General features: G+C 72.7%; 51 protein-coding genes. 24 read left to right on the top strand and 27 right to left on the bottom strand.

The window, feature by feature from the left end:
• Nucleotides 1-10: 10 nt before the first annotated feature.
• Genes DMB66_RS07870 through DMB66_RS07880 form a run of 3 tightly spaced genes read left to right on the top strand, consistent with a single transcriptional unit; the run spans nt 11 to nt 1,731 of the window.
• Nucleotides 11-460, top strand: a complete 450-nt coding sequence (locus DMB66_RS07870; protein WP_233624375.1) for a MarR family winged helix-turn-helix transcriptional regulator — start codon at nt 11-13, stop codon at nt 458-460.
• A 16-nt stretch (nt 461-476) separates the two neighbouring features.
• Nucleotides 477-896: an organic hydroperoxide resistance protein gene (locus DMB66_RS07875; RefSeq protein WP_125803357.1), complete on the top strand. Its 420-nt coding sequence runs from the start codon at nt 477-479 to the stop codon at nt 894-896.
• 13 nt (nt 897-909) lie between these two features.
• Nucleotides 910-1,731, top strand: a complete 822-nt coding sequence (locus DMB66_RS07880) for an alpha/beta fold hydrolase (RefSeq protein WP_125803358.1) — start codon at nt 910-912, stop codon at nt 1,729-1,731.
• Between the two features lie 59 nt (nt 1,732-1,790).
• Here DMB66_RS07880 and DMB66_RS07885 read toward each other — a convergent pair whose 3' ends face one another.
• The 3 genes from DMB66_RS07885 to DMB66_RS61050 form a co-directional block, all read right to left on the bottom strand.
• On the bottom strand, nt 1,791-2,660 hold the full coding sequence (locus tag DMB66_RS07885; RefSeq protein ID WP_125803359.1) for an NPP1 family protein: 870 nt from the start codon (nt 2,658-2,660) through the stop codon (nt 1,791-1,793).
• A gap of 92 nt (nt 2,661-2,752) precedes the next feature.
• Nucleotides 2,753-3,709, bottom strand: coding sequence for a tyrosine-type recombinase/integrase (locus DMB66_RS07890; protein ID WP_125803360.1), 957 nt, complete (start codon nt 3,707-3,709; stop codon nt 2,753-2,755).
• Between the two features lie 85 nt (nt 3,710-3,794).
• A complete protein-coding gene (locus tag DMB66_RS61050) occupies nt 3,795-3,941 on the bottom strand; it encodes a hypothetical protein (protein WP_158647167.1) in 147 nt (48 codons plus the stop codon).
• A gap of 242 nt (nt 3,942-4,183) precedes the next feature.
• Between DMB66_RS61050 and DMB66_RS07895 the strand changes: the two genes are divergently transcribed.
• From DMB66_RS07895 to DMB66_RS07910, 4 genes are all read left to right on the top strand, one after another.
• On the top strand, nt 4,184-4,402 hold the full coding sequence (locus tag DMB66_RS07895) for a hypothetical protein (RefSeq protein ID WP_199752112.1): 219 nt from the start codon (nt 4,184-4,186) through the stop codon (nt 4,400-4,402).
• Between the two features lie 126 nt (nt 4,403-4,528).
• Complete coding sequence (locus DMB66_RS07900; RefSeq protein ID WP_125803361.1) at nt 4,529-5,236, top strand: aminoglycoside phosphotransferase family protein; 708 nt, start codon at nt 4,529-4,531, stop codon at nt 5,234-5,236.
• Nucleotides 5,237-5,499: 263 nt separating this feature from the next.
• Nucleotides 5,500-8,151, top strand: a complete 2,652-nt coding sequence (locus DMB66_RS07905) for a glycosyl hydrolase (protein WP_125803362.1) — start codon at nt 5,500-5,502, stop codon at nt 8,149-8,151.
• A gap of 63 nt (nt 8,152-8,214) precedes the next feature.
• Entirely contained in the window at nt 8,215-9,879 is a 1,665-nt protein-coding gene (locus DMB66_RS07910; RefSeq protein ID WP_125803363.1) for a hypothetical protein, read from the top strand.
• On the opposite strand, the gene DMB66_RS07915 is transcribed toward DMB66_RS07910, so the two are convergent.
• The gene (locus DMB66_RS07915; protein ID WP_125803364.1) at nt 9,863-10,459 is read right to left on the bottom strand and encodes a DinB family protein; all 597 of its coding nucleotides are present in this window, start codon (nt 10,457-10,459) and stop codon (nt 9,863-9,865) included. The two genes, DMB66_RS07910 and DMB66_RS07915, sit on opposite strands and share 17 nt — an antisense overlap.
• 75 nt (nt 10,460-10,534) lie before the next feature.
• Between DMB66_RS07915 and DMB66_RS07920 the strand changes: the two genes are divergently transcribed.
• Together DMB66_RS07920 and DMB66_RS07925 are read left to right on the top strand one after the other, a co-directional pair.
• Nucleotides 10,535-11,035 carry an NUDIX hydrolase gene (locus DMB66_RS07920; RefSeq protein WP_125803365.1) on the top strand — a complete coding sequence of 167 codons (501 nt, stop codon included), beginning with the start codon at nt 10,535-10,537 and terminating at the stop codon, nt 11,033-11,035.
• Nucleotides 11,036-11,677: 642 nt separating this feature from the next.
• Nucleotides 11,678-11,965 carry a hypothetical protein gene (locus tag DMB66_RS07925; protein WP_125803366.1) on the top strand — a complete coding sequence of 96 codons (288 nt, stop codon included), beginning with the start codon at nt 11,678-11,680 and terminating at the stop codon, nt 11,963-11,965.
• 107 nt (nt 11,966-12,072) lie between these two features.
• On the opposite strand, the gene DMB66_RS07930 is transcribed toward DMB66_RS07925, so the two are convergent.
• The 3 genes from DMB66_RS07930 to DMB66_RS07940 all read right to left on the bottom strand — a co-directional run bounded on the left by DMB66_RS07930 (nt 12,073) and on the right by DMB66_RS07940 (nt 15,077).
• Nucleotides 12,073-12,744: a DUF4352 domain-containing protein gene (locus DMB66_RS07930; protein ID WP_125803367.1), complete on the bottom strand. Its 672-nt coding sequence runs from the start codon at nt 12,742-12,744 to the stop codon at nt 12,073-12,075.
• A 93-nt stretch (nt 12,745-12,837) separates the two neighbouring features.
• Nucleotides 12,838-14,322, bottom strand: a complete 1,485-nt coding sequence (locus DMB66_RS07935; RefSeq protein ID WP_125803368.1) for a HAMP domain-containing sensor histidine kinase — start codon at nt 14,320-14,322, stop codon at nt 12,838-12,840.
• Nucleotides 14,319-15,077, bottom strand: a complete 759-nt coding sequence (locus DMB66_RS07940; RefSeq protein WP_125803369.1) for a response regulator transcription factor — start codon at nt 15,075-15,077, stop codon at nt 14,319-14,321. Before DMB66_RS07940 ends, DMB66_RS07935 begins: the two co-directional genes overlap by 4 nt.
• Before the next feature lie 267 nt (nt 15,078-15,344).
• Between DMB66_RS07940 and DMB66_RS62450 the strand changes: the two genes are divergently transcribed.
• The 4 genes from DMB66_RS62450 to DMB66_RS07960 all read left to right on the top strand — a co-directional run bounded on the left by DMB66_RS62450 (nt 15,345) and on the right by DMB66_RS07960 (nt 19,531).
• The gene (locus tag DMB66_RS62450) at nt 15,345-15,959 is read left to right on the top strand and encodes a LuxR C-terminal-related transcriptional regulator (RefSeq protein ID WP_199752114.1); all 615 of its coding nucleotides are present in this window, start codon (nt 15,345-15,347) and stop codon (nt 15,957-15,959) included.
• A 61-nt stretch (nt 15,960-16,020) separates the two neighbouring features.
• On the top strand, nt 16,021-16,443 hold the full coding sequence (locus DMB66_RS07950; protein WP_125803370.1) for a MarR family winged helix-turn-helix transcriptional regulator: 423 nt from the start codon (nt 16,021-16,023) through the stop codon (nt 16,441-16,443).
• 32 nt (nt 16,444-16,475) lie between these two features.
• Nucleotides 16,476-18,824: an NB-ARC domain-containing protein gene (locus tag DMB66_RS62455; protein ID WP_199752116.1), complete on the top strand. Its 2,349-nt coding sequence runs from the start codon at nt 16,476-16,478 to the stop codon at nt 18,822-18,824.
• The gene (locus DMB66_RS07960) at nt 18,821-19,531 is read left to right on the top strand and encodes a VOC family protein (RefSeq protein ID WP_233624376.1); all 711 of its coding nucleotides are present in this window, start codon (nt 18,821-18,823) and stop codon (nt 19,529-19,531) included. The genes DMB66_RS62455 and DMB66_RS07960 overlap by 4 nt, the downstream gene beginning before the upstream one ends.
• A gap of 55 nt (nt 19,532-19,586) precedes the next feature.
• Here DMB66_RS07960 and DMB66_RS07965 read toward each other — a convergent pair whose 3' ends face one another.
• On the bottom strand, nt 19,587-20,138 hold the full coding sequence (locus tag DMB66_RS07965; RefSeq protein WP_125803372.1) for a SigE family RNA polymerase sigma factor: 552 nt from the start codon (nt 20,136-20,138) through the stop codon (nt 19,587-19,589).
• Nucleotides 20,135-20,722 (bottom strand): permease-like cell division protein FtsX, encoded by a 588-nt coding sequence (locus DMB66_RS07970; RefSeq protein ID WP_125803373.1) that lies wholly within the window; start codon nt 20,720-20,722, stop codon nt 20,135-20,137. Before DMB66_RS07970 ends, DMB66_RS07965 begins: the two co-directional genes overlap by 4 nt.
• Before the next feature lie 248 nt (nt 20,723-20,970).
• On the opposite strand from DMB66_RS07970, the gene DMB66_RS07975 reads away from it, so the two are divergent.
• The gene (locus tag DMB66_RS07975; protein WP_125803374.1) at nt 20,971-21,675 is read left to right on the top strand and encodes a hypothetical protein; all 705 of its coding nucleotides are present in this window, start codon (nt 20,971-20,973) and stop codon (nt 21,673-21,675) included.
• A 23-nt stretch (nt 21,676-21,698) separates the two neighbouring features.
• Nucleotides 21,699-22,478, top strand: a complete 780-nt coding sequence (locus tag DMB66_RS07980) for a 1-acyl-sn-glycerol-3-phosphate acyltransferase (protein ID WP_125803407.1) — start codon at nt 21,699-21,701, stop codon at nt 22,476-22,478.
• A gap of 23 nt (nt 22,479-22,501) precedes the next feature.
• Here the strand turns inward: DMB66_RS07980 and DMB66_RS07985 are convergent, their stop codons facing one another.
• From DMB66_RS07985 to DMB66_RS08005, 5 genes are all read right to left on the bottom strand, one after another.
• Nucleotides 22,502-23,542 carry a hypothetical protein gene (locus DMB66_RS07985; protein WP_125803375.1) on the bottom strand — a complete coding sequence of 347 codons (1,041 nt, stop codon included), beginning with the start codon at nt 23,540-23,542 and terminating at the stop codon, nt 22,502-22,504.
• Nucleotides 23,543-23,606: 64 nt separating this feature from the next.
• A complete protein-coding gene (locus DMB66_RS07990) occupies nt 23,607-25,991 on the bottom strand; it encodes an ABC transporter permease (RefSeq protein ID WP_125803376.1) in 2,385 nt (794 codons plus the stop codon).
• Nucleotides 25,988-26,707, bottom strand: coding sequence for an ABC transporter ATP-binding protein (locus DMB66_RS07995; RefSeq protein ID WP_125803377.1), 720 nt, complete (start codon nt 26,705-26,707; stop codon nt 25,988-25,990). The genes DMB66_RS07990 and DMB66_RS07995 overlap by 4 nt, the downstream gene beginning before the upstream one ends.
• Before the next feature lie 126 nt (nt 26,708-26,833).
• Nucleotides 26,834-27,496, bottom strand: coding sequence for a response regulator transcription factor (locus DMB66_RS08000; RefSeq protein WP_125803378.1), 663 nt, complete (start codon nt 27,494-27,496; stop codon nt 26,834-26,836).
• Nucleotides 27,493-28,659 (bottom strand): sensor histidine kinase, encoded by a 1,167-nt coding sequence (locus DMB66_RS08005; RefSeq protein ID WP_125803379.1) that lies wholly within the window; start codon nt 28,657-28,659, stop codon nt 27,493-27,495. Before DMB66_RS08005 ends, DMB66_RS08000 begins: the two co-directional genes overlap by 4 nt.
• Before the next feature lie 227 nt (nt 28,660-28,886).
• Here DMB66_RS08005 and DMB66_RS08010 point away from each other — a divergent pair, with 227 nt between their 5' ends.
• Nucleotides 28,887-30,764: an ABC transporter ATP-binding protein gene (locus tag DMB66_RS08010; RefSeq protein ID WP_125803380.1), complete on the top strand. Its 1,878-nt coding sequence runs from the start codon at nt 28,887-28,889 to the stop codon at nt 30,762-30,764.
• 28 nt (nt 30,765-30,792) lie between these two features.
• On the opposite strand, the gene DMB66_RS08015 is transcribed toward DMB66_RS08010, so the two are convergent.
• Nucleotides 30,793-31,404 (bottom strand): ABATE domain-containing protein, encoded by a 612-nt coding sequence (locus tag DMB66_RS08015; protein ID WP_158647168.1) that lies wholly within the window; start codon nt 31,402-31,404, stop codon nt 30,793-30,795.
• Between the two features lie 81 nt (nt 31,405-31,485).
• Here DMB66_RS08015 and DMB66_RS08020 point away from each other — a divergent pair, with 81 nt between their 5' ends.
• A complete protein-coding gene (locus DMB66_RS08020; RefSeq protein WP_125803382.1) occupies nt 31,486-32,694 on the top strand; it encodes an MFS transporter in 1,209 nt (402 codons plus the stop codon).
• 276 nt (nt 32,695-32,970) lie between these two features.
• Here DMB66_RS08020 and DMB66_RS08025 read toward each other — a convergent pair whose 3' ends face one another.
• From DMB66_RS08025 to DMB66_RS08040, 4 genes are all read right to left on the bottom strand, one after another.
• The gene (locus tag DMB66_RS08025; RefSeq protein WP_125803383.1) at nt 32,971-33,438 is read right to left on the bottom strand and encodes an NUDIX hydrolase; all 468 of its coding nucleotides are present in this window, start codon (nt 33,436-33,438) and stop codon (nt 32,971-32,973) included.
• A 147-nt stretch (nt 33,439-33,585) separates the two neighbouring features.
• Nucleotides 33,586-34,413 (bottom strand): M55 family metallopeptidase, encoded by an 828-nt coding sequence (locus DMB66_RS08030; protein WP_125803384.1) that lies wholly within the window; start codon nt 34,411-34,413, stop codon nt 33,586-33,588.
• Nucleotides 34,414-34,591: 178 nt separating this feature from the next.
• Nucleotides 34,592-35,137 carry a LuxR family transcriptional regulator gene (locus DMB66_RS08035; protein ID WP_125803385.1) on the bottom strand — a complete coding sequence of 182 codons (546 nt, stop codon included), beginning with the start codon at nt 35,135-35,137 and terminating at the stop codon, nt 34,592-34,594.
• Nucleotides 35,134-37,716, bottom strand: coding sequence for a LuxR C-terminal-related transcriptional regulator (locus DMB66_RS08040; protein WP_125803386.1), 2,583 nt, complete (start codon nt 37,714-37,716; stop codon nt 35,134-35,136). Before DMB66_RS08040 ends, DMB66_RS08035 begins: the two co-directional genes overlap by 4 nt.
• A gap of 195 nt (nt 37,717-37,911) precedes the next feature.
• Between DMB66_RS08040 and DMB66_RS08045 the strand changes: the two genes are divergently transcribed.
• The 4 genes from DMB66_RS08045 (at nt 37,912) to DMB66_RS08055 (ending at nt 42,318) form a co-directional block, all read left to right on the top strand.
• Nucleotides 37,912-39,606 (top strand): dynamin family protein, encoded by a 1,695-nt coding sequence (locus DMB66_RS08045; RefSeq protein WP_233624377.1) that lies wholly within the window; start codon nt 37,912-37,914, stop codon nt 39,604-39,606.
• Nucleotides 39,603-41,441: a dynamin family protein gene (locus tag DMB66_RS08050; RefSeq protein WP_233624378.1), complete on the top strand. Its 1,839-nt coding sequence runs from the start codon at nt 39,603-39,605 to the stop codon at nt 41,439-41,441. The genes DMB66_RS08045 and DMB66_RS08050 overlap by 4 nt, the downstream gene beginning before the upstream one ends.
• A 74-nt stretch (nt 41,442-41,515) precedes the next feature.
• Nucleotides 41,516-41,674 carry a hypothetical protein gene (locus DMB66_RS61060; protein WP_158647169.1) on the top strand — a complete coding sequence of 53 codons (159 nt, stop codon included), beginning with the start codon at nt 41,516-41,518 and terminating at the stop codon, nt 41,672-41,674.
• On the top strand, nt 41,671-42,318 hold the full coding sequence (locus DMB66_RS08055) for a hypothetical protein (RefSeq protein ID WP_125803388.1): 648 nt from the start codon (nt 41,671-41,673) through the stop codon (nt 42,316-42,318). Before DMB66_RS61060 ends, DMB66_RS08055 begins: the two co-directional genes overlap by 4 nt.
• A 17-nt stretch (nt 42,319-42,335) precedes the next feature.
• Here DMB66_RS08055 and DMB66_RS08060 read toward each other — a convergent pair whose 3' ends face one another.
• A complete protein-coding gene (locus DMB66_RS08060) occupies nt 42,336-42,785 on the bottom strand; it encodes a DUF3592 domain-containing protein (protein ID WP_158647170.1) in 450 nt (149 codons plus the stop codon).
• A gap of 27 nt (nt 42,786-42,812) precedes the next feature.
• Nucleotides 42,813-43,193 carry a hypothetical protein gene (locus DMB66_RS08065; protein WP_233624379.1) on the bottom strand — a complete coding sequence of 127 codons (381 nt, stop codon included), beginning with the start codon at nt 43,191-43,193 and terminating at the stop codon, nt 42,813-42,815.
• 120 nt (nt 43,194-43,313) lie between these two features.
• On the opposite strand from DMB66_RS08065, the gene DMB66_RS08070 reads away from it, so the two are divergent.
• Nucleotides 43,314-44,681, top strand: coding sequence for an MFS transporter (locus DMB66_RS08070; protein ID WP_125803390.1), 1,368 nt, complete (start codon nt 43,314-43,316; stop codon nt 44,679-44,681).
• 19 nt (nt 44,682-44,700) lie between these two features.
• Complete coding sequence (locus DMB66_RS08075) at nt 44,701-45,063, top strand: GntR family transcriptional regulator (protein WP_125803391.1); 363 nt, start codon at nt 44,701-44,703, stop codon at nt 45,061-45,063.
• A gap of 7 nt (nt 45,064-45,070) precedes the next feature.
• Here the strand turns inward: DMB66_RS08075 and DMB66_RS08080 are convergent, their stop codons facing one another.
• The 6 genes from DMB66_RS08080 to DMB66_RS08105 all read right to left on the bottom strand — a co-directional run bounded on the left by DMB66_RS08080 (nt 45,071) and on the right by DMB66_RS08105 (nt 51,396).
• A complete protein-coding gene (locus tag DMB66_RS08080) occupies nt 45,071-45,274 on the bottom strand; it encodes a ferredoxin (protein WP_233624380.1) in 204 nt (67 codons plus the stop codon).
• Complete coding sequence (locus DMB66_RS08085) at nt 45,271-46,515, bottom strand: cytochrome P450 (RefSeq protein ID WP_125803392.1); 1,245 nt, start codon at nt 46,513-46,515, stop codon at nt 45,271-45,273. Before DMB66_RS08085 ends, DMB66_RS08080 begins: the two co-directional genes overlap by 4 nt.
• Before the next feature lie 73 nt (nt 46,516-46,588).
• Nucleotides 46,589-47,779: a hydrolase gene (locus tag DMB66_RS08090; protein ID WP_125803393.1), complete on the bottom strand. Its 1,191-nt coding sequence runs from the start codon at nt 47,777-47,779 to the stop codon at nt 46,589-46,591.
• A 143-nt stretch (nt 47,780-47,922) separates the two neighbouring features.
• Nucleotides 47,923-48,768, bottom strand: a complete 846-nt coding sequence (locus tag DMB66_RS08095; RefSeq protein WP_125803394.1) for an undecaprenyl-diphosphate phosphatase — start codon at nt 48,766-48,768, stop codon at nt 47,923-47,925.
• A 54-nt stretch (nt 48,769-48,822) separates the two neighbouring features.
• On the bottom strand, nt 48,823-49,794 hold the full coding sequence (locus tag DMB66_RS08100) for a tyrosine-type recombinase/integrase (protein WP_125803395.1): 972 nt from the start codon (nt 49,792-49,794) through the stop codon (nt 48,823-48,825).
• A gap of 12 nt (nt 49,795-49,806) precedes the next feature.
• Complete coding sequence (locus DMB66_RS08105) at nt 49,807-51,396, bottom strand: ABC-F family ATP-binding cassette domain-containing protein (protein WP_233624381.1); 1,590 nt, start codon at nt 51,394-51,396, stop codon at nt 49,807-49,809.
• Nucleotides 51,397-51,626: 230 nt separating this feature from the next.
• Between DMB66_RS08105 and DMB66_RS08110 the strand changes: the two genes are divergently transcribed.
• Nucleotides 51,627-51,968: a PadR family transcriptional regulator gene (locus tag DMB66_RS08110; RefSeq protein WP_125803397.1), complete on the top strand. Its 342-nt coding sequence runs from the start codon at nt 51,627-51,629 to the stop codon at nt 51,966-51,968.
• The last annotated feature ends 64 nt before the right edge of the window (nt 51,969-52,032 follow it).

Raw genomic sequence — 52,032 nt, forward strand, 5'->3', positions numbered from 1 at the left:
TGTTCTCGGCATGGCAGGCACCGACACCACCACCGGGCTCGAGCAGATGATCTGCTTCGACCTGCACGCCGCCTCCCGCGCCATGACCGGGCTCTACCGCCCCGCCCTCGACGCCCTCGGGCTCACCTACCCGCAATACATCGCCCTACGCGTCATCTGGCACCGCGGCCGCCTCACCGTCCGCGACCTGGGCGCCGCCCTACACCTCGACAGCGGCACCCTGTCGCCCCTGCTCAAACGCCTCGAACACCAAGGCCTCATCCGACGCGAACGCGGCACCGACGACGAACGCACCGTCTGGATCAGCCCCACCGCGGCCGGCACCGCCCTCGAACAACGCGTCGCCGACCTGCCCCAACGCCTCGCCTGCGCCCTCGACCTCACCATCGAGGAATTCACCCAGCTGCACCACCTGCTCACCCGCATCCGCGGCGCGGCAACCACCACCACCATCGCCTGACCAGGGGAGAAGCACCATGACCGCGCTCTACACCGCATCAGCCACCGCCACCGGCGACGGCCGCAGCGGACACACCCGCTCCAGCGACGGCGTCCTCGACCTCGACCTCGCCGTCCCCAAGGAGATGGGCGGCCCCGGCGGCCACCTCACCAACCCCGAACAACTCTTCGCCGCCGGCTACGCCGCCTGCTTCCACAGCGCCCTCAAGCGCGTCGCCAGCTCGCAGAAGATCACCCTCACCGACACCGCCATCACCGTCGACGTCGGCATCGGCCCCCGCGAGCAGGGCGGCTTCGGCCTCACCGTCGCCATCGAGGCCGAGCTCCCCGGCCTCGACGAGGCCACCGCCCAGAGCCTCATCGACGCCGCCCACCAGCTCTGCCCCTACAGCAACGCCACCCGCGGCAACGTGGACGTCACCCTCACCATCGCCTGACCCGGGGGAACCCATGCCTACCACCACCGTCAGCACCGGCGTCGAGCTCTACTACGAAGACTTCGGCACCGGCGACCCCGTCGTCCTCATCCACGGCTGGCCCCTGTCCGGCCGCAGCTGGGAAGCCCAGGTCCCGGCCCTGATCGCCGCCGGCCACCGGGTCATCACCTACGACCGCCGCGGCTTCGGCAACAGCACCCAGACCTGGGACGGCTACGACTACGACACCTTCGCCGCCGACCTCGACGCCCTGCTGCGCCACCTCGACCTACGCGAGGTCACCCTCGTCGGCTTCTCCATGGGCGGGGGAGAGGTGGCCCGCTACCTCGGCACCTACGGCAGCGACCGGATCGCCAAGGCCGTCTTCGCCGGCGCCGTCCCGCCCTACCTCCACAAGAGCGCGGACAACCCCGACGGCGCCCTCGACGACGCCACCATCCAGGCCTTCCAGCAGGGCGTCAGCACCGACCGGATCGCCTTCGTCGACGCCTTCGCCACCAACTTCTTCACCGCCGGCACCACCGGCAAGGTCAGCGACGCCCAGGTCCGCTACGCCCAGGAGCTCGCCCACGTCGCCTCACCCAAGGGCACCCTGGACTGCATCACCGCCTTCGGCCGCACCGACTTCCGCGGCGACCTCGGCAAAATCGACGTACCGACCCTGGTCATCCACGGCGACAGCGACGCCATCGTGCCCTTCGAAAACAGCGGCAAGCGCACCCACGAAGCCATCGCCGGCAGCCGCCTCGTGCTCATCAAGGACGGCCCGCACGGCATCAACGCCTCACACCCCGCCGAGTTCAACCAGGCCCTGATCGACTTCCTCACCAGCTGATCGCGGTCCCGGCCGCCGGAGATCCGCCGCTCAGGCGGACCTCCGGCGGCCGACCCAGCTCAGCCCTGCGGATTGAACGGAATCCCGGCGGGCTTGGCCGCATTGAGCAGAGACTCGAACGAACCATCCTTGATCTTGATGGTCGCGGAGCCGAAGTTCGCGCTCATCAGCCTGTCCCGCAGCCCGGCACCGGGCCACCCGTCCCAGCCCACCAGGGGCGGATAGCGCCAGTTGTGGTAGTGATTCTCCGGCGGCTCGTCGTTGGTGTTGGCGAGCCGAAAGAAGTGCGTCGACGCACCGTCCTTGTGATAGACGACCTTGGGGTGCGACCCATCGAAGCGCACCTGCGAGCGCGCATAGGTCCGCTGACTGGCATGCTGCGTGGTGGACACGAACTCGACCTGGTTGGACGCCTGATCGACCCAGGAGATGACGTGTTCCCAGTCGTGCCGGTGGCCGCCCAGGCCGCTTCCGTGCACAGCCTGGTCCTTCTCGAAGTAACTGGCGTAGACGATCGCGCACCAGCCGTTGTTGCACTTCGACCGGGCATACGTCTGCGAGCTGTCCAGATCGGACCGGTCCCGGCAGCTGCCGTTGATGGCCCCGGTGGTCTTCAGCCCGCCGTTGAGCGTGCCGTCCGGACTGATGGCCGCCACGGCGTAGCAGCCGTCGCCGTCATAGTCGAAGGCGGGCGAGAACGATGCTTCGTACCCTCCGGCATTCTCCGGCAGATTCCGCAACGGATCGGCCAAGGCCGCCGTCGCCGGAAGGATGACCCCCAGCGCGGCCAACCCGGCCGCGATCCGAAACAGGACACGACGATGGCGCCCGACGAACGTGGCGGAGAGCGGCGACGATGACACGAGTCCAGCCCAGCCTTTCCTGGCATCGACGCGCCTCGGCCGGCTGCTCCGCCGATGCGCGATCATCTATATCTCACGCCGCGGACCCGCGGGTCAATGACCAGACGCGAAATAAACTCGCAATCTGCGGGAGCTGAGCGACGGTCGCGCTCCACCGGCTAATCCGCCAACCCACCCAGCGCACGATTGGTACGGTTCGCCCGCACCGCCGCGCGCTGCTGCGCCGCCGTCACCTCGATATAGCCCTGCGACGTCGTCAGCGACGCGTGCCCCAGCAACCGCATGATCTCCGAAGCGTTCGCACCGTCCTCCGCCAGCCGCGTCGCGAAGGTATGCCGCAACGCGTGCAACTGCGCACCCCGCGGAACCCGGTCGGTGATACCCGCCCGGCGATAACAGGACTCCACCAGATACTGCAACCCACCACGCTTGAGCGGGGCACCCTTCCGGTCCAGCAACAGCGGATCGCCGGCCCGCAACCGCCCGAACCGCACCCGCCGGCTCTCCAGATAACGCTCCACCACGGCATCCAGCTCCGGCTCGATCGGCACCGTCCGCGGCCGGCCACCCTTGCCCGCCACCTCGACCCGCCGCTCACCCGGGCGACCCAGCACCGAACCCGCCCGCAGCGCCAGCAGCTCCGACAGGCGCAGACCCGCGCACAGGGCCAGCGCCAGCACCGCCACGTCCCGCTCCGGCCAGGGATCACGCTGGCGCTCGTCGGGGTGGTTGACCGCCTGCAGGAGCTGCTCCGGGGTGTCCTCCCCGCGCAGCGGCTTGGGGGAGGGGACCGCCATCCGGGGCTTGCCGACCGCGGGCATCGGGTTGCCGGCGACGATGCCGTCGACCACCAGGAAGCCGAAGAAGGAATTCCAGCTCGACCAGCAGCGGTAGACCGAGGCGGGGGCCCGGCCACCGGCGAAGATCGCGAACGCCGATCGCAGGGACCTGGGGGAGAGGTCACGCAGAGTGACGTCGTCACCGATGAGCTTCAGGACGGTGGTCAGATCCCGGCGGTAGGCCATCAGGGTGTGCTCGGAGGGCTTCCGGACCGCCCTTGCGCCGAGGAAGTCTTCTATGAGAGTTTCTACCTTGATGTCTTGTTCGTCCTGCATAAGGAATATTATGCAGGAAATAACCACTCAGCGGGGCCCGAGATCGCGTCGACTTTCCCCGTCGCGACATGCGCGCGGGACGGCGCTACATGCCCAGGGCGGCCGAGGGCGGGATCTTGTTGTGCGGGTTCTCCTTGTCGCAACGGCAGCACTGCAGGTAGGGCTGGCCGTCCTCGGTGGAATGCCTGGTCCATTTGTGCCAGCCCAGCCGGCACGTCCACGGCTTGCTCATGACCTGACGCTACGACCGGGCCGAGATCGTCTGCTTCCGCTGGGCGGTCGGCCGCCGCCAACCATTCCGGTACGCCGTGAGCGCCGATTCCACCAGACGGCTTCTCCTGAGCTTTCGCCGACCGTTCGAGTCCGCGTATGGCCGCGCGGGGCCCTCTTCCCCGCTCAGGTTGACATAATGTCAATTATCGACCAAGCAAGCTAACGTCTACGCTGGACGACGCCACGAGCGCGATCGTCTATGTGTGGGATGCCGACGAGGACTATTGGGACGGGCTGCTGCCCGATGGCCACGACGACCCGTCGAACCCGTTCGCCCACGCCTCCGGTATCGACTTCTTCGAGGCTGCCACCCGTCGGCTGGCAGCGGTCGGGGCTCGATCGCCGCGGCTGTTGCTCGCCGACCGCAGCAAGAATTCGCACCCGGCTGGTCGGCGGCCCGCTTCGGATCGCCGAGGGTGACTTCCCGAGCCGGGAGTGGATGCTCGACGTCGCCGACTTCCATCTGCGGAGGGCGCTCGCCTGCGGTCTCCCCCCGCGCGGCTCCCCGGGCGGATGGGGTGGTCGCTGCTGGTCGAGGATGGAGTCATGAGTGAGGAGCCGTTGCCGGGTGGGTTTGTCGGTGCTGCCGTGCGGGTCGGCGCGACGGTTCGTAAGGCTCCCCCGGCCGATGCTGTGTTCGTGCGCCGGCTGCTCGGGTTCTTCGCGGAGCGGGGGTGGTCCGGGGCGCCGCGGTCTCTCGGTGTGGACGAGTTCGGGCGTGAGGTGCTGAGTTTTGTCGACGGTGAGGTGCCGTGGGGTGCGGGTGCTCCCCCGGTGGGTGATGAGGCGCTGGCGGCGGTGGCGCGGCTGGTGCGGGAGTTCCATGAGCTGACCGCGGGTTCGGTGCTTGCCGGCGGGCAGGAGGTGGTGTGTCATCACGACCTCTCCCCCGGTAACACCGTGTTTCGGGGTGGGTTGCCGGTGGCGTTCATCGATTGGGACATCGCGGGGCCGGGGCTGCGGGTGCAGGACGTGGCGCATGTGTGCTGGCAGTTCGTGCCGTTGGGTCCGGGTGTGGCGGTCGTGGACGCGGTGCGGCGGGTGCGGGTCGTCGCTGAGGCGTACGGGTGGGGTGATCTGTCTTTGTTGGTGGAGACGGTCTTGTGGTGGCAGGACCGGTGTTGGCGTGGGATCGAGGCGGGTGCCGCCGAGGGGGTGCCGGCGATGGTGCGGTTGCGGGATGCCGGTGTGGTCGGGGCGGTGCGGTCGGCGTACGAGTGGACGGTGTGTCATTCCGCCCGCCTGGGTCGCTGAGCGGTTCGCGGAACATCGCTCCGAACTACTGCGATGGGGCATTCACCGGGCCCTATTGACCCGTCGTTGACGGCAGATTAGCGTTGCCGTTACGACCCTGTTAAAACGTTTCACCTCCGGGTCGGTGGGCGATGTGTGCTGGCCGTCGCGGGCTCCTCCCCCGCTGCGCCGTCGGGGTGAAAAGATTTCACGACATTGGGAGCCGCCGTGCGCCGCGCACTCGTCGTCCTCGCCACTGCCGCCGCGACGCCGGCGGTGACTCGATGAGGCGCCGCACGATCCTCGGGCTGGGCGCCGCCGCCGCGCTCCCCTGGCCCGCGCCTGCCCGGGCCGGGGGGTCCGCTGCCGCCGCCGACGCGCGGGCGAAGTTCCGCTGGTGGTGGCCGCACGGGCTGGTCGACCCGGCGGAGATCGCCCGGGAGATCGACCAGATCGCCGACGCCGGCTTCGGCGGGGTCGAGATCCAGGACGTGCACCACAGCGCCCGGCAGGACCTCGACGCCGCCGGGCACGGCTGGGGCACCGCGCCCTGGCTCGCCGCGGTGCAGACCGCGCTGCGCCGGGCCAAGGCGCGCGGGCTCACCGTCGACCTCGCGGTCGGCCCGAGCTGGCCGGCCGCGGTTCCGACGATCACCCCGGACCATCCCGCCGCCGCCAAGGAGCTGGTGCACACCGCGACCCCGTTCACCGGCGGCATCGCCACCGCCGTCGAGCCGGAGGTGTTCGCCGCGCAGGTCGCCCGGCTGGTCTCCCCCGGTGTGCTCGATCCGGCCTCGGTGCGGGTGGTGCCGGTGACCGGCGGGCGGGTCGAGGTGACCGTGCCGGACGGGTCGTGGCTGTTGTTCACCTACCGGGTGCGCGGCTCGGGGCAGCAGCCCGAGGGCGGGCCGCACACCGTGCCGGCGTCCTACGTCGTCGACCACTTCAGCGCGGCCGGCACGCAGGCGATCGTCGAGGTGTGGCAGGCGGTGGTGCTGACCCGCGGCATCCGGCGGCTGCTGCGCGAGGCCGGCGGCGACCTGTTCGAGGACTCCCTCGAGCTGGAGACCGACGCGACGCTGTGGACGCCGGCGCTGATCGCCGAGTTCGCCCGGCGCACCGGTTACGACCTGCTGCCCTATCTGCCGATCGTGCTGCAGCAGAAGGGCAAGTACCTGTACGCGTTCGACGCGGACACCACCACCCACGCCCGCGACGACCTCAATCAGGTGCTGTCCGATCTCTACCATGAGCATCACCTGCTGCCGCTGCGCGCCTTCGCGCACGGCCTCGGGCTGAGCCTGCGGGCCCAGCCGTACGGGCTGTCCACCGACGCGATCCGCAGCGCCACGCTGCTGGACGTGGCCGAGGGCGAGTCGCTCGGCTTCAAGAACCTGGACGACTTCCGGGTGCTGGCCTCGGCCCGCGACATGGCCGGCACGGAACTGCTGTCGTGCGAGGCTGCGGCGTACGCCAACGGCGCCTACAGCACGACGTGGAACAAGGTGCTGCAGACCATGGGCAGCGTGTTCGCCGGCGGGGTCAACCAGGCGGTGCTGCACGGGTTCGCATACCGGGACGCCCCCGGCGCCGCGTGGCCCGGGTTCGCGGCGTTCTCGCCCTACGGCGGCACCGGGATCGGCTATGCCGAGGCGTGGGGGCCGCGGCAGCCGACGTGGCGGCACGTGGCGGACGTGGCCGGCTGGTTCGCGCGTACCCAGCAGGTCCTGCGCACCGGCACCGCCCGTACCGATCTCGCGTTCTTCCGGCAGAAGGGCTTCGCCGCCACCGGGATCGGTGCACCCTGGGCGACCAACGACGGCATCCCGATCGGCTGGACCCACGGTTTCGTCGACGAGGCGTCGCTGGAACTGCCGGCCGCGGTGGTGCGCGACCGCCGGCTGGGCCCGCCGCGCTATCGCGCGATCATCCTCGACGGTGACGCCTTCCGCGGCCGGGAGCACACCCTTTCGGTACGCGCGGCGCGCCGGCTGCTGGGTTTCGCCCGGGCCGGCCTGCCGATCGTGGTGCTCGGCGACTGGTCCGACGCGCACGTGACCGGCCGCACCTCCCCGGCCGCGAACGCGGCGCTGCGGGCGCTGCTCGGCGATCTGCTCGCGCTGCCGGTGGTACGGGTGGTGGCCGAGCAGAGCGGCATCCCGGCCGCGCTGGCCGGGCTGGGCGTGACCCGGGACGTGGAGTACGAACGGTCGTCGCTGATGACCGTGCACCGGGTCGACGGCGACACCGACCACTACTACCTGGCCAACGCGCGGCATGCGGAGAACCGGGTGATCCCGCCGATCGACCAGGACGTGTGGCTCACCACCCGGTCGCCGCGGTCGGTGCCGGTGCGGGTGGACGCCTGGACGGGCCGGAGCGAGGGCGTCGCCTTCACCCGCGTCGGGAACCGGGTGCGCGTGCGCGTCGCCCTGCAGCCCGGCCAGTCGATGCTGCTCGCCCTGCGGCACCGGCCCGCCGGGATACCGGTCCGCCGGTTCGTCGGGCCGCCGACGCCGCTGACCGGCTGGGAGCTCGAGGTCGAGGACTGGCAGCCCGCCGGCGTCACCCGGCACCGCCTGGCGCTCGACGGGCTGCTGCCCTGGTCGTCGATCCCGGAGCTGGCCGACGTCTCCGGCATCGGCCGCTACCGCACCACCGTGGAGGCGCCCGCCGGTGCTCGGCGCGCCCTGCTCGAGCTCGGCAAGGTGGTCGACACCTGCCGGGTACGCCTCAACGGCCGGCTGCTGCCGCCGGTCGACGTGCTGCACCCGGTGGCCGACCTGAGGCTGCGGGCCGGGCCCAACACGATCGAGGTCGAGGTGGCCACGACCCTGCTCAACCGGCTGCGGACCACCAACCCGGCGGTCTTCGCCGTCGCCACCCGGCAGGCGTGCGGCCTGCTGGGTCCGGTCCAGCTGCGGTGGTACCAATGAATTGACCACTTTCTATATCGATGGCTGCCGCATATGCTCGCGGGATTCCCCCTGAGGAGCACGATGTCACGGCGATCCAGACTCCTGCGCTGGTCCTTGTGCGCCGCCCTGCCGGCGTTCGCGATCGGGGCGCCACCCGCCGCCGCGGCCGGCGCTGGGGGCCCGGCCGCCGACTTCGCGGTGTTCGCCTTCAGCCAGTCCGACGTGGGCCAGGAGGATCCGCAGGTCTACCGGCTGGCGCCCGACGTCACCATCCGGGCCATCGGGAAGTGGTCCACCAACGGCGACGAGGCCACCGACTACAACTTCGCCCAGATCGCGCGTTATCACCGCAAGGGCATCACGTTCATGGGCAGCGGGACCGCCAGCGTCATCTTCCCGCAGGACTTCGCCACCGCCGCCGTCTTCGATGACATGTCCACCCGCGACGCCGACAACAACCCGGTGCCCCATGACGAGTTCGGGTTTCCCGAGCCGGCCCGGCGCGGCAACATGTTCAACCCGAAGTACCGCCGCTACCTGCTGGACTGGGCCAAGATCCAGGTCGACGGCGGGGTGGACGGGGTCAACTTCGACGAGGTGAACGCCGGGTTCAGCGGCGGGCAGAAGTACGGCTTCAACGGCAACGAGGGCTTCGACGACTACGCCGTCGCGGACTTCAACCGGTACCTGCTGGCGAAGTATCCCGCCTTCACCGCCGCCGACTGGAAGTCCCGCTTCGGCATGTCTGACGACAACCTGGTCCGCGGCGACGTCGCGCCCGACGACCTGGCGCGCAACTTCAACTACCGCGGCTACCTGCGGGCGCACGGCTGGCATCTCGACCCGCTCGCGGCGGCCAATCCGCTGGCCGGCGAGTGGGGACGGGTGATCGCCAACCGGATGTACGCCGACGACACCTCGTTCACCGCCACCTACCTGCGGCGCTACTGGAAACAGACGGTGGACGAGCTGCGCGCCTACGCCAGGCGCACGGCACACCGCCGGATCCTGATCAGCTCCAACGGGCTGCTGCCGTACGTGGACTTCACCAGCGTGGGAATGTACCCGTGGAACCCCGACGAGCAGACGCCCGACTACCGCGGGGCCGACTACGTGCCGGTGGTCGACGGCCACCTCAACGGCGCCAAGTCGCTGCAGGCGAACTACCGCTACCTCAAGGACAAGAGCCGGCAGATCGCCGGTGACGTTCCGGTCGCGGTGTTCATCGACTGGCCGAACGACATGATGACCAACTACCTGAACCTGCCGCCGGGCGAGCAGCGGGACTACTGGCGGATCTTCGGCGCCGAGGCCTACGCCAACGGCCTCTTCCCGGCCTTCCACCTGAAGGACACCGTGGGCAGCCCCACCGCGGAGCAGCAGGGCCTGCTGGGCTTCTTCCAGACCTACAGCCAGTTCTACCGCAGCCACCGGTCGCTCTACCGCGACAACGCCGCCGGGACGCAGGCCGTACGCGCCGGGGCGGACCACGTCTCGGCCAGCGTGCTCGTCCAGCGCGGCAGCGGAACGAGGACGCTGCACCTGGTCAATCACCACTACGACCGGGGCATCATCGCCCAGGCCGGCTTCGCCGTGGAAACCGACGTGCCATCCTGCCCGCGGCGGATCACCATGATCTCCCCGGACTTCGCGGGGTCGAAGGTGCCGGCCTCCTCGTGCCGGCACGGCAAGCTCACGGTGACCGTCGACCGGCTCAACTATTACAACGTCATCGTGCTGAGGTAGGCCCAGACGAGCCGCCGGCCGCCGCCCGGGCAGCTTGCTCGAGCTTCGCCCGGTAGGTCTCCCGGGCCGCCGTGTCGATCCGCTGCTCGTGCTCGGCTCTGAGCCCGGTCCGGCCGTCGAGCTGTTCGCGCAGGATGTCGGCGTGCCCGGCATGCCGGGTGGTGTCCTGCAGGACGTGGACCACGACGGTGAACAGCTGCACGTCGGGATGCGGCCACCACGGCACGTGGCCGGGGGCGTCGACGGGAAGCGCCTGGATCGTGGCGTCCGCATGGTCACACGCGCGCTGGTAGAAGCCGAGGATCTGTTCCCGGGTCTCGTCCTGGGCGACCCACAGGTCGCTGCCGTCGGCGTCCCGCCAGTGCCGCAGCGGCTCCGGGAACGGGCGGCCGAAGACCTCACCGAAGTACCAGGCCTCGCAGGTCGCCAGGTGCTTGACCAGACCGAGAAGATTGGTCCCGGTCGCTGTCAAGGGACGCCGGACGTCGTACTCGGACAGGCCGTCGAGCTTCCAGACCAGGGCCTCACGAATCACCTTGAGCCGGCCGTGGAGGAAGTCCTTCGCGAAATCATTGATCACGGTGCAGGAGCCTGCCATGCGACAGCAACTCGCTTCAGAGCCAGCGCTCGATCTCTCGGTTGATACTCTGCGGCGGTGCCGAACCTGCGCCGCTCCGTCCGCGCGATCATCCTTGATGAGCACGACCGCATCCTGCTCTGCCGGTTCGACTTTCCCCACCCGGCGGTGCCGGAGCAGGCGATGGCCGTTTGGGCGGCCCCGGGCGGCGGCATCGAGCCCGGCGAGGACCCGCTGACGGCTCTGCGCCGAGAACTGCGCGAGGAGACCGGCCTGACGATCACCGCCGATCCACCGCACGTCTGGCACCAGGAAGTCGTGGCCGCTGACCACGCACCGGGCTTCGACGGCATCGTCAACGACTACTTCCTCATCCGCGCGCCCCACTTCCAGCCCCGCGGCGAGCTGACAGACGACCAACTCGCCGCGGAGCACCTGGCCGCGTTCCGGTGGTGGCAGCTCTCGGAGATCGCTGGCCATCCGGGACCTGAGCTGTTCTCACCCCGCGACCTCACCACACCCTTGGCAGCGCTTCTCATGGCAGGGACGCCGGACCAGCCGGTCCCACTCGGCCTCTAGCGAGCTCCGGGCATGCGCAGCGACAGTACCCCGTGTATACAGGCGCAGAGATCTTGGGCGGTGAGTCCCGGCGCGCATCCGACGTCGCACGCCCGGGCGACCGCCCGCAGCGACGGGACCGCGAGTGACATCCTGGTCGACGCGAGCTTGAACGTCGCTGAACTCAGGCTGGCCCGGGATGCGGCGCCGGAAGCGGCGGCGACCCGTACGGGGAGTGCGTGTGCGAACCGGGGTAGACGCCGCCCTCACGGCCGCCGCCCGCGGCCTGGCCCTGTTCCCGCTGCCACCCGGAGGCTGTGTCCCCGGCCCCAGGCTGGCGGCACGTTCCCTTCCACAAGGCGCTGAGCTGTGCGGTCGGCCGCCAGCCAGATGAGCCGACCCAGCACTGCGGTCACCGCGGAGTCCAACCATCAGCGTGGACTTATCGCTATAGCGACGGATCAGGGCAACCTTGGACGAACCAATCCCCACTCGGGTGCGCGGCACTGGCAGCATGGAGGCATTCGACCGGGGCCGGCGCTCCGCCCCCACGCGGAGCGGGTCTCGATATTTTCCAGGACACACGGCTGGGTGACGCCGAGAGACCGGCGGTGAATGATGGAGCGGAAACCCCAAACGCGAAGATCAAAGATTTTCGGCGGGGTGTTGACCGGGATCATGGTTCTCGCCGTTGTGGCCGTCTGCCTCTGGGTGTGGGGGCTGAAACCGATCCTCACAACGGTGGCTGAACTGTGGAAGGCGATCCCGGCCAGCGACCGTCCCACTGTCGCGATCGGGCTCGCAATCGTGGGCGGGACCCTAGTGATTCCCGCCGCCTTCGCGGGTTTCCTCGCCATGATCGGGCCCGCGCGGGACAGCGGCACAACTCGACGGAGGCGCACCCGCGCAGACACCTACGGGATCGACAACCACACCTACACCGGCATGTAGGCAGGATCCGGCTCACCTCTGCCTCTGCCGAAATGTGAATGCACACGGATGGCCGCAGGCCCTCTGTAGGCACACTGGAACTGCTCCCAGGTGCCGTAGGTGTCGGGTCAGGCCGGGAGCGTCACCCGGACGCCGCCGGAGAAGAACGAGTCGTGCAGCTCGACGGTGGTCAGCGCCGTCGAGGTCGGGACGTCGAAGACGATCTTCCCCACGACCTTGTCGCCCGGGTCGATCTTCTGCAGGAACGTCTGGGTGTCGTCGTTGGCGTACAGTCCGGCGATCTTGTCGTCGGTGAACTCGGTGCCGGCGGCGTCGAACGCCTTCTGCGCGCTGCCCAGGAAGAGCTGCGGCTGGTCGGCGATGTTCTTGACCGATAGGTGCACCACGCAGTATTTGCCCTGCGCCTTGCGATTCAGATACTTGCTGCCGACGCTGGACTTGGCACAGTCCGCGCGGGAGATGACGAACTCGAACTTGCCGTCGCGCACGGCGTCGCCGACCCCCGGAGGTTTGGCCACCTTCCGGTTCGGTTGTCCGTTCCCCTTCGGCTGGCCGGCGGCGGCCGTGGCCGAGGCGCTGTCGGCGTCGCGCCCGGCGTTCTGCGCCGCGGCACCCAGCAGGAACAGTCCGACCAGGGTGCCCACCGCGGCCATGGCCCAGAGCAGCGGGGCGAATTTCGCCCTGGGCCGGGTCTTGCGGGACGGCGGGTACTGGCCGTGCGGCATGGCGTTCTCCACGGACCGGTTGAGCACGACGATGGGGCCGGTTGCCCCGGCCACACCCCTTCACCTCAACTGTCAACCCGGCGGGCCGGTCAAGCCACCCGTTTCACCTGATCAGTGGCAGGCTCCACCGCAACGGGCGGCCCCGCGCTATCGGCTCGCGCTCACCGCGGGTGTGCGCTCGCGCAGTCCGTGCCGGTGCCGGGCCCGGTACTGGCTCAGCCGCGACAGGACCGGTTCGGTGCGGGCCGGCCGCAGCGCGATCACCGCGTCGAGGCCACCGCCGGGCGCGTCGTCGAGGGTGATGTGCGCCCCGCTGGCCTGCACCAGCCGCGCCACGATGGCCAGCCCGAGTCCCGATCCGCCCTTGGCGGCGCCGGGCTCGCGCCAGAACCGGTTGAACGCCAGGCGACGTTGCTCGGCGCTCATCCCCGGGCCCTGATCGCGGACGTGCAGGAGCACGTCACCGACGACCGCCGGCATCCCCGGGCGGCCCAGCCGCCGCCGGTCGATCGTGATCGTGCTTCCCCGCGGCGCGACCCGCAGCGCGTTGGACAGCAGATTGTCGAGGATCTGCTCCAGCGTCCCGGGCACCGCCAGGACCTCACCCGGCGGCACGCCGGCCACGGCGATGTGTACGCCCTGCTCACCGGCGGGAGTGGTCCAGTTCGCGATCCGGCCGGCGACCACCTCGTCGAGGTCGACCACGGCCGGCGTCGCGCCTCCCTCTTCGAGCCGGGCCAGCGACAGCAGCTGCTCGACCAGGTCGGCGAGCCGGTCGATCTCGGTGATCGCCGCGTCGAGGTTGGCCTGTCCGCTCTGCGCCAGGTCGGGTTCCAGGTTCTCCAGGCGCAGCCGCAGGGCGGTCAGCGGGGTACGCAGCTGGTGCGAGGCGTCCGCGGCGAAGCCGCGCTGCTGCTCGACCAGGAGCTGGAGGCGCTTGGCGGTGTGATTGAAGGTGGCGGCCAGCCTGCGCAGTTCCGGCGGGCCGATATTGGTGGCCGCCGGGGTGTCCAGCACGCCGCCCGCGAGCCGGTCGGTGGCGTTCTCCAGGGCCCGGATGGGCCGGGTGGTCCAGCGAGCCAGCGCGACGCCGACGCCGGCGACGCACCCGAGGATCGCCAGCGCCCCGACGGCGAGCGCCACCACGACGCGATGAATCGCCTCGGTGACCTCGTCCGTGGGCGCGGCCAGGTGGACCGCGCCCAGCGTCGTGCCTCCGGAGGCGGCGGGCACCGCGACACTGAACACCTCCGTGCCGAGGGTGACCGAATCGCGCATGCTCGTCGCGCGCCCGCCGGCCAGCGCGGTCATCAGGTCCCGCTGCTCGCCGTCGGACAGCGCGGCGGTGGTGGACTCCGGCGCCGAGGCCAGCACCTTGGCCTGGCGGTCGAGGATCAGCACCCGGCCGTCGCTCAGCCGGGCGTACTCGGCCGCCAGGCGCGGCAGATCCTCGTAGTCCTTGAGCCGGATGTCCTGTTCGACGAGGTCGGCGAGCACGGCGGCCTCCCGCTCGAACAGCCGCTGGGCGCGCTGGCGCTGGTCGGAGGCGTAGGTCAGGCCCAGGGAGACACCGAAGCCGAGCAGGATCACGATGGTCAACGACAGGTACGACAGGAGCAGCCGACGGGTCATGCGGGCCGACCGCCCGAGCTGACCGCGCCGGCCAGCGACGCGGCGTCGGCGTCCGGGACCACCAGCCGGAAGCCGACGCCGCGTACCGTCTGCACCCAGGCCGGATCGCCCAGCTTGCGCCGCAGCGCGGCGACGTGGAAGTCGAGGGTCTTGGTCGAGCCGTAGTAGTGCTCGTCCCACACCGTTTCCATGATCCGTTCCCGGGTGCGGACCGCACCGGGATCGACGGCCAGGGCGACCAGCAGGTCGAACTCCTTCAGCGCCAGCACGATCTCCCGGGCGTGCAGCCAGACCCGGCGGGTGCGCCGATCGATCAGCAGCTCCTCGACGCGGATCATCGCGGCGTCCGCCGGCGCCGGCGCGGGGGCTGCCGGCGCGGCCGGCTGGGCGTCGGGAAAACCCGAGACCCGGGTACGGCGGGTCACCGCCCGGATGCGGGCCACCAGTTCCCGCAGGCCGAAGGGCTTGGCCAGGTAGTCGTCCGCGCCCACCTCAAGGCCGACGACCCGGTCCACCTCGGTGCCGCGGGCCGTCAGCATGATGATGGGTACGGCGGACCGCGCCCGGATCCGCTGGCAGATGTCGATGCCGTCGGCGTCCGGCAGGCCCAGGTCGAGCAGGATCATCTCGGCGTCGGGCCACGACAGGGCCTCGCGCCCGGTTCGGGCGCGCTCGACGACGAATCCGTAGCGACCGAGTCCGTCGATCAGCGGTATGGCTATCGTGTCGTCGTCTTCCACCAGCAGGATACGCATAACGGCCAAACACCCCATACATGTCGATCTTCCAGATCCGGACCCGGAAACCCTGCCAGCCGCGCGAACGAGGCACGCCTACTGATACGGATCAAGCGCCCGTGCCGTTGAGCCGAAGCCTGGAGAAGTCCTGGATATTCGCTTCCCGGCTCCTGGCGGAGCCCTCGGTGTCCACCCCGGATAGTCGAACGCACCGACGCACCCCTCCGGCGGGCGTGCTCGGGCCGTTGATGTCGCCGGCCGCGACGCGGAGATTGGGGTCTTCCCGTGCACAACCCGAGCAACGCCCTGCGGCTGGCCATCTACTGGCCGACGCCCACCGCCCGTCCGGTCCCGTCCCTCACCCGCAGGCTCGGCGACTCGGTGCGAGCGCGCCTGGTGCGCCGGCCCGAGGAGGTGCGCACGTCGGACGATCTCGTGGTCGTGGTCGCCGGTGCCCGTACCTTCGTGCCGAGCCTGACCGACGCGCTCGGCCCGCGGACCCCGCCGGTTCTGGTCGTGGTGCGGCGCACCGACGAGACCCGCCTGCCGGTCAGCCCGGGGTATCGCGCCACCGGCTACCTGGTCGTGGACCAGGCCGACCTGGGCGACCTGGTGGAGAACCTGATGTCCTTCGCGGTCCTGGCCACCGCGCGGCGCGTCCCCACCCGGCCGGCGCCCGCCGGCCTGGCCCACGCCGAACCCCTGACCCCGCGCGAGCGCGACGTCATGACGCTGCTCGCCGCCGGCCGCGACATCCGGGAGATCGCCGAGGCGCTCGCGATCGGCGGCAAGACCGTGCGCAACAACCTGAGCAACATCTACCGCAAGCTCGGGGTACGCCGCCAGACCGAGGCGCTGCTGCGCTGGCTGTCGATCGGGGAGGCCCAGCCGAGCACGTGACCGCCGGGCCGGGCGATCGTTGCCCGGGAAGTTGCTTCCGGTGCAGCGTTAGGGTGGTGCGGTGACGGATCTCCGGCGGCTTTTCGATGACCTGGTGGGCTTGGAGATCGCGGTGTGGGACGCCGTGGACGGGCGGCTGCGCCGCGAGTGCGGGTTGCCGCTGGGGCAGTTCATGCCGATGCGGGTGATGGCGGGCACGCCGGGCTGCCGGGTGCTGGACGTGTCGGTGCAGTTGCGGATCACGGTGGGCGCCGCGAGCAAGGTCGTCGATCGGGTGGAGGCGGCGGGCCGCTGTGTGCGGCAGCCGAATCCGGAGGACCGCCGCTCGTCGCTGCTGGTGCTGACGCCGGCGGGCGTGGCGGCGCTGGCGGCGGCGGACGTGGTCTTCGAGCGGGAGCTGGCGCGGCTGCTGGGTGGGGTGTTGTCGCCGGCCGGGCTGGCGCGCTTCGCGGGCACGCTGGGCAAGGTGCGCGCCGCCCTCTGATCGTGAAGTGACGGGCATGTATGTTTCCGGGCATGATGCGGCATCGGGTCGTGCCGTTGCTGATCGTGACGTCGGGGCTGTTCTCGGTGTTGCTGGCGGTGGCCGTGAACGTCGCCACGGGCGGGGTGCTGCCGCCGGCGCTGCGGCCGTACACGTGGTTGGCCTGGCCCCTGGTGGCTCTGCTGGCCGTGGCCGGGGTCGCGCTGGGGTGGTGGCAGCAGCGGCTGGCCGCTCCGGCGGCGGCCGGTGCGGCGCCGCCCGCGCCGCACCGCCCGGGTGAGTTGCCGGCGGCGCCGGTGCTGGTCGGGCGGGCCGAGGAACTGGCCGCGGTGCAGGCGACGGTGGCGGGCGGCGCGCAGCTGGTGGTGATCGCGGCGGCCGCGGGCACGGGCAAGTCGGCGCTGGCGTTGCGCGCCGCCCACGACGCCCGGGACAGCTATCCCGACGGCCAGCTGTTCGCGGCGCTGCGGGGCGCCTCGGCCGATCCGGTGCCGCCGGAGGCGGTGCTGGTGCGGTTCCTGCGGGCGCTGGGCCGCCCGGACGACGAACTGCGCGGCGAGGTGGTGGAGCTGGCGGCCCGGTTCCGGTCGGTGGTGGCCGACCGGCGGGTGCTGGTGCTGCTCGACGACGCCCGCGACGCCGCCCAGGTGCGGTATCTGCTGCCCGGCGGGGCGCACAGCCTGGCGATCGTGACCAGCCGGCGGCTGTTGTCGGACCTGCTGGGCGCCTCGGTGCTGACGATCGGGGCGCTGGCACCGGGCGCGGCCCTCGAGCTGCTGGCGGTCTCGGCCGGCCCGGGACGGGTGTCGGCCGATCCGGACGGCGCGCGGCGGCTGGTGGAGTTGTGCGGCGGGCTGCCGCTGGCGGTGCGGATCGTCGGTGGGCGGCTGCGGGTGCGCGCGCAATGGTCGGCGTCGGCGCTGGCGGACCGGCTGGCCGACGAGGGCCGGCGGCTCGACGAGCTGCGGCTGGAGGACCGGGCCGTGCGCTCGACGCTGCGGGCGGTCTACGACGAGCTGGGCGCCGGCGAGCAGCTGGTGTTCCGGCGGGTGGGCGGCTATCCGGGTACGTCGGTCGGGCTGGGCGCCGCGGCGGCGCGGTGTGCGCTGGACGAGCACGTGGTGGCGGAGGCGCTGGAGCGGCTCGCCGACGCGTTCCTGGTGGAATCGCCGGCACCGGACCGCTACCGGATGCACGACCTGGTGCGGTTGTGCGCGCGCGAGCTGGCCGACGACGGCGCGGAGGGGGTCGAGTGCCTGCGCCGGCAGCTGCGCTGGCTGACCACGCGGGCGCGTCCGGGCCAGTGGCTGGCCGAGGAGCGGGAGAACGTGCTGGCGGCGGTGCGCGCGGCCGTCGGGACGGGGCTGGCCGCCGAGGCCCGGGCGTTGATCGTGGCGGTGCATCCCTGGGTGACCGGGGAGGCCGATCACGGCTACCGGCTGCGGTTGTGGCAGGGCGGCGTGTCGGTGGCGGAGGCGCTCGGCGACGAACCGTTCCGGATCCGGGCGCTGCGGTGGGTGTCGCACTCGTACGGGATGGCGGGCCTGGTGCGGCTGGAACTGCCGGCGGCGCAGCAGGCGCTGGCGGCCGCGGAGCGGCTCGGCACCGACGTGCGGGAGACCGCGCTGGCGGTGTGGCGGGTCGGGGACGCGCTGCGGGCGCAGGACCGGTTCGCCGAGTCGCAGGCGGCGCTGCTGCGGGCGCTGGAGCTGCTGATCGGGCTGGGCGCGGTGGCCGACGAGATCGAGGTGCGGCTGTCGCTGGGGACGCTGTACAACACGTTCCTGCGCCCGGAGCTCAGTGTGCCGGTGCTGAGCCGGGCGGTGGAGCTGCTGCCGGAGCGTGAGGAGCCGGTGCGGGGATGGGCGTTGCTGGGCCTGGGCCTGGCGTCGCAGATCGCCGGGGACGCCGGACGGGCCCGGGAACTGGTCGCGGACGCGATGGGGATCGCCGAGCGGATCGGTGACGAGACCCTGCGGGGCTATTGCCTGCAGGAGCGGGGCTGGTTGTATGTGCGGCACGGGGCGTACGACCACGCCGAGCGGGACTTCCGGGCGATGCTGGAGATCTTCGAACGGCTGCGCGGCGGACACGGCGTCGGCGGCGCCCACGCGGCGCTGGGCGACATCGCCGACCTGCGGGGACGGCGGGAGGCGGCGTTGACCGAGTACGGCACGGCGATGGCCGAGTATGAACGGCTCGGCCTGCGGGTGCGGCTGGGCGAGGTGCTGGTGCGCCGGGCGGCGGTGCTGCGCGGGCTCGGCCGTGAGCAGGAGGCGATCGGCGACGTGGCCCGGGGCCAGGAGTTGATCGGGGACGCGCCGGTGCACCGGGGACCGGCGCTGGAGCGGCGGCCGGGCCGACCGCGGGGGGAGACATGATGGACGTGCGGTGGGTGACGGGGTTCCTGGACACGCCCTCGCGGGCGGCCTCGCCGGTGTCCGCGGAGGCGTTCTGGCAGGCGGTGACCGGCTCGGGGCTGTCGGCGCGGCGGGGCCCGGGCGGGGAGTTCGCGACGCTGGTGCCGGCCGGCGGTGACGCGTACCTGCGGGTGCAGGTCGTCGGGGACGGCCCGGCGCGGGCCCACCTGGATCTGCACGTCGAGGACGTCCCGGCGCAGGCCCGCCGCGCGGTGACCCTGGGCGCGGTGGTGGTCCTCGACGAGGAGGATCTGGTGGTGCTGCGCTCCCCGGCGGGCCTGCCGTTCTGCCTGGTGGCCTGGCGGGGCGAGGCGGTGCGGCCGGCCGGCGGGCGCAGCCTGGTGGATCAGATGTGCCTGGACGTGCCGGTGGGCGGTTTCGACGCGGAGGCGGATTTCTGGGCGGCGCTGACCGGTTGGCAGCGCCGGCCGGGCTCGCTGCCGGAGTTCGATTTTCTGGTACGCCCGGACGGGATGCCGTTGCGGTTGCTGCTGCAGCGGGTCGACGCGGCGGCGGGCATGCACCTGGACCTGGCGTGCACCGACCGCGCGGCGGAGGTGGCATGGCACGTCTCCCTCGGGGCTACGGTGGTCGCGGTGTACGAGCGGTGGACGACGCTGCGTGATCCGGCGGGCCGGGTGTACTGCGTGACGGACCGGCCGGTGTGACTCGCTGGGCGTTCCTCGCCCGGCTCGGCTTGTCGGTGCGGCTTGTTGGTGCGGCTCATTGGCGGGCGAAGTCCTCGCCGAGCAGGTCGCGGAGCCGGCCAAGGGCGCGCATGCTCTGGGTCTTGACCACCGAGGCGGAGACGCCGAGGATCTCGGCGACGGTGTCGACACTGTGGTCCTCCCAGTGCCGCAGCACCACGATGGCCTGGTCGCGGACCGGCAGGGTGGCCAGCGCGCGCATGAGGGTGACGTGCAGGTCCGCGGCGGGCGGCCCGGACTGCCCGGGGTGATCCGGCAGGTCGGCGAGCACGACCTCGGTGTGGCTGCGGCGTTTGCGCAGGTCGAAGACGGCGTTCAGCAGCACCCGGCGGCTGTAGGCGGCCAGGTCGGCGGTGCGCCAGATCCGGGGCCAGGACGCGTACATCTTCGCCAGGGTCAGCTGGGTCAGGTCCTGCGCCAGGTGCCAGTCGCGGCACATCAGGTAGGCGGTGCGCCGCAGCCGGGGAGTGGCGGCCGCGACGAACGCGGCGAACTCCTCGTCGCGGGCGGCCCGCTCGCGGCGCCGGGCGGCGCCCCAGCCCGCCCCGGAGCTCACGACGTCGATCACTTGTGGGTCCCCCGGCACGCCCGGCCGATCACCTGGGCGACGCCGGCCCGATCCTCGAATCGCGCGGCGAACTGCCGGTAGCCGGACGGCTCGGCCAGCTCCAGCCGGAACGACTCGGGCAGGGAGTCGACGCTGACCGCGGCGACGAAGTCCGGCGAGTCGGCCCACAGCGCCTTGAATCTCTGGTACGCCTGCGCACGGCTCTCGAACCGCACGACACGCACGGCGGGGTCGGTCCACAGCGCGTCCCTGAGCTCGGTCGTCTGCGGCAGGGTGATGTGGTCGTTCAGGAAGATCGAGACGTCGGTGGCGTCGTCCTGCACCGGCCAGGCGCAGGCCGGGTCGGCCGGGGCCATCATCGCCGCGGCGATGGACACCGGCGGCGGCTCGGCCGGCGCCAGGACCACGTTCAGCGCGACCGCCGCGGTGACGACGACGGCGGCGGCCGAAGCGCCGGCGAGCAGGCCCCGGCGGCGCCGGATGCGCTGGCCGTGGGCCATGGCCTGGCGCACGGGGTCGCCGGGCGGGGGTACGGGTTCGTCGTCGAGGGCTCGTTCGAACAGGTCGTGCAGATTGTGCGGCACAGCGGGTGCTCCTGGTCTCTACGGTGGCTTCTTCCCTACCTGACTGCCTGGGTGGCCGGATCGGTCACATGGGTGCTCGCCGGGATGCGCGGGCGCGGTGTGCCGGCGCGACGGCCGTGCGGCCATAATGCCGTCGCGGTGACCGCCCGGTAGGGCGCGCCTGCCGGGTTTGTCGGTGGGGCCTGGTAGAACTACGGCATTGAAACACGCGTTCGAACGGCTTCTTGTTGACCGACGAAGGGATGACCATGGCAGCGGCGGCACGCACCGGTGTGCGAGGGCTCAGCACGGATGAGCTTCAGGTGATCCGCGACGGGCTCGCCGCGGGGCGACGGCCGCGGGTGATGTTCACCGAGTCCGCGGGGCAGATCGCCGGGCAGGTGGGCCAGGTGGTGGCCCTGACCGACCCGGCCGAGTCCGACGAGTGGGTGGTGGTCCGTTTCGGACGTGACGAGCTGCCGTTCTCCCCCAGCGACCTGCAGGTGGCCCCGAAGGGCCCGGTGAAGAAGGCCGCTCCCCCGCCGCCGCAGCCGGCGAAGCCGGTGCCGGAGTTCGTGATGGACAAGCCGGTCCCGGTGCCGGCCGCCGCCGCTCCCCCGCCCCCGGCCGAGCCCGCCGCCCCGGCGGCGTCGCCGGCGCCCGCGCCGCGCAAGGCGCCGGCCAAGGCGGCCAAGCCGAAACCGCTGCCGGGGCTGACGGTCACCCTGGCCTACACCGACGGCGAGTGGACCATCGCGGCGAACCAGGGCTCGAAGGCCCTGGCCAAGCCCTATGTGGTGAAGCCGTCCGAGGCGATGAAGATCGTGCAGCTGGTCGACGTGCCCGGCGTGCAGGAGGCGGTCGAGCAGATCGTGTCGGTCGAACGCGCCGAGGTCGAGCAACAGGCCGAACGCCTGCGCGCCGAGCTGGCCGAGATCGAGGCCCGGTTGGCGGAGCTGCGCGACGCCGGCTGACGGCGTGCGATCATGTCGCCTTGATGGAAGCTTCCTGGCGGGTGCCGTGGCTGTGGCGGGCGTTGCTGCGCGCGTCGCGGCTGGTCGTGCCGTTGATCTGCCGGCTGCGGGTCTCCGGTGCGGTCCCGGCCGGGCTGCGGCACGGCCCGCTGATCCTGGCGGCCAACCACATCAGCCCGGTCGACCCGCTGATGCTGATGGCGGCGTGCAGCCGGGTCGGGATCGCCCCGCGGTTCATGGCCACCGCCGGGCTGTTCCAGGCGCCGGTCGCCGGCTCGATCATGCGCGCGTGCGGGCACCTGCGGGTCGACCGGCACACCGCGCAGGTCGCCGAGGCGCTGCCGGCGGCCGCGGCCGCGCTGCGGGCCGGATCGGTGGTGCTGGTCTACCCGGAGGGCCGGATCGGGCTGGACCCGTGGATGTGGCCGGAGCGCGGCAAGACCGGCGTGGCCCGGATGGCGGCGCTGTCCGGGGCGCCGGTCATCCCGGTCGCGCAGTGGGACGCCCACCGGGTGCTGCCGTACGGGGCACCGGCCGGGCTGGCCCGCTCGCTGCTGCGCGCGATCCGGCGGCGCCCGGTGGTGCACGTGAGCTTCGGTGAGCCGGTGGACCTGTCCGGCCTGACCGGCACGGCCGGGGCGCAGGCGATGCGGGCCACCGACCGCATCGTCGAGGGCATCGCGCAGACATTGGCGCCGCTGCGCCCCGGCGAGTTGGAGACGCCCCACCACGTCGACCACACCCGCACGCCGGACATGAGCCGGGTCCGCCGCCACCGCGTGGCCGGCACCGGCCCACTCTGAGCGGCCCGGCCCGCGACGACCGGTCAGACCGCGGACGCGTGCCTGCGGGCGCGGCCGTATTCGGCCAGGGCGTGGAAGGCGGCCTTGGGCTCCCATGGCATCGCCGGGTAGGCGGTCCCGGTGCGGCCGGGCGGGAGGACCCGCACGATCCCGAAGCTGCCCAGATCGAAGTCCCGCTCGGGATCGTCGGAGGTCGGCAGGTGCCGGGCGGCGAAGGTGTAGACGAACGCGGTGTCCACGCCGCCGGCGTCGTAGACGCCGAGCAGGTCGCGCAGGTAGGTGGCTTGTTCGGGTTCGTCGCGCTCGACGGTCTCGGTCAGCCGGGTGGGCTGCGCGGTGCGCTCGTCGTAGCCGATGATGTCGCTGCGGCTGCCCCGATCCGCGGCGCCGGTGAAGGGCGCGCAGCCGAACTCCGTGATGGCGAACGGCTTGCCGTGGGAGGCCATGGTGGCGAGGTTCGCGGGTAGGGCGGCGGCGTTGTCGGCGTCGCGGTAGCCGGCGTCGGTCGCGATGAAGTCGAACGGCGTCCAGTCCACCGCCTCCATAGGGAGCGACGCGTACCCTATGAGGCCGCCGAACCGCGCGCGGGCGCCCGCGGCGGCGCGGGCCAGCAGCGCGTTGGTCTCCCGCTGCACACGCGGAAGGATCTCGCGGAGCCGGGCGGGGTCGGCGAGGACGGCTGCCCGCTCGGTGAGGGTGTCACCGGGCATGAGCCCGATCGTCATGATGCCGATCTCCGAGCCGGTGAGGAAGCGGATGTTCGCCCCTTCCCGCCGGATCCGCTCGGCGCGCTCGGCGGCGTCGAGCAGGAATGCCAAGAGCTGGTCGGCGGTCAGGTCGTTGGTGAACGGGCAGTACCAGACCTCCAGCCCGGCGGCGGCCGCGTGCCGGGCGGCGATCTCCAGACGATCGGCGACCCCGCCGGTGATCCGGACCGCGTCGGCGTGCAGCTCAGCACGGATGATCCGCATGTCCGCCGCGACGATGTCGGGGTCGAAAGGTTCGTGGGTGGTGGTTGCCAGGTTGGTGAAGCCGGTGTCGTAGGTGACGCCCCAAGCGCGCATTTCCGCCTCCTTTACGGTACGTCGAGTACCGTACACGAGCACGCCGGCGTGCTCCCCGGGCGCCCTATCCTTCGGCGGCGAGATTTTCGGCTATCGGGAGGCGGATCGCCCGGCGGGCCGGGGCGATCGAGGCGGCCAGCGCCGCGAGCACGGCCACCGCGAGCAGCACGCCTAGGCGGTCCCACGGCATCACCAGGGAGGCGCCGTGGCCGTGCATCTCGATCGAGCCCAGCGCCGACAATGCGACCGCGACGCTCACGGCGACGCCGATCAGGGTGCCGGTCAGCGCCATGACCAGCGCTTCGGTGGCCAGGATGAGGCGCAGCTGGCGACGGGTCAGACCGATCGCCCGGAGCAGGGCGTTCTCCCGGGTGCGTTCGACCACCGACAGGGTCAGGGTGTTGGCGACGCCGATCAGCGCGATGATGACCGCCAGCGCGAGCAGGGCCGTGACGACGTCCAGGCCCCGGTTCAGCTTGGCGTTGAGGTGTTCGGTGTAGTCGTCGTGGTCATAGGAGACCGCGCTCGGGAAGCTGGCCAGTGCGGCGTCCAAGGCCGTGCGGGCGTCGCTCTTCGTGACGCCGGGGGCCGGGTCGACCTGCACGTCGGCGAGGAACGGCCCGTCGATGACCGCGGTGATGTCCGCGGGGGCGAGCCAGACGGTCTGGGTGCCCGCCGCGACGGAGGCGACCTCGAACGAACGCCCACCGATCTTGATGCTTCCGCCGGGCACGGCGCCGGTGTCGGCGGAGACAACCGCGGTTCCTTCACGCGTGGTGCCCGTTCGCACGTCGAGGCCGGATTTCTGATCGAACGCCTGGTAGTTCGGGCGGGCGGGGGCCAGCTCCGGGCGCTTGCCCATGGCGTCGAGAAGGTCGGCCGGCAGCACCCCGAGATCGGAGGAGATCAGGAACGTCGCGACCATCTTCTCGTCGGCCCGCTGTTCCGCGGGCGCTTCGGCACTGCGGGCGATCAGCGTGAAAGTACCGACGAGGGTCACGCCGATGACCAACGCGTTGGTCGTCGTGGCGAAACGGCGTGGGTTGCGCACGGCGTTGAGCAGCGCCAGGGACGCGGTGGCCCCACCCACGGCGGCCGCCGGCCGGCGGACCAGCCGGACCAGCAACGGCACCACGATGGGGCTGAGCAGCAGGAACCCGGTGACGACCAGCAGCGTCCCGGCGAACACGATTTCGGTCTTGCGCACCGCTGTGGCGCCGGCGAGGCCGGCGAGACCCGTGGCGGTGACGACGATGCCCCATATCCGCCGGGCGCGACCGGCGGGGCGGGCCACCTGGACGGCGGCGTCGGACAGCGCCTCCACGGGCAGCACCCTGGTGCCGCGGCGGGCGGGCAGCAGCGCGGACAGCACGGTCACGCCGACACCGACAGCCAGGGCGGCGAGCACCGCCTTGGCCGAGATCACCGGGCTCACCTCGGCCGTGGCGCCGACCGCGGACAGGGTGACCGGCAGCCCGTACGCGAGCAGAACGCCCACCGCCAGCCCGAGCACCGACCCGCCCAGGCCGATCACCGCGGCCTCCAGCACGACGGCACGAAACACCTGGCGGCGGGTGGCGCCGACCAGACGCAGCAGGGCGGTCTCCTTGGTGCGCTGGGCCAGCACGATGGTGAACGTGTTCGCGATCACGAACGCGGCCATGCACACCGCGAGCACGCCGAAGCCGAGCAACGCGTTACGGAACGTCGCCGCGTCGCCGACCGCCGCGTCCGTTGCCCGCCGAACCAGCTCGTCGTGCGGCAACGCCTGGCCGCCCACCGCGGTCGCGACCCGGGCCGCCAGTTCCGCGTTGCTGACACCGGCCGCGGCGTCGACGATCACGGTGTACGACGGATAGCCGGCCACCGCCGAGATGTCGGCGGTCGTCATGACGATCAGCGCACCGTCCTCGGCGAACGTGTCCGTGGCCGTGGTGAGGCCGACCAGGGTGTACGTCTTGGCCGCACTGCCGAAGCCGCTGATCAGCAACTGGTCGCCGACCCGCAGGTTCTCCTGCCCGGCGGTGTGCTCGTCGAGCACGACCTCGCCGCGAGCGGAGGGCATTCGGCCCTGGCTCGCACCGAACGGACGCAGCGCCGGATCGGACGACACGTTGACGGCCTGATGCGCGCCGCTGATCTTCCGGCCGTCCCCGGCCGCGAGACCCATGAAGGGCAGCGACCACGTCGCTTCGGCCGCCCGGACGCCGTCGACCGTGCGTACCCGGTCGACCAGGGTGTTGTCCCTGCTCGCCTCGTTGGTGACCTCGACATCGGTGTGGTGGTACCGCTCGACGGCGTGGCCGGTCATCGTCTTGGCGAGGCCGTCGGTGAACATCAGGCTGCCGCAGACGAAGGCCACGCCCAGCACGACGGCCACCGAGGAGAGCAGCGAGCGGGTGAGGTTGGCGCGCGCGGTGCGCAGGGTCAGCCGGACCATCCCGCTCATCGGGCACGCTCCAGCATCGCGGCGATCTCCTCGGCGGCGGGGCTCTCCAGGGCGGTGGCGTAGCGGCCGTCCTGGAGGAACACCACGCGGTCGCAGTGGGCCGCGGCGTGCATGTCGTGAGTCACCATCACCACCGTCTGGCCCAGCGCCGTCACCGCGTCGCGGAGCAGGCCGAGCACTTCGGCGCCGGAGTGGGAGTCGAGGTTGCCGGTCGGCTCGTCGGCGAACACCACCCACGGCCGGGTGATCAGCGCGCGGGCCACGGCGACTCGCTGCTGCTGGCCGCCGGACAGCTCGGACGGGCGGTGGCCGAGGCGGTCGGTCAGCCCGACCGCCGCCGCCACCTGGTCGAACCACTGCCGGTCCGGGCGGCGCCCGGCGATGGTCAGCGGGAGCAGGATGTTCTCCTGGGCGGACAGCACCGGCAGCAGGTTGAACTTCTGGAAGACGAAGCCCACGTGGTCGCGGCGCAACAGGGTCAGCTTCTCGTCGTTCAGGGTGGTCAGGTCGGCGTCGAAGATCCGGACCGTGCCGCTCGTCGGCCGGTCCAGGCCGGCCAGGCAGTGCATCAGCGTCGATTTGCCCGAGCCGGACGCGCCCATGACGGCGTGGAACCGGCCCGCCGTGAACGTGATGTCCACGCGGTCCAGCGCGGTCACGGCGGTATCGCCGCTGCCGTACACCTTGCTCAGGCCGATGGCCTGGAGAGCCGGCACGGTCTTCCTCCCGTTCGTCGATGATCAACGCATTCGACGCTAGGGATCACCGGACCGCGGGGAGTCCACCGCAGTGATGGTTCCCGGTGTACGACTTGAGTCGTACACCGGGCCCATGACTACACCTCAGGTATCGCCGCCCGGGCGGACCAGGCCCGACTCGTACGCGAACACCACCGCCTGCACCCGGTCGCGCAGCCGCAGCTTGGCCAGGATCCGGCCGACATGGGTCTTCGCCGTCGCCTCGGCGACCTGAAGCCGGGCGCTGATCTCGGCGTTCGACAGGCCCTGCGCGACCAGCAGCAGCACCTCGCTCTCCCGATCGGTCAGGTCGGCCGGTGCCGCCGGGGCGTCCGGTGACGGCACGAACCGCCCGGCGAAGCGATCGAGCAGCCGCCGGGTCACCCGGGGTGCCACCACGGCCTCGCCGCCGGCGACGACGCGGATGGCGGACAGCAGGTCGTCCGGTGGGGCACTTTTGAGCAGGAAGCCGCTCGCCCCGGCCTGCAGCGCGGCGAACGCCTCCTCGTCGGTGTCGAAGGTGGTCAGCACCAGGACCCGCGGCTGCGGGCCAGCGGCGCAGATCTGCCGGGTCGCGGCGATCCCGTCGAGCACCGGCATCCGCAGGTCCATCACGACGACGTCGGCCTCGGTGGTGCGCAGCAGGCGCAGCGCCTCGGCGCCGTCGCCGGCCTCGCCGACCACCACCATGTCCGGCTGATAGTCGAGCACCATGCGGAACCCGGCCCGGACCAGTTGCTGGTCGTCCACGAGCACGACCCGGATCATGCCGGCACCGCCGCGCCGGCCAGCGGGATCCGGGCGCGGACCCGCCAGCCGGCGAGGGACGGTCCCGCGTCGAAGGTGCCGCCGTAGAGGGTGGCGCGTTCGCGCATGCCGACCAGCCCATGACCGCCGGCCGGCGGCGTCGTGCCACCGGCGCCGGTGTCGGTGACGTCCAGTTCGACCGCACCGGGCCGGTAGACGACGCGGACGGTCGCGGACGGCGCCGGACCGGCGTGCTTCAGCGTGTTCGTCAACGACTCCTGGACTATCCGGTAGACGGCCAGCGCGACGCCGCCGGGCACCTCGGGCGGGGTGCCGTCCACGCTCAGGTCGACCGCGACGCCGGCGGCCCGGGCCCGCTCCACCGCGGAGGTCACCGCGTAGACCCGGCTGGGTTCATGGTCATCGTCGTCGCGCAGGATCTGGACCAGATGCCTGATCTCGTCGAGGGCGTCGCCGCCGGTCGCGCCGATCGTCCGCAGCGCCTCGCGGGCCCGGCCGGGATCGTGGTCGAAGGCATACTCGCCGCCGTTGGCCTGCAGCACGATCACCGACAGCGAGTGGGCGACGATGTCGTGCAACTCCCGGGCGATCCTGGCCCGCTCCTCGGCCACGGCGACCCGGGTCAGTTGGGTCCGTTCGCGTTCGGCGTTCCCGCGGCGTTCCTCCGCGGTCACCCGCTGCTGGCGGAAGAACCGGACGCTCAGCGCGGCCGCCCAGACCACGCCGGCGAACGCCGCCAGGTCCGTCACGGCGGACCCGAGGTCCACCAGGTCGATCGAGCCGCTCTCCGTGGACGGCCGCACCACGAGCACGGCCCCGGCGAGCAGGGCAGCGACCGCGCAACCCGCCGCCGTGCGCAAGGACGCGGCGTGGGCGACCACTGCGTGGGTGGCCACGGCCAGCGCCACCAGCAGCATTCCCGAGTGCAGCTGCGTGCCGCCGACCTCGATCGGCGCCACTGCGGCCGACAACGCCGCCACCACGGCGAGCACAGCGACCGGCCGGTGGCGGCGCCACATCAGCGCCACCCCCACCAGCATGCCGTAGCTCAGGCCACCGAGTCGGAACTGGTGCCACCACCAGGTGGAGAGCACGGCCACGGAGACGGACACCGCCACGTCGACGAGGACGCCCGGGTCGAGGCGGCGCGGAAGAGATGACATGGTGCGAGGATAGTGATCCCCCGCGTGCCTCGACGTTCCTCACGGGCCAGGACCATGGACGAGGTCGCCCCGCGTGCCGGGCCCGGAAATGTCGAGCGGCGCCGCACGATCTCGCCTAGCCTCGCGGGGAGAACCACGCCCACCCGACACGAAGCGGAGATCGATCATGAGGACGTCCGGCGGTTGTCCCGGTTCCTTGTCTGTCTCCACCGCCGGAAAGGCACTTCGTGTTAGGTCTGTTCGAAAACCCGGTTGACCCCTTCCCGACCGGCGATGCCCCCACCCCGGACGCCGGCGTCCTGCGGTTCCTCCTGAGGGAGCTCCGGCCGCTGCGCCTCGTCGTCGTGGCGGCGGTCGCCACCACGATCCTGTGCGCCGCGATCGAGGTGTGGCTCATCGGTTACGCCGGACGCCTGGTCGACACGCTCGCCGCCGCAAGCCCGGACCTGCTCTGGGCCGGCTACGGCACCGAGCTGCTCGTCGTCGCGGCGTTCGTGTTGCTGATCAGACCGGTGATCAACCTGGTCGGCGAGGCGCTGGACGATATCGCCTTCCGGGCCAACGCCCGCCAGCTCGCCCGTTGGCGGGCCCACCGGCACGTGTCCCGGCAGGCCGTCGGTTGGTTTCGCGACGACCTCGCCGGACGCGTCGCCACCTGGGTCCGCGACGGCGGTGACGCCGCCAGCACCGCCGCGTACTCGGTCATCCACACCCTGGTGTTCGTGATCGCCTACATAGCCGGCTCGGTGTGGTTGATGTCGACGATCGATGTGCGCCTGCTGCTCCCGCTGGGCGCCTGGATCCTGGCGTACGCGCTTCTCATGTGGTGGACGGTGCCGCGCTACCGGCGCGCGTCGGAGCACCTGCAGCAGGCGGAGTCCGAGCTGACCGGCTTGCTCGTCGACTCGTACGCCAACGCTGACACGCTGGCGTTGCTCGGCGGCCAGGACACCCGCACCGAGCATGACCGCCGGGTGTTCGCGCTGGCCAGGCGCGCGCATTTGAATCTGCAGCGGGTCGAGGTGACGATCAACGCCACCATGATGGCGCTCAGCGGCGCGCTGCTGGTGGGACTCGTCGGATACGGGATCGTGCTCTGGCGTTCCGATTCCGCGCCCCTGGGTCTCGTCGCGGCCGCGCTGGCGCTCAGTTTCCGGATCACCGCGATGGCGGAGTGGCTGTTGGACGCCGTGTCGTCGTTGTTCGGGTCCGTCGGCGCGCTCCGGCGGGCCCTGCGGACCATCGCGCAACCGCTCGCGGTCGCCGACAAACCTCAGGCGAGATCTCTGCGGGTACGCGGTGGAGCCATCAGCTTCTCGCAGGTCAGCCACCACTACGGCCGCCGTGCGGGCGGGCTCGACCGGCTGAGCCTCGACATCGCCGCCGGTGAGCGCGTCGGCGTCGTCGGCCGGTCCGGAGCCGGCAAGTCCACGCTGGTCGGCCTGCTGCTGCGGTTCCATGACGCGGAGTCCGGCACGATCATGATCGACGGCACCGACATCACGGACGTGACCCAGGAGAGCCTGCGCGCCCAGATCGCCATGGTCGCCCAGGAGGCCACGCTGCTGCACCGTTCGGTCCGAGAGAACATCGCCGGCCCCGGCAGCGCCGACGACGCGCAGATCGAGAAGGCGGTGCGCCGAGCATCCGCCGACGGATTCGTCGCCGCGCTCAAGGACGCGGAGGGCCGGACAGGCATGGACGCCCATGTCGGCGAGCGCGGCGTGCGGCTGTCCGGTGGCCAGCGGCAGCGGATCGCGCTGGCTCGCGCGTTCTACCGGGACGCGCCGGTCCTGGTCCTGGATGAGGCCACGTCCGCGCTCGACTCGGAAGCGGAGGCCGCCATCCACGACACGCTCGGCGAGGTGATGACCGGCCGGACCGTGATCGCCATCGCGCACCGGCTCTCCACCATCGCCCACCTGGACCGGATCGTGGTACTCGACACCGGCCGGATCGTCGAGCAGGGAACCCACGCCGAGCTGCTGGAACGCGGTGGGATCTACGCGGACCTGTGGTCGCGGCAGTCCGGCGGCTTCCTCGGCGCCGCCGAGGGCCAGGAAAGGGCGCAGGCGCGCGTCCCGGTCGACCGTGGGAGGCCGTGACCACAGCGGTGACCAGCGCTCCGGCGGGCTACGTCGCCGCCCGGTTGCGCCGCGCGGCGACGTAGCGCCGCATCTTCTCGGCGGTCCCGCAGTCCTCCATGCTGCACCAGCGGCGGCTGCGGTTCTTGCTCTCGTCGTAGAAGACGAAGCTGCACGCCTCGCACCGCTTGATGCGCGCCATCGTGGCCGTGGTGAGCAACCCGATCGCCGCGTGCACCACCGGCCGTAGCGGCCGGGCGAGCGAGTGGTCGTCCCGCCAGCTCCAGGCGAACCCGCCGTCCTGGTCGAGCCGGGCGTGGGCGAGCGCGTCCGCTTCGCCGTCCCGCAACCGGGCCAGGGCGGTCGGGTCCGGGCTCCGGCCGGCGGCCAGCGCTTGGAAGATCTCGTCCAGGTCGTCGCGGGTATGCACCGCGCGCAGGAAGGCGGCGTCTGCGCCGGCTGCGTCGTCGCGGGCACGCCGGCGCAGGGCTGTCGCCTCGATGTCGGTGAGGTCGCCGGCGTACCCGCCCCAAGCGATCAGCTCGGGATAGCCCGTGAGCACGTCGTCGTCCGGAGCGGCGCCCGGCGGACCGACCCGCGTGTTGACGAAGTCGAGGGCGAGGTTGCCACCGACCAGGCGCATGCGGGTCACTGTTTCCATCAAAACCGACTTTACCAGTTGCACCGCTGGGGAAAGCCATGTTTCCATCAAAGCCCACTTAGCCGGAAACGAGGTGGACGCATGACACGCGCGATCGGTGCCCTGATCGGCCTGGCCGGTGGCACCTTCCTGTACGGCACCGCCGAGGGCCTGCCGGTCGGCTTGTTGCTCCCGATGGCCGCTGACCTGGACATCTCCCCGTCCCGGGTCGGCATGCTGGTCACCGTCTACGGCGCGGTCGTGATGATCGCCTCGGTCCCACTGACCGTGCTGGCCCGGCGCATCCCGCGCCGGCGGTTGCTGTCCGGACTGCTGGCCGGCTTCGTCGTCAGCAACGCGGCCACGGTGTTCGCCACCACGTTCGCGCAGGCGGTGGCGGCCCGGGTGGCCACCGGGCTGACCCACGCGCTGTTCTGGGCGGTGGTGGTGCCGGCCGCGGCCGAGCTGTTCCGGCCCGGCCTGCGCGGGCGGGTGGTCGCGGTAGTGTTCGCCGGCGGCAACGTCGCGCTGGTCGTCGGCGTGCCCGCCGGCACCTGGCTGGGCGAGAAGGCCGGCTGGCAGGCGTCGTTCTTGGCGGTGGCCGGGCTCGGCGCGGTGGTCCTGGCCGTGGTGGCCACCCTGCTGCCGTCGGCGCGGCCCGGCGAGGGACACGCCAGCCATGGCGCGACGCCCGACGCCCGACGGTTCTGGCTGCTCGTGGTGATCGCCGTCCTGACGACGGCCGGCGCCATCACCGCCTATACCTATGTCGCCCTGTTCGTCACCGAGGTCGCCGGCTTCGCCGCCGCGTCCGTCGGCGCCATCCTGCTGGCGCGCGGCATCGCCAGTGTGCTCGCCATGCTCGCGATCGGAGCGTTCGTCGACCGCAGCCCGTGGGTCGCCTTGAAGCTGACCGTGGCGCTGCAGACCGTGGCACTGCTCGCCCTGTCCGTGTTCGGTCGGCAGCCGGTGGCGGCCGTCGCCATGATCGCCCTGTCCGGCATGGCGTTCGCGGCGTTCACGGCGGCGCTGGGCGGTCTGGTGCTGCAGGTGGCGCCCGGACGCTCCGACGTGGCGGCCGCGACCCTGTCGGCCGCGGTCAACGTCGGCATCACGGTAGGGGCCTTCGCCGGCGGTCTGGCGGTGACCGGATTCGGCGTGGCGAGCACCGTGCTGATCGGGGCGGCGCTCGGGGGCATCGCCCTGATGCTGGCCTGCGGCCAACGGGTCAACCCCCGGCGAGAGCAGCGGGCTTTGTCGGGGGTCGGCCAAGGCACGGCGGAAACCGGCAACAGGCTGAGCGGTTCCTGAGTTTGCGCAGGTAGATGCCGCGTTCCCGGCGTGATCGATGCCGGTCTTCGGCCCAGTTGATCTTTGGTACGTTCCTCGATCCGGACGGGTTGATCTTCACGGTTCTTGGGCGGTTGTGGCGTGACGTCGATCGAGCGGTCCGCGTATCCGAGGTTTAAGCGGTTCCTGTCGGCCCGGGAGTTGCACGTGTTCTACCCGCCCCAGCCGGAGGAACCTGGAAGAAATACGCCCCCGGCGACCACAACCCGCCTTCAGGGTCATTCCCGGAAACGCACTTCAGTGCTGAACGAGGCTACCGACCGCAACGGGTGCGACGTGACCAGTTGCCGGAAGCGTCTGGGCCAGGGCAAGGCCGACGTCAACGAGGGACGACCGGCGCAGACCAGTTACCGCGGGTATCGAAGTCCAGACCGACTCGGTAGTTACCCCGTTCGGTTCTGGCCGGAGCGTTCCACCGGTAATGCGGACTTGGTAGAAGATGCCGACATTCTGGTGCTCGATCCCTGACCGCGCCTCAGCGACGGGAATCACCCTCGAGTCCACACCCAGCAGGCGTTCGACCACCGCGTCGCAGCCGGTCTCCTCAGCGACCTCCCGGATCACCGCATCGAACGGATCCTGCGCGTGCTCGACCTTGCCACCTGGAAGAGTCCAGCTCATGTCCCCCGTGGGCGAAGCGCAATGAGCGAGCAGTACACGCCCGTCGTCGATGCACACGGCGTATGCGGCCAGCCGGAAACTCATCCTCATCCTCCCGACGGGAACCCTACCGTCGGCGGTGAACGGCCGCTGCCACAGGAAAGGGACTTGATCAAACGGTCGTAGAGCGCGACGACTCGGCGGGCTTGTCCTTGAGGTGGCGCTCGACAGTCCAGTCGTCACTCATGCCGATCATTGGGGTTTGAGCTGCGCGAGCTGGGTCAGCAGCTGCACCAGGCGGTAGGCCTGCCCCACGTCGTCGGCGGTGAAGGTGACCGTCCGGGCGCCCGGGGCGCGGCTGACGCCCGGGATCAGCGTCGCCAGGTCCACGGTGTACGGCCCGTACAGGTCGACCTCGACCTTCAGCGGGCCCGGCAGGATCACCAGCGGCACCTGCTCGTGCCGGCGGATCGCCTTGGCCGCGACCCGGTGCAGCTGGTCCCGGGCCTCGTCGGGATGCAGGGCGATCGCGGCGGTCTGGCCGAGCGCCTGTTTGACCGCGACGGTCGCCGCGCCGGGCACCAGCTCGAGCAGTTCGGCGCAGGCGGCGTCGTCGCCGCTGAGCAGCACGACCGGTGCGCCGTGGAAGCCGGCCAGGGCCGCGTTCAGCCCGATCTCACCCATCGACCGGCCGGCGAGGCGCACGTCGAGCACGGCGTCGCCGATCGTGTGGGCCAGCACGGCCGGGCCGCCACCGGCACGGGCGTGATAGCCGACCATCAGCACCGCGTCGGTGTCGTCGTTGAGGCCGGCGAGCATCCCCAGCGGCCGGGGCCGGCCGCGGACCAGCTTCGCGCGCCGATCGAGGTCCTCGGGCAGCAGGTTCCGGAACGGGCCGTGCGCGTCGGCGACCAGCACCTCGGCGCCGGGCACGGCCTCCAGCACCCCGGCGACGGCGGCGTTGACCTCGGCGGTCATCAACGCCCGGCCGCGCTCGTAGTCGTAGCCGCCGGGGTTGGTCTCGGTGGGATGCACGATCCCCGAGATGCCCTCCATGTCGGCAGAGATCAATATTCTCATCGCCCAGCACCCTACGCGGCGGCGGCGAAAGGCCCCGGATCGGGCACATCCGGCGCCGCGGCGGATGCGCTCAGCGGGCGGTCGGTCCTCACCCCGAGGTTCTACCCGGACACGTTCCTCCGTCGAGGAGTGACGTGAGCGGCGCGGGGTCCGGCGCCGCTGCCGCACCTCCGGCTGCTCAGTCCGGGGTGCGGCGCTGACGCAGGTAGGCCAGGACGGCCTCGCGGGTCGTCCGCACGCCGAACAGGGCCCGTGCCTCCGCGATGCGCCGGTTCGCCGTACGCAAGGACAGGAACTCCGCCGCCGCGGCCGCCGCGATGGTGTCGCCCGCCGCAAGGCGGTCCAGCAGGGCCCGCTGTTCCGGGATCAGGTCCGCGACCGTGTCGCCCACCTCGGCCGGGGCCGGCTGCCCGCCCGGGCCCAGCTGGACCGCGCCCAGCCGGCTGAGGTCGTCGACCAGCGCCCGGCCCACCGGCGTGTCGGTGTCGCAGACCGCGACGATGCCCGCGCCCCGGGCCGCCGCCAGGACCGCGAGCTGCAGGTTTTCCCGGTCGGCGACGCGGCCGTGCAGGATCAGCCGGGCCCCGGTGACGTCCCAGGACTGGTCGGGCAGCGCGAAACCCTCGCGGACGGTCCAGCCGTCGCGCGACAGGCGGCGGACCACGGACTCGGCGTCGACGCCGGAGGCGACGACGTGGCGGGGCACCTCGGGCTGTCGGGTCACCGGCCATCCTCACGGTCGGGTGCTACGGCGGAACGGTGGTCACGGGCCGGCGGTCCCGCCGCCTCGATCTGGGTCAGCGCCAGCGCTGCCGCCTCCGTTCGGGTCCGGGCGCCGAGCTTGCGCATGCCCGCCCGGATGTGGGTGTCCACCGTCTCGGCCGAGATGCCGAGCTGGCCGGCGATGCGCCGGGTCGGTTCCCCGGCGGCGACCAGGCGCAGCACGTCGGTCTCCCGCCGGGTCAGCTGGGAGCCCGAGCGTGGGCTGCGGGTGTCGCGGTGCACGTGGTGGCGGCGCAGGCCCCGGCGGGCCCGGCCGGCGAGCACGACCAGGCCGGCGGTGTCGGCCAGGTGCTCGGCCTCCAGCAGCGCGGCGACGGCCCGTTCCTGGTCGGTGTCGTGCAGGCCCGCCGCGAGCAGGCAGCGGATCTGCTCGCGCAGGGCGATCCCGGCCCAGCCCTGCGCGGCCGCGGCGAAGCCGGTGCCGGTCGCCCAGGCGGTCAGCGTGCGCCGGGCGGCGGCGGGCAGCCCGGCGGGGATCGCCGGCGCCGGCCCGTCGAGCTCGAACGCCGACACGAACGCGGCCCGCGCCGCCGCGCCGGTGTCGTAGGCGGCCCACCGGGCGGTGATGTGCCGCAGCCCGGTGAGCAGGCCCACGGCGCCGGCGTCCGGTGGCTGGGCAGCCCGGTCGGGTTGCCCGTCGAGCCAGGCGGCCTCGCGGGCCACCCAGGCGGTCGCGGGATGGCCGTCGGGGGCGCCGAGACGGGCGCGGGCGGCGGCGAGCAGCCCGGTGTCCGCCTCGATCAGCGCGGTCGCGGCGACGGCGTAACCCCGCGCGTCGGCGGGCAGCGCCCGGTCGGTGAGATCCGCGGCCCGGCGCAACGCCCGATCCGCCGCGTCGCGCGCCGCGCTCCCGCCCTCCGGCGAGACACCACCGGCCGATCCGGCCGATCCGGAGGCGGCAGCGGCCGAGGCGGCGATCGCGATGCCCTGCAGGACGCCGACCCAGTCGGCCACCGCCAGGAACCGGGTCTGCCAGCTGTACGCCAGATTCGCCGCGCACGCCGACGCCGCCTTGCGGGCCACCGCCGCGGTCTCGGTCAGCCGCCCGTCGGCGGCCAGGTGCTCCACCAGCAGCCACGCGCTCCAGCGCCCGGTCAGCGGGTCGGCACCCTCGGCCGCCGCAGCCGCCAGGGCCGTGTCCCAGCCCGGCGTGCGGTGCGCCGCCCGGACCGCGGCCAGCGCCGCGGCCACCCCCGGCGGCGGCGCCGGATAGCGGGCGGCGAGCTTGTCGGCCATGTCGAGCGCGCCCGCCGGGTCGGTGGCCAGCTCGGCCAGCATCAGGATCCGGTCGCGGGCGGCCACGACCGCACCCGCCGCCGCGTCCGGCACCGGCCGGACCGCCGCCCTGGCCGCCGCCGGGTCTCCGGCCTGCAGCAACGCCTCGCCGCGCAGCACGTCCGCCTCGACGCCCAGCGGCGCCGTCGTGGTCAGCACCCGGGCCGCCGGCTGCGGGCGGCCGGCGGCCAGCAGCGCGTCCGCCGCCGCGATCCGCACCCGGGGGTCGATGGTGACGCCGGGCAGCTCGCAGGCGAACTGCAGCAGGTCGGCGCGGTCGCCGCCGGCGAGGCGGTCGGCGGCGGTCAGGGCCCTCCGGTACGCGCCCGGGTGGTCACCGGCCGCGGCCAGGTGCCGGGCGGCCTCCGCGTCGGGGGTCAGCTCGGCCAGGGCCCGGTGCAGGTCGGTGCGGGCCGCCGGGTCGAGCAGCCCGGCCGCGGTCTCGGCGAAGTATGCCGAGACCGGCACGAGCCCGCCCGGGTCCTCGCTGACCAGGCCGGCCGCGCGCAGGTCGTCGGCGCCGGGCCCGAGCAGCGCGGCCGGTGCGGGCCGGCCGAGCAGGCCCAGCGCGGCCAGGGCGGTGCGGGCCGCGCGGGGCAGGTCGGCCAGGGCGGTGGCGATCGCGTACGCGACCTGGTCGATGTTCGTCTCCGGGGTGCCGCGGCCCGCGCCCGCCTGCCGGGCCAGTGCGGTGATCGCGAGGGGGTTGCCGCCGGCCCGCTCCACGACCGCGGTCAGGGCGGCGTCGCTGAGCTGCCCGCCCGCGCGCCGGGCCAGCTCCATCGCGAGCTCCGGGGTCAGCGGCGGCAGGTCCAGCCAGGCCGTGGCCACCTCCCGCAGCGCGGCGACCGTCTCGCCGGGCAGCCGGTGCGGGGTGCGCAGGGCGACCACGACCCGGACGTGCGCGGCCAGGTGCGGCAGCGCGGCCAGTGTCGCCGGGTCGGCGTACTGCAGGTCGTCCAGGACGAGCAGCCCGCCGCGGACCCGCGAGCGCACGGCCTCGGCCAGCAGCGGCACGTCGTGGGCGGGCAGGCGGGCCTTCAGGGCCCGGGACAGGGCCAGCGCCGGTACGGCGGCCAGCATCGCCAGGCCGCCGCCAGCGTGCACCGGGCCGGGCGCCACGGTGGCCACCCGGCGCAGCAGCGTGGAACGGCCGGCCCCGGGCGCGCCGGTGAGCACGACGAGGCCGGGTCGGCGCAGGTGCGCGGCGGCTAGTCCGGCCAGGTCCTGCTGTGCCACCCGCATCCCCCGTTTCCCCCGCCGTGCCCGTCGTCCGTGCCCGGGTGGCACGAACACGGGATCTGTACCATCCCGTGCTTCCGTAGTCTGTGGTGCGGCAGGCGTTCCGCCCTGCCCGCGAACGGGAAGGGTGGCGACAGTGTCTCCGACGTCGGCCGCGGTCGGTACATTCTCCCTGACGGTGCGCTCGGCTGACGAGTCATGACCGTCGGACCACTCTCCGCACGCGTGGCGACACTCTGTGACGAAATCATCGCTCAGGTCGGCCCGGAAGCCGGTGGCCAGGCGATTCAAGTCCGTGATCGGCTGTCCGAGCCGTTACGCGTCGCTATCGCCGGCCGGCTGAAAGCCGGAAAGTCGACACTCGTTAATGCACTGATCGGCCGCCGGGTTGCCCCGACGGCCGTCGGGGAATGCACCCGGGTGGTCACCCGCTTCCGTTACGGCCCCGCCGACCGCGTCGACGTGGTGCTGCGCGACGGCACCCGCACGAGCCTGCCGCTGGCCGACGACGGCATGATCCCCCAGCGTCTCGGCGTGCCCACCGACCGGATCGCCCACGTGGACGTCAGCCTGACCAGCGACAAACTGCGCGATCTGACCGTGGTCGACACCCCCGGGCTGGCCTCGACCGACACCCGGGTCAGCGCCCGCGCGGCGGCGGAGCTCGGCGAGAGCACGGCGCCGTTCGACGCCGACATCGACGCCGACTCCGCCTCGGAGGTCGCCGCGGCCGAAGCCGTCGTCTACGTGTTCACCCAGGCGGTCCGCGCCGACGACGTGCAGGCCCTGGAGGCGTTCCGGGCGGCCTCCGCGCGGCTGGCGAGCAGCCCGATCAACGCGCTGGGCGTGTTCGGCAAGGTCGACACCCTGGTCGGCGGGGCCGGGGACCCGTGGCCGGTCGCCGGTCCCCTCGCCGAGCAGCAGGCGCTGCTGCTGGCCCGTACGGTGTCCGAGGTCGTGCCCGTGGTCGGGCTGCTGGCCGAGACCGGCGAGGCCGGCCGGCTCACCGCCGCCGACTGCGCCGCCCTGCGGGAGTTGTCCACGGTGCCGGCCGCCGAGCTGCGGGTGCTGCTGGCCTCGGTCGACCTGTTCCGCAGCCGGCCGGCACCGGTCAGCGTGCAGCGCCGCGACCGGCTGCTCGGCCTGCTCGACCTCTACGGCATCGGTTTCGCCCTGGCGGAGCTGGCCGCGGACCCCCGGCTGGGCACGGGTGAGCTGGTCCGCCGGCTGGTCCGCGCCTCGGGCTTCCCGCGGCTGCGCGACACCCTGGAGCAGACGCTGCGCTGGCGCGCCGACGCCATCAAGGCCGGCTGGGCCCTGTCGAGGCTGGAACGCGTCGCCGGGCACACCAGCGACCGCCGCGACCGCGAGGCCCTGCGCGACGCCATCGAACGGCTGCTGCGCGAGCCCGCCTATCACCGGCTGCGCCTGCTGGAGGTCGCCCAGCGCGTCACAACCGGCGTGGTGGCGCTGCCGGTGGCCTGGGAGCAGGAGCTGACCCGCCTGGCGACCTCCGACGACGCCCGCTGGATCCTGCGCCTACCGCAGGCCGACGGCCCGGAGCTGGCCGCGGCGGCGGTCGAGGCGGCGAACAGGTGGCGGGTGTACGCGGTCGCCGGCGCCGGGCCGGCGCAGTCGCGGGTGGCGCAGGTCGCCCACCGCGGCTTCCACCTGCTGGCCCAGGCCATCCGCCGGGGCGTGGACCACGAGCCGGCCGACCCGACGCAGGCCGGGTCCGTCCCGACCGTCGTGCGGGGCCCGAGCCAGGCCGGATGGCCGCAGCCCGGCCCGACCCAAGCCGGCCCGACCCAGGTCGTGCAGGGCCCGACGCAGGCCGACCCGACCCAGGCCATGCACGGCCCGACGCAGGCTGGGCGGGGGTGGCCGGCGTGAGCCTCGCCAAGGATCTCGACATCGCCGTGCGGGACGCGCTGGCCGCCGTGCGGGCCGGTGACGCCGATGCCGGTGTCGAGCTGGCCGACTTGCGCCGGGTCCAGCTCACCCGCCCGTCGGTCGTGCTGGTCGGTGAGACCAAGCGCGGCAAGAGCTCACTGCTGAACGCGCTGCTGGGCGTGCCCGATCTGTCGCCGGTGGACGCCGCCGTCGCGACCGCTGCCTACCTGCATTTCTCTCCCGGTCCGGCGGCGGCCGCCGCCTATGTGCCCGGCGTGGCCGAGCCGGTCGACATCGACCCCGCGCAGCTCGCCGGGTGGGCCACCGGCCGGGACGTGCCCGGCGGTGGCCGCGCCCCGCGCCGGATCGAGGTCACCCATCCCGCCCCGCTGCTGCAGTACGTCAGCCTGCTGGACACGCCCGGTGTCGGCGGCCTCGATCCGGCGCACACCACCGTCGCGCTGGCCGCCGTCGAGCGGGCGACCGCGCTGCTGTTCGTCGCGGACGCCTCCGCGCCGCTGTCTCGGCCCGAGCTGGACTTCCTGGTCGCCGCCAGCGCTCGGGTCGACGCGGTCGTCTTCGCCCTGACCAAGGTGGATGCCTACCCGGGGTGGCGGCGCATCGCCGATGACAACCGGGCCCTGCTGCGCGTCCACGCGCCGCGCTTCGCCGACGCGCCGTGGTTCGCGGTCTCGGCCCGCCTGGCCGAGCTGGCCCGCACGCTGCCCGCCGGGGAGCAGGCCGCGCTGGTGGACGCCTCGCGGATCGCCGAGCTGCAGCACGCCCTGGTGGAGCTGGCCGGGCGCGGGCACCAGCTGCAGCTGGCCAACGTGTTGCGGGCCGCGCGCGGGGAGTTGGCCCGGCTGGAGGCCGCGGCCGCCGCCCGGGTGCAGGCCAGCGAGGCCGATCCGGCGCAGGTGGCCCGGGTTCGCGCCGAGCGTTCCGCGCTGGCGGCCCGGAAGCGCACCGAGTCGCGGCAGTGGACACTGCTGTTGAGCACCGAGACGCAGCGGGCCCGGGTCGAGGTCGTCGGGCTGCTGCGCACCCGGATCACCGGTGTGCAGCAGGATTTCGGCGCCCGGATCGACTCCGCCCGCGGCGCCGCGCTGGACGCCCTGCCCGATCAGCTCGATGCCGAGCTGCAGGCGGTGGCGGTGCGGCTGTCCGACGATCTGCAGGCGACCTTCCGGCAGGTCGGCGAGCGGATCCTGGCGCAGGTCTTCGACGCGGAGGAGCTGGCCGCGGTGCTGGACCGGCTCAACGCGACGCTGCGGCACGCGCTGGCGGGCAGCCCGCCGCGCGACGGCGCCGGCGACAACCTGCTGGTCGCGCTCTCCGCCGGTGGGATCGCCTTCATGGCCGGGCGCGGCGCGATGTTCGGCGCGTCGCTGCTCGGGGTCGGCGGCGCCGTCGCCGGTGGGCTGCTCGTCCCGGTCGCCGGGCTCGGCCTGGGGCTGGCCGCGGGTGGCTACGTGTTGTATCGGCGGCGGGTGCAGAGCGACCGGCAGCAGGCCCGGACCTGGCTGCGTGACGTGCTCGGCGAGGCCCGGGCGGCGCTCTCCGACGAGATCTCCTACCGGTTCACCGACCTGCAGTACGCGCTCAGCGTCGCCGTCGACGACGCGGTCGAGCGGCGGCTGCGGGAGCTCGACGCGCACATCGCCGACATCGACGCCGCCGCGGCCACCGACGCCGCCGGGCGGGCGAAGCGGCGCAACCAGGCGACCGCGGAGCTGTCCGCGGTCCGCGCGCAGCTGCGGCAGGTCGACGAGATTCTCACCCGGGCGCGTTCCCTGACGCCCGGGCCCCCCGCCGATGCTCAGGAGACGGCTTGACCATGTGTGCCAGCCCATCATCAACTCAGGTGCCGGCCCAGGCCGGCGCCGCACAGCCAGCGGAGGTGGCCCCCATGAACGAGCTTGCGAGCGCATCATCAACTCCGCGCCCGACGAACGTCATCGCCGGAGCGCCCGCGGAGGTGACGGCAATGAGCGAGCTTGTGAGCGCATCGTCAACGCCGCGCCCGACGAACGTCATGGCCGGAGCGCCGGCGGAGGTGATGGCATGAGCGACGAGCACGGCTGGCCGGACTTCTCCGATCCGGACGGCCCCGAGGACCACCACGATCATGGCGGTCACGGCGACCAGTTCGGCACGCCGGCGGCCGAGGCCGACAGCCCGTTCCACGACGACGTCTTCGGCCACGACGACGACCAGGCGCAGGGCTTCGCCGGGCACGACCTCGACGGCGGGCCGGACCTGGACGGCATCGACGGCGGGCACGGCCTCGACGAGTCGCAGGACGCCGCGGGCTGGGACGACCACGAGCCGGGCACCGGCCACGACGACGCGGCCGACGCGGGCGTGGTGGACGTGACCGACGGGCACACCATGGGCCCGGTCGGCGCAGACCCCGACGCGGCCACGGACTTCGAGCAGGTCAGCTTGTTTCCGCCGGCCGTCGACGTCGGGCCGCTGCCGGAACCGGTCGACGGCTTCCCGTGGATCGACACCGGCAGTCTCGGGCTCTATCACTCGGGTCTGGATCACGCGGCGCTGGCCGAGCCGGCCGCGGAACCCGTGGCGGCGCAGGACCTCGCCGCCTACGCCGCGGAGGATCTGCCGCCCGGCGTCGACCCGTGGGCGGCGCTGGCCGATTCCGACGACCCGGCCACCAGCGCCCTCGCCAAGTGGTGGCACCCGGAGAGCTGAGACCCCCACCTCGTCTCTTAGAACAGCAAGGTGTGCAGGCCGGCGTAGGCGAGGTAGGCCGAGGTCGGCAGCACCATCACCACCAACAGGGCACCGAGGAGCACGGCCTGTCGGATCTCGGCGTGCCCCTGGCGGCGGCCGGCTTCGGTGGCGATGACCGTCGGGGTCTGCGGGTCGTATCGGATCCGCACCGGCGCACCGGTCACCCATTCGGGCTGGCCTTTCCAGCGCAGGTGGGCCGTGCTGCGCACCTCGCGGCCGGGCTCCGTCTCGAAGCGAACGACCGCCTGCCGGGTGCCGCACTCCGGGTCGAAGGCGGCCAGCGACACGATGGTCGCGTCGGCGGTCCGTCCCCGCCCACGCAGGGCCCGGACCTGGCGCAGGGTGCTGGCCTCGCTCACGAGGACGCGCACCGCGCCGTATGAGATGAACGAGCCGAGGACGAGGGCGAGAAGACCGCTCAGCACATTGTGGAGGATACCGCCGGGCGGGGCTCACCGGCGGAGCCGTCGCAGGCCCAGGGCGACCGCGCCCAGCACGGCGCCCTGCAGCGCGTTCCAGCCGAGGATCGCCACGTAGCCGGGCGCCGGGATCCACTCGGCGGACTCCAGGAACAGGTGCAGCACGAGGTTGAGCGCGATCGCCGCGAGGCCGTAGCCGAGCCCGGCGAGCGTCAGCGTCAGCACCGGGCGGTGGACCCGGGTGAGCACCGCCACCGCGACCCAGCCGATCGCCAGCAGCAGGGTCACCAGCAGCGGCGCCCACGGGCGCCCGAAGGCGCCCAGGTCGTCATAGACACCGGCGACGCTGAGCACCGGGCGGATCAGCCCGGACAGGGCGAGCAGGACGATCAGCGGCCAGCGCAGTTCCCTCATCCGGCGACCGTAGGATTTCTCTTGCGGAAAAGGAGTCTCCCAGCGGCGTAGTTGTACCCCGAGATGACCCTGAGATGGCATCATCAGCGCGCCATCCCCCCGCGACCTGGAGCCACCCTGATGACCGCCACCACCGCACCGGTGAGCAGCCGGCGTGAACGTACCGGCTGGTACTTCTACGACTGGGCGAACTCGGCCTTCTCCACCACTGTCATCACGGTCTTCCTGGGGCCGTTCCTGACCAGCATCACCGAGCAGGCCGCCGGCTGCGCGCTCGGCGCCGACGAGTGCGACGGCCGGGTGTACCCGCTGGGCATCACCGTCGCGGCCGGCTCGTACTTCCCGTACCTGGTGTCGTTGTCGGTGCTGCTGACCGTCTTCGTGCTGCCGGTGATGGGCGCGATCGCCGACCGGGCCGAGCGCAAGAAGCCGCTGCTGGCCGCGGCCGCGTTCATCGGCGCGGGGGCGACGATCGCGATGGCGTTCGTGACCGGCGAGCGGTATCTGCTGGGCGGGCTGCTGTTCATCATCGCCAACATCGCCTTCGGGGCGTCGGTGGTCGTCTACAACTCGTTCCTGCCGCGGCTGGCCGGGCCCGACGAACGCGACAAGGTCTCCAGCCGCGGCTGGGCGCTGGGTTATCTCGGCGGCGGGGTGCTGCTGCTGCTCAACCTGGTGGTGGTCACCTGGCTGACCATCGACGGCGACGATCAGCGCACGCTGGATCTGGCCCGCTGGTGCATCGTGTCGGCGGGGTTCTGGTGGGCGGTGTTCACCCTGGTGCCGCTGCGCTGGCTGCGCGAGCACCCCAGCGCCGAGGCGGGTGCGGTGCGCGGCAACGTGCTCACCGACGGGTTCCGCCAGCTCGGGCAGACGATCCGCAGCCTGCGGGCGTACCCGTTGAGCCTGTTCTTCCTGGTCGCCTTCCTGATCTACAACGACGGCATCCAGACGGTCATCTCCCTGGCCAGCCAGTTCGGCACCGAGGAGCTGAAGCTGGAGCAGAGCGCGCTGATCGTGACGATCCTGATCGTGCAGTTCCTGGCCTTCGGCGGGGCGCTGCTGCTCGGCGCGGTGGCGGCGCGGATCGGCGCCCGCAAGACGGTGCTGATCGCCCTGGCCGGGTGGCTGGGGGTGGTCCTGGCCGCGTTCTGGCTGCCGGAGGGTGAGCCGGTGCCGTTCATGCTGCTGGGTGTCGGGATCGGCCTGGTGATGGGCGGCAGCCAGGCGCTGAGCCGGTCGCTGTTCAGCCAGCTCATCCCGGACGGCCGGGAGGGCGAGTACTACGGCTTCTACGAGATCAGCGACAAGGGCACGAGCTGGTTGGGGCCGTTGGCGTTCGGGCTGGTGTTCCAGTTGACCAACAGCTACCGCATCGGCATCGTGTCGCTGGTGGTGTTCTTCATCGTCGGTGGCATCCTGCTGGCGATGGTGCCGATGCGCCGGGCCATCGTCGCGGCCGGCAACACCCCGCCGCGGCTGCTCTGAGCCGACCCCGGGGGCCCGCATGGACATCGTGATCGACGCGGACTCGGCGGTGCCGCCGTACGAGCAGGTGCGGTTGCGCATCGCCGAGCTGGCCGCCGGCGGGGTGCTCGCGGCCGGCGCGAAGCTGCCGCCGGTGCGGCAGCTCGCCGCCGAGCTGGGCCTGGCCGCGAACACCGTGGCCCGGTCCTACCGGGAGCTGGAGCAGGCCGGGCTGGTCGAGACCCGGGGCCGGGCCGGGACGCTGGTCACGGCCCGGGCCGCGCGCACCCCGGCCGCGGCCCAGCAGGCCGCCCAGCGGTACGCGGCGCAGGCCACCGCGCTCGGCCTCAGCCCGCAGGCGGCGCTGGAGCTGGTCCGTGCCGCCCTGGGCCTGCCGGACTGAGCCGGCGCTAGTCGGCAGCCACGCTGATCGCGCCGGAGGGGCAGAGCTGCACCGCGCGGGCCACCAGCTCGGCGTCGTCCGCCGGTGGTTGCGGGTCCAGGATGACGACCAGGCCCTCGTCCTCGTCCTGGTCGAAGACCGCCGGCAGGGTCAGCACGCAGTTGCCGGCGCCGACGCAGCGGTCCCGGTCGACCCGCACGTGCGGGCTCACCAGGTCACCGGCAGTTCGGCCAGGCCGTACACGATCGAGGTGTCCCGGGTCGGCAGCTTCGCCGGGTCCGCGGCCAGGGCCAGGCCGGGGAAGCGCCGGGCCAGGCGCACCAGGGCGACCCGCAGCTCGGCGCGGGCCAGCGGCTGGCCGATGCACTGGTGCACGCCGAAGCCGAACGCCAGGTGTTGGTGGGCCTGCCGGTACGGGTCGAACCCGGAGCCGTCGGCGAACACGTCGTCGTCGCGGTTGGCCAGCGACAGCAGCGCGGTGGCCGGTTCGCCGGCGCGGATGGTGTGCCCGCCGATCTCGACGTCGCGGGTGGCCAGCCGGGGCAGCCCGGTCCGCACGATGCTCAGGTAGCGCAGCAGTTCCTCGACCATGCCGTCGGCGAGGTCCTCGTCGGCGCGCAGCGCGGCCAGGTGGTCGGGGTGCTGCAGCAGCAACAGCACGCTGAGCCCGATCATGTTCGCGGTCGTCTCGTGCCCGGCGATCAGCAGCAGCAGGGCCATGCCGACCAGTTCGTCGGCTTCGAGCTCGCCGGTCGCGATGCGCTCGACCGCGAGCCGGCTGATCAGGTCGTCGCCGGGGTCGGCGCGGCGGGCCTGGATCAGCTCGCCGAGGTAGCCGCGCAGCTCGATGATCGCGTCGTGCACCTGCGGCGGTGCGGCGCTGCGGTCCAGCAGGATGCCGCTGCGCTGCTGGAAGAACGCGTGGTCGGCGTAGGGCACGCCGAGCAGGTGGCAGATGACCAGCGACGGCACCGGCAGCGCGAAGGCGGCGACCAGGTCCGCGGGCGGCCCGGCGTCGCGCATCGCGTCGAGGGAGCTCTCCACCACGTCGTCGATCAGCGGCGCGATCCGGGCGATGTTCCTGATCATGAATTCGGCGGTCAGCATCCGCCGCAGCCGCAGGTGGGCCTCGCCGTCCATGCGGATGAAGCTGCCGCTGCGGTTCCGCGGGCTCTGCGGTGGCAGCGGGCGCAGCAGCGGGAAGCCCGGGGCGTCCATGTCGGCGCTGAACGCGTCCGAGCGCAGTAGTTGCTTGACGTCGGCGTGCCGGGTGACCAGCCACGTCCAGCCGCCGGTGGGCAGCCGCACCCGGGTGATCGGCGCGTCCAGGCGGTCCCGGTCGGCGCCGGTGACCGGGGTGAACGGGTCGTCGTCGGGGCTGCGGAACGGGAACAGCGGCAGTTCTTCGGTGCGCACGGGCGCCCCCTCGGTCGCGTAGAGTGCCGGATTCAATGCGTTACGTTAGCGCTGCCGGGCGGTGGCGAACAACCGATGTCGATGTCCGCCCTCGCCCGGCACCCCGCGCTCACGGCAGGAAACGCATCTCCGGGTAGCGCGCCGACGGGCCGGCCAGCAGGCGCCCGTCGCGGTGGCGCAGGTGCTTGTCGAAGAACGCCCGCACGTACGGCCGCTGGACGGCGACGGACCGTTCGCCGTCGATGCTGCCGATCAGCGGCTCGCTGTCCTCGGCCGGGACGCCGAGCTGCGGCAGCAGGACCTGGAAGTCGGTGAACGACAGATGCCCGGCGTGTTCCAGCTGGATCCAGTACCGGGGGCCGCGCAGCCGGGACCACAACTGGTCCCAGGTCTCGTCGGTGTCCTCCGGGTCCTCGGTGTCGGAGCTCATCATCAGGAACGGCCGGTCCAGGCCGGCGGTGAGCACCCGGCCGAAGAAGGTGCCGTCCAGGTTGAGCCCGGCCCGCACCCGCCGGTCCGCCAGCATCGTCTCGGCCGCGCCGGCACCACCGAGCGACGCGCCGAACATCCCGACCCGGGACAGGTCGAGCGCCTGGGCGAGTCCTCGCGGCAACGCCCGGCCCGACGCGTCGGGGTTGCGCCCGCGGCTGATCGCGGTCAGCTTGTCGAGCACGAAGCGGGTGTCGGCCACCCGGACGTCGAGCACCCTGCCCAGCGCCGCCTCCTCGTCGTCGGGGCCGGTCGGCGGTGGGATCGCGTGGGTCGCGATCCGCCCGTCCGGGAACTCGACGAACCGCGCGTCGTGCGTGTGGTCGATCGTCACGACGACGAAGCCGTGGCTGGCCAGGTCCTCGACGAGCGCCGTGCTCCCGGTGCGCTCCCCGCCGAAGCCGGGCGAGTACACCACGACCGGCCGGCGGCCCGGGGCGGCCGGCGCGCCGGTGTGCCCGTGGGTGACCGGCAGCACGAAGCCGCTGCCCGGCGGGTTGATGAGGGCCGCCACGCCCGGCGACACCCAACCCGCCCGGCGATGGCCGTGGACGCCGCGCGCCGGATACCAGATCTGCACCATCAGCTCGCGGGCCCGCTCGGCCGGCACCCACGGATCGGGCCGGGACCGGTCGACCAGATGCAGCGAAACGGTGCCGATCCGCTCCGGCCCGGTCGGCTGCGGCAACGACAGCCGGATATCGGCCCCGGCGGCCGTCCGGGAGGGCAGCACGGGCGGTGGCTCGGCCGGGGCGGGTGAGCCGGCCAGCAGGGTGGCGGCGGAGGTGAGCACGGCGACGAGTGTCTTCATAGGATCGAGTCTCGGCGGCTGCCGGGCCGCGCCGTAGTGCGCGCTGTCACCTCTTGAGCTGCGATCCGCACGGCCCCGGCATGACATCTGTCATGCCGGGGGCCGGGCCCGCGCACCTGCGCGAGACCCGGCCGGGCGGGTCGCTACTTCGGCTCGATGACGTTGGTGGCGAGCAGGATCATCAGGACCGAGCCGAGCACCAGCCGGTAGGCGATGAAGATGCTGTACGAGTGCCGGGCGATGAACTTGAGCAGCCAGGACACCGCGAACCAGCCGACGATGAAGCTCACGATGGTGGCCACGATGGTGGGCAGCCAGCCGACGCCGCCGTTGTCGGCGGAGATGTTGTCGAATTCGGTGACCGACTGCAGCACGGTCGCGCCCAGCAGCGCCGGGATCGACAGGAAGAACGACAGCTTGGTGACGGTGACCCGGTCCAGGTCACGCAGCAGGCCCGCGGACATGGTCGCGCCGGAGCGCGACACGCCGGGGATCAGCGCCAGGCACTGCACGATGCCGATGATCAGTGTGTCCTTCCAGGTCACGTCCTCCTGGTGGCGCACCTGGGTGGCGGCGTGGTCGGCGAAGGCCATCACACCGCTCCAGACGATCAGCGCGCCGGCGACGAACCACAGGCTGCGCAGGGTGCTCTCGATGGTGTCCTGGAACAGCAGCCCGACGATGCCGATCGGGATGGACCCGAGGATCACCGCCCAGCCGAACCGGTAGTCGACGTTCTCCCGTTTGCTCTTGTCGAACAGCCCGGCCAGCCAGGCCGGAACGATGCGGGCGATGTCCTTCCGCAGGAAGATCACCGTGGCGAGGACCGCGCCGGACTGGATGATCGCCGTGAACGCGGTGATGTCCGTGGCGTCGATCTGATAGCCGAGCAGCTTCTCCAGGATGGTCAGATGGCCGGTGCTGGAAATGGGGAGAAACTCGGTGAAGCCCTCCACCGCACCCAGCAGAACTGCCTCAAAAATGTTCAACCCGACCTCGTCCCTTGATCCGCTCGCTGACCGCGGTCGAGAATAGGGGGTCGCTCACTGACCGCTGCGCCTGACCCGCGCGGCGGCGATCGTGTAAGCGGGGTCACGGTCGAGGTTGTGCCGGTCGCGGTCGTAGCGGCGGGTGGTCCGGGGGTCGGCGTGACCCATCGCGTCCTGCACGTCCTCCAGCGGCACCCCCTCGGCGCGGGCGGTGGTGGCGAAGGCGTGCCGCAGCGAGTGCGGGGACAGCCGCGCCCAGCCGGCGATGCCGGCGTCGCGGGCCAGCCGGCGCACGAGCCGGAAGACCGCGTGCCGGTCGATGCGGGCGCCGGTGGCGCTGACCAGCAGCGGCCCGTCGAGCCGGTCGGCGGTGGTGGCCCCGGCGGCGGCCCGCTGCCGCAGGTAGGCGTCCAGGGCGGCGGCCGCGTACGGCGTCAGGGCCCGGCGGCGGGGTTTGCCGCCCTTGCCGACGAACCGCACGCTGCGATGGCCCCGCTCGACCCCGACGTCGGCGACGTCGAGACCGACCAGCTCACCGACGCGCAGGCCCAGGTCGGCCAGCAGTGCCAGCACCGCGCGGTGCCGCAGCGCCGCCGGCCCGGTCTCGGCCTCGGCGGCACCCAGCAGCGCGTCGACCTCCTCCGGGGCGAGCCCGACGGTGGCGGAGTGGTCGCGCGAGACCGGCGGGCGGTCCGCGCCGCCGACCGGGTTGGCGTCGACGGCGCGCAGCTTGACCAGGAAGTCGTACCAGCTGGACACCCCGGAGAGCTGGCGGGCGACGGTGGCCGGGGCCAGCGACCGGGCCTCCAGCCCGCGGGCGTACGCGTTGACGTCGAGGAACGAGGCGCGCAGCGGGTCGACGTCGCGCTGCGCGCACCAGGCCAGCCACCCCGCCACGTCGCGCCGGTACGCCTCGCGGGTGTGCGCCGACAGCCGCCGGTTGGCCAGCCACGCCTCGGTGACCTGCTCGGCGCTGCCGCCGACGGAGACCGCGCCTGCACTCTGCCTGGGGATCAGCGTCGACATGGACCCATCGTGTCAGCTCTGCCGGACGTGACCGTCCGCGACATGCCAGGTGCGGGTGTGGCCGACCGCGGCGGCGAAGTACCGGTCGTGGGTGACGGTCACCAGCGTCCCCCGGTACGCGCGCAGCGCCTGCTCGATGACCTCAAGGGCGTCGAAGTCGAGGAAGTTGGTGGGCTCGTCGAGCAGCAGGATCCGCGCGGGGCTGTTGACCATGACGGCCAGCAGCAGCCGGCGCAGCTCCCCGGCGGACAGGCTGCTCACGGTGGCGCCCCACTGGTCGGGCCCGAACTGGTGGCCGGCGAGCAGCCGTTCGGCGTCGTCGGCGTAGACGGGCACCCGGGAACGGAAGAAGTCCACCACGGTGGCGGCCGTCCGCAGCCCGTCGGAGGTCTGCGGCAGCACCGCCAGGTCGGTCTCGGCGCGCTCGGCGATCGCGTGCAGCAGGGTGGTCTTGCCGGCGCCGTTGCGCCCGGTGATCAGGATCCGGTCGCCGCGGCGCACGTCGAGGTCGACGCCGTCGAGCAGCCTGCGGTCGCCGAGCTTGACCGTCAGGTCGCGCACGGCCAGCACGACGTCGTGATCGGCGGCGTCGTCGGCGGGGAACGCCAGGGTCAGTGGCGGGCGGGTGCGCGGTTCGGCGATCCACCGGGCGGAGTCCATCTGCCGGCGCAGCCGCCGCTCGCGGGCCTTGGCCTTCTGCGCCACCTTCTTGGCGATCCGGCGCAGGTGCGGTGCCTCGACCCCGGACCGTACGGTCGTCTCCACGAAGCGGGCCTGCTGCTTGGTGCGTTCGATGTCCTGTTCCCAGCGGATCCGGTCCTTCTCCTGGGCCTCGTAGTCCAGCAGCAGCCGCTGCCAGCGGTTCGCCTTCTCCTGCCGGTAGCCGGTGTAGCCGCAGCCCGGATAGTCCTGGGGTTGGTCGTGGATGCCGTCGAGCTCCACGATGCGGGTCACGGTGGCGTCGAGGAACGCCCGGTCGTGGCTGACCGCGAGCACCCCGCCGGGAAACTCGCGCAGCCAGTCGCCGAGCCACCCGGCGCCCTCGGCGTCGAGGTGGTTGGTCGGCTCGTCGAGCAGCAGCAGCCCGGGCGCGTCCAGCAGGGCCCGGGCCAGCAGCAGCCGGGCCTGTTCGCCGCCGCTGACCTCGCGCAGCCGCAACTCCTCGGGCAGGTGGTCGATGTCGAGGCGCTGGCGGATCTCGGTGAGGCGGGTCTCGCCGGTCCACCCCCGCAGCACGGTCCAGCGTTCCTGGACCCGGCCGTACTCGTCCAGCACGTCCGCGCCGCGGGCCAGGGCGGCTTCCAGCTCCCGCAGCCGGGCGGTGATCTCGGCGAGTTCACCGAGGCCGGCGGTGAGGAACTCGCCGACGGTGCCGTGCGGGTCGGCGACCTGCTGCGGCACGTAGCCGATCCGGGTGCCGGGCGCGCGGGTCACGGCGCCGGTGGTCGGCGGCAGCTCCCCGGCGAGCACCCGCAGCAGGGTCGTCTTGCCGGCCCCGTTGGGGCCGACGACGCCGACGCGGTCGCCGGGGCGCAGGACCAGGTCAAGATCGGAGAAGAGCGGATCACCGTCGTGGGCGCGGCTGATCGAGGCGGCTTTCAACAAGGAGTCCTCCAGGGACGGATACCGACCGGGGTACGGCGACCCGCGCGCGGCCGGCGATCGAAGCGATCGGCGACGCGTCCACGGGTCGGGTCGGTATCACACGGAGGTGTGGGCTCCTCGGGCTCGGCGACAGGTGCTCGGTCCACTCTCGCTCGGCCGTGGCGGGAGCCGCAACCGAATTTGATACTACGGTTGACGTTATATAGTGCCAGCCGTAATGTCGGGGCATGCAGGAACCCACCTTTCTCATCCTCACCGCGCTGGCAGCCCAGCCGCTGCACGGCTACGCGGTGATCCAGTCCGTCATCGAGCTGTCCGGCGGCGCGGTCAAGCTGCGCCCCGGCACCCTCTACGGCGCGCTCGACCGCCTCGCCGAGCAGGGCCTGATCGCCGTCGACCACGAGGAGGCCGTCGAGGGCCGGCTGCGCCGCTACTACCGGCTCAGCGACGAGGGCGCGGCGGTGCTCACCGCGCAGGCCGAACGGCTGCGCCGGCACGCGGCCGCCGCGGAGAGCCAGCTCGGCAAGCGGCTCGGCGCCGCCCCGTCGTTCCGGGCGGTGACCGCGTGACCGCCGCCTGGCCCCGCGCCGGCAAACGCCTCGCGACCGCCGGCGGGCCCTCGGTTGATCAGCG

The sequence above is a fragment of the Actinoplanes sp. ATCC 53533 genome (assembly GCF_003947245.1).

Bases quoted from the DNA above. Each gene is read 5' to 3' on its own strand.
- DMB66_RS07875 (WP_125803357.1), top strand. From the start codon at position 477: ATGACCGCGCTCTACACCGCATCAGCCACCGCCACCGGCGACGGCCGC.
- DMB66_RS07935 (WP_125803368.1), bottom strand. From the start codon at position 14,322: ATGACCCGTCGGCTGCTCCTGTCGTACCTGTCGTTGACCATCGTGATC.
- DMB66_RS07975 (WP_125803374.1), top strand. From the start codon at position 20,971: ATGGCAGCGGCGGCACGCACCGGTGTGCGAGGGCTCAGCACGGATGAG.
- DMB66_RS07910 (WP_125803363.1), top strand. From the start codon at position 8,215: ATGTCACGGCGATCCAGACTCCTGCGCTGGTCCTTGTGCGCCGCCCTG.
- DMB66_RS07900 (WP_125803361.1), top strand. From the start codon at position 4,529: ATGAGTGAGGAGCCGTTGCCGGGTGGGTTTGTCGGTGCTGCCGTGCGG.
- DMB66_RS08110 (WP_125803397.1), top strand. From the start codon at position 51,627: ATGCAGGAACCCACCTTTCTCATCCTCACCGCGCTGGCAGCCCAGCCG.
- DMB66_RS08025 (WP_125803383.1), bottom strand. From the start codon at position 33,438: ATGAGTTTCCGGCTGGCCGCATACGCCGTGTGCATCGACGACGGGCGT.
- DMB66_RS08020 (WP_125803382.1), top strand. From the start codon at position 31,486: ATGACACGCGCGATCGGTGCCCTGATCGGCCTGGCCGGTGGCACCTTC.
- DMB66_RS08000 (WP_125803378.1), bottom strand. From the start codon at position 27,496: ATGATCCGGGTCGTGCTCGTGGACGACCAGCAACTGGTCCGGGCCGGG.
- DMB66_RS08030 (WP_125803384.1), bottom strand. From the start codon at position 34,413: ATGAGAATATTGATCTCTGCCGACATGGAGGGCATCTCGGGGATCGTG.
- DMB66_RS08070 (WP_125803390.1), top strand. From the start codon at position 43,314: ATGACCGCCACCACCGCACCGGTGAGCAGCCGGCGTGAACGTACCGGC.
- DMB66_RS08045 (WP_233624377.1), top strand. From the start codon at position 37,912: ATGACCGTCGGACCACTCTCCGCACGCGTGGCGACACTCTGTGACGAA.
- DMB66_RS07940 (WP_125803369.1), bottom strand. From the start codon at position 15,077: ATGCGTATCCTGCTGGTGGAAGACGACGACACGATAGCCATACCGCTG.
- DMB66_RS07980 (WP_125803407.1), top strand. From the start codon at position 21,699: ATGGAAGCTTCCTGGCGGGTGCCGTGGCTGTGGCGGGCGTTGCTGCGC.
- DMB66_RS07890 (WP_125803360.1), bottom strand. From the start codon at position 3,709: ATGCAGGACGAACAAGACATCAAGGTAGAAACTCTCATAGAAGACTTC.
- DMB66_RS61060 (WP_158647169.1), top strand. From the start codon at position 41,516: ATGAACGAGCTTGCGAGCGCATCATCAACTCCGCGCCCGACGAACGTC.
- DMB66_RS62455 (WP_199752116.1), top strand. From the start codon at position 16,476: ATGATGCGGCATCGGGTCGTGCCGTTGCTGATCGTGACGTCGGGGCTG.
- DMB66_RS08090 (WP_125803393.1), bottom strand. From the start codon at position 47,779: ATGAAGACACTCGTCGCCGTGCTCACCTCCGCCGCCACCCTGCTGGCC.
- DMB66_RS08065 (WP_233624379.1), bottom strand. From the start codon at position 43,193: ATGAGGGAACTGCGCTGGCCGCTGATCGTCCTGCTCGCCCTGTCCGGG.
- DMB66_RS08100 (WP_125803395.1), bottom strand. From the start codon at position 49,794: ATGTCGACGCTGATCCCCAGGCAGAGTGCAGGCGCGGTCTCCGTCGGC.
- DMB66_RS07880 (WP_125803358.1), top strand. From the start codon at position 910: ATGCCTACCACCACCGTCAGCACCGGCGTCGAGCTCTACTACGAAGAC.
- DMB66_RS08015 (WP_158647168.1), bottom strand. From the start codon at position 31,404: ATGGAAACAGTGACCCGCATGCGCCTGGTCGGTGGCAACCTCGCCCTC.
- DMB66_RS07960 (WP_233624376.1), top strand. From the start codon at position 18,821: ATGATGGACGTGCGGTGGGTGACGGGGTTCCTGGACACGCCCTCGCGG.
- DMB66_RS08005 (WP_125803379.1), bottom strand. From the start codon at position 28,659: ATGTCATCTCTTCCGCGCCGCCTCGACCCGGGCGTCCTCGTCGACGTG.
- DMB66_RS08055 (WP_125803388.1), top strand. From the start codon at position 41,671: ATGAGCGACGAGCACGGCTGGCCGGACTTCTCCGATCCGGACGGCCCC.
- DMB66_RS08075 (WP_125803391.1), top strand. From the start codon at position 44,701: ATGGACATCGTGATCGACGCGGACTCGGCGGTGCCGCCGTACGAGCAG.
- DMB66_RS07885 (WP_125803359.1), bottom strand. From the start codon at position 2,660: ATGATCGCGCATCGGCGGAGCAGCCGGCCGAGGCGCGTCGATGCCAGG.
- DMB66_RS07985 (WP_125803375.1), bottom strand. From the start codon at position 23,542: ATGCGCGCTTGGGGCGTCACCTACGACACCGGCTTCACCAACCTGGCA.
- DMB66_RS07905 (WP_125803362.1), top strand. From the start codon at position 5,500: ATGAGGCGCCGCACGATCCTCGGGCTGGGCGCCGCCGCCGCGCTCCCC.
- DMB66_RS61050 (WP_158647167.1), bottom strand. From the start codon at position 3,941: ATGAGCAAGCCGTGGACGTGCCGGCTGGGCTGGCACAAATGGACCAGG.
- DMB66_RS07870 (WP_233624375.1), top strand. From the start codon at position 11: ATGGCAGGCACCGACACCACCACCGGGCTCGAGCAGATGATCTGCTTC.
- DMB66_RS07990 (WP_125803376.1), bottom strand. From the start codon at position 25,991: ATGAGCGGGATGGTCCGGCTGACCCTGCGCACCGCGCGCGCCAACCTC.
- DMB66_RS08040 (WP_125803386.1), bottom strand. From the start codon at position 37,716: ATGCGGGTGGCACAGCAGGACCTGGCCGGACTAGCCGCCGCGCACCTG.